The 57671-nt window shown below is 64.3% G+C and carries 57 protein-coding genes (2 of these 57 cut by a window edge); 14 read left to right on the forward strand and 43 right to left on the reverse strand.

Going from position 1 to position 57671, the window contains the following annotated elements:
* From murC to E3T39_RS08260, 12 genes are all read right to left on the reverse strand, one after another.
* A protein-coding gene (gene murC / locus E3T39_RS08205) for a UDP-N-acetylmuramate--L-alanine ligase (RefSeq protein ID WP_134514281.1) crosses the window boundary here: on the reverse strand, window positions 1-1343 show its 5' portion. Its footprint begins 79 nt before the window's first position; the window shows 1343 of its 1422 coding nt (coding positions 1-1343); the start codon lies at window positions 1341-1343; the stop codon falls past the left edge of the window.
* Window positions 1344-1417: 74 nt separating this feature from the next.
* Window positions 1418-2491, reverse strand: coding sequence for a UDP-N-acetylglucosamine--N-acetylmuramyl-(pentapeptide) pyrophosphoryl-undecaprenol N-acetylglucosamine transferase (locus E3T39_RS08210; protein WP_134514283.1), 1074 nt, complete (start codon window positions 2489-2491; stop codon window positions 1418-1420).
* A complete protein-coding gene (ftsW, locus tag E3T39_RS08215) occupies window positions 2488-3657 on the reverse strand; it encodes a putative lipid II flippase FtsW (protein WP_166784087.1) in 1170 nt (389 codons plus the stop codon). The genes E3T39_RS08210 and ftsW overlap by 4 nt, the downstream gene beginning before the upstream one ends.
* A 158-nt stretch (window positions 3658-3815) precedes the next feature.
* On the reverse strand, window positions 3816-5312 hold the full coding sequence (gene murD, locus E3T39_RS08220; RefSeq protein ID WP_134514286.1) for a UDP-N-acetylmuramoyl-L-alanine--D-glutamate ligase: 1497 nt from the start codon (window positions 5310-5312) through the stop codon (window positions 3816-3818).
* Window positions 5312-6403 carry a phospho-N-acetylmuramoyl-pentapeptide-transferase gene (gene mraY, locus E3T39_RS08225; RefSeq protein WP_134514288.1) on the reverse strand — a complete coding sequence of 364 codons (1092 nt, stop codon included), beginning with the start codon at window positions 6401-6403 and terminating at the stop codon, window positions 5312-5314. The genes murD and mraY overlap by 1 nt, the downstream gene beginning before the upstream one ends.
* Window positions 6400-7809 (reverse strand): UDP-N-acetylmuramoyl-tripeptide--D-alanyl-D-alanine ligase, encoded by a 1410-nt coding sequence (locus tag E3T39_RS08230; RefSeq protein WP_134514290.1) that lies wholly within the window; start codon window positions 7807-7809, stop codon window positions 6400-6402. The genes mraY and E3T39_RS08230 overlap by 4 nt, the downstream gene beginning before the upstream one ends.
* Window positions 7810-9354, reverse strand: coding sequence for a Mur ligase family protein (locus E3T39_RS08235; protein ID WP_134514292.1), 1545 nt, complete (start codon window positions 9352-9354; stop codon window positions 7810-7812).
* 15 nt (window positions 9355-9369) lie between these two features.
* The gene (locus E3T39_RS08240; protein WP_134514294.1) at window positions 9370-11193 is read right to left on the reverse strand and encodes a peptidoglycan D,D-transpeptidase FtsI family protein; all 1824 of its coding nucleotides are present in this window, start codon (window positions 11191-11193) and stop codon (window positions 9370-9372) included.
* A 27-nt stretch (window positions 11194-11220) separates the two neighbouring features.
* Window positions 11221-11784 carry a cell division protein FtsL gene (gene ftsL / locus E3T39_RS08245; RefSeq protein ID WP_134514296.1) on the reverse strand — a complete coding sequence of 188 codons (564 nt, stop codon included), beginning with the start codon at window positions 11782-11784 and terminating at the stop codon, window positions 11221-11223.
* Window positions 11781-12737: a 16S rRNA (cytosine(1402)-N(4))-methyltransferase RsmH gene (gene rsmH / locus E3T39_RS08250; protein ID WP_134514298.1), complete on the reverse strand. Its 957-nt coding sequence runs from the start codon at window positions 12735-12737 to the stop codon at window positions 11781-11783. Before rsmH ends, ftsL begins: the two co-directional genes overlap by 4 nt.
* Window positions 12738-12836: 99 nt before the next feature.
* On the reverse strand, window positions 12837-13268 hold the full coding sequence (gene mraZ / locus E3T39_RS08255) for a division/cell wall cluster transcriptional repressor MraZ (protein WP_092110083.1): 432 nt from the start codon (window positions 13266-13268) through the stop codon (window positions 12837-12839).
* Between the two features lie 277 nt (window positions 13269-13545).
* Window positions 13546-13923 (reverse strand): DUF3040 domain-containing protein, encoded by a 378-nt coding sequence (locus E3T39_RS08260; RefSeq protein ID WP_134514300.1) that lies wholly within the window; start codon window positions 13921-13923, stop codon window positions 13546-13548.
* A gap of 104 nt (window positions 13924-14027) precedes the next feature.
* Here E3T39_RS08260 and E3T39_RS08265 point away from each other — a divergent pair, with 104 nt between their 5' ends.
* Entirely contained in the window at window positions 14028-15239 is a 1212-nt protein-coding gene (locus E3T39_RS08265) for a polyprenyl synthetase family protein (protein ID WP_134514302.1), read from the forward strand.
* A 78-nt stretch (window positions 15240-15317) separates the two neighbouring features.
* Here E3T39_RS08265 and E3T39_RS08270 read toward each other — a convergent pair whose 3' ends face one another.
* Window positions 15318-15659, reverse strand: a complete 342-nt coding sequence (locus E3T39_RS08270; RefSeq protein WP_092339754.1) for an Rv2175c family DNA-binding protein — start codon at window positions 15657-15659, stop codon at window positions 15318-15320.
* 357 nt (window positions 15660-16016) lie between these two features.
* On the opposite strand from E3T39_RS08270, the gene E3T39_RS08275 reads away from it, so the two are divergent.
* Window positions 16017-17171 carry a lytic transglycosylase gene (locus tag E3T39_RS08275; protein ID WP_420898155.1) on the forward strand — a complete coding sequence of 385 codons (1155 nt, stop codon included), beginning with the start codon at window positions 16017-16019 and terminating at the stop codon, window positions 17169-17171.
* A 133-nt stretch (window positions 17172-17304) separates the two neighbouring features.
* Window positions 17305-19257 carry a Stk1 family PASTA domain-containing Ser/Thr kinase gene (gene pknB / locus E3T39_RS08280; protein WP_174845110.1) on the forward strand — a complete coding sequence of 651 codons (1953 nt, stop codon included), beginning with the start codon at window positions 17305-17307 and terminating at the stop codon, window positions 19255-19257.
* A gap of 80 nt (window positions 19258-19337) precedes the next feature.
* On the opposite strand, the gene E3T39_RS08285 is transcribed toward pknB, so the two are convergent.
* The 3 genes from E3T39_RS08285 to E3T39_RS08295 form a co-directional block, all read right to left on the reverse strand.
* Window positions 19338-20708, reverse strand: coding sequence for a class II 3-deoxy-7-phosphoheptulonate synthase (locus tag E3T39_RS08285; protein WP_134514308.1), 1371 nt, complete (start codon window positions 20706-20708; stop codon window positions 19338-19340).
* A gap of 99 nt (window positions 20709-20807) precedes the next feature.
* Window positions 20808-21497 carry a lysophospholipid acyltransferase family protein gene (locus E3T39_RS08290; RefSeq protein WP_134514310.1) on the reverse strand — a complete coding sequence of 230 codons (690 nt, stop codon included), beginning with the start codon at window positions 21495-21497 and terminating at the stop codon, window positions 20808-20810.
* 87 nt (window positions 21498-21584) lie between these two features.
* The gene (locus E3T39_RS08295) at window positions 21585-22529 is read right to left on the reverse strand and encodes an ROK family glucokinase (RefSeq protein WP_134514312.1); all 945 of its coding nucleotides are present in this window, start codon (window positions 22527-22529) and stop codon (window positions 21585-21587) included.
* Between the two features lie 174 nt (window positions 22530-22703).
* Here E3T39_RS08295 and E3T39_RS08300 point away from each other — a divergent pair, with 174 nt between their 5' ends.
* Window positions 22704-24536 (forward strand): AMP-dependent synthetase/ligase, encoded by a 1833-nt coding sequence (locus E3T39_RS08300; protein WP_134514314.1) that lies wholly within the window; start codon window positions 22704-22706, stop codon window positions 24534-24536.
* A 312-nt stretch (window positions 24537-24848) separates the two neighbouring features.
* Complete coding sequence (locus tag E3T39_RS08305) at window positions 24849-25928, forward strand: hypothetical protein (RefSeq protein ID WP_134514316.1); 1080 nt, start codon at window positions 24849-24851, stop codon at window positions 25926-25928.
* A 196-nt stretch (window positions 25929-26124) separates the two neighbouring features.
* On the opposite strand, the gene E3T39_RS08310 is transcribed toward E3T39_RS08305, so the two are convergent.
* From E3T39_RS08310 to E3T39_RS08320, 3 genes are read right to left on the reverse strand one after another with little or no spacing between them, the layout of a single operon-like run.
* Window positions 26125-26616, reverse strand: coding sequence for a peptide deformylase (locus tag E3T39_RS08310; RefSeq protein WP_134514318.1), 492 nt, complete (start codon window positions 26614-26616; stop codon window positions 26125-26127).
* A 60-nt stretch (window positions 26617-26676) separates the two neighbouring features.
* A complete protein-coding gene (locus E3T39_RS08315) occupies window positions 26677-28038 on the reverse strand; it encodes a MinD/ParA family ATP-binding protein (RefSeq protein ID WP_241979601.1) in 1362 nt (453 codons plus the stop codon).
* 35 nt (window positions 28039-28073) lie between these two features.
* Complete coding sequence (locus E3T39_RS08320) at window positions 28074-31478, reverse strand: pyruvate carboxylase (protein WP_134514320.1); 3405 nt, start codon at window positions 31476-31478, stop codon at window positions 28074-28076.
* 78 nt (window positions 31479-31556) lie between these two features.
* On the opposite strand from E3T39_RS08320, the gene E3T39_RS08325 reads away from it, so the two are divergent.
* Window positions 31557-32369, forward strand: a complete 813-nt coding sequence (locus E3T39_RS08325; RefSeq protein ID WP_104201327.1) for a ParA family protein — start codon at window positions 31557-31559, stop codon at window positions 32367-32369.
* A gap of 210 nt (window positions 32370-32579) precedes the next feature.
* Here E3T39_RS08325 and E3T39_RS08330 read toward each other — a convergent pair whose 3' ends face one another.
* From E3T39_RS08330 to E3T39_RS08360, 7 genes are all read right to left on the reverse strand, one after another.
* Window positions 32580-33131 carry a MerR family transcriptional regulator gene (locus E3T39_RS08330; RefSeq protein ID WP_134514322.1) on the reverse strand — a complete coding sequence of 184 codons (552 nt, stop codon included), beginning with the start codon at window positions 33129-33131 and terminating at the stop codon, window positions 32580-32582.
* A 281-nt stretch (window positions 33132-33412) separates the two neighbouring features.
* Window positions 33413-34111 (reverse strand): transcriptional regulator FtsR, encoded by a 699-nt coding sequence (ftsR, locus tag E3T39_RS08335; protein WP_134514441.1) that lies wholly within the window; start codon window positions 34109-34111, stop codon window positions 33413-33415.
* A 35-nt stretch (window positions 34112-34146) separates the two neighbouring features.
* Complete coding sequence (locus tag E3T39_RS08340) at window positions 34147-34581, reverse strand: FHA domain-containing protein (protein ID WP_134514443.1); 435 nt, start codon at window positions 34579-34581, stop codon at window positions 34147-34149.
* Between the two features lie 190 nt (window positions 34582-34771).
* On the reverse strand, window positions 34772-35389 hold the full coding sequence (locus tag E3T39_RS08345; RefSeq protein WP_241979602.1) for a CDP-alcohol phosphatidyltransferase family protein: 618 nt from the start codon (window positions 35387-35389) through the stop codon (window positions 34772-34774).
* Between the two features lie 28 nt (window positions 35390-35417).
* Window positions 35418-35933 carry an NUDIX domain-containing protein gene (locus tag E3T39_RS08350; RefSeq protein ID WP_134514324.1) on the reverse strand — a complete coding sequence of 172 codons (516 nt, stop codon included), beginning with the start codon at window positions 35931-35933 and terminating at the stop codon, window positions 35418-35420.
* A 56-nt stretch (window positions 35934-35989) separates the two neighbouring features.
* A complete protein-coding gene (locus E3T39_RS08355) occupies window positions 35990-36544 on the reverse strand; it encodes an adenine phosphoribosyltransferase (protein WP_241979603.1) in 555 nt (184 codons plus the stop codon).
* A gap of 43 nt (window positions 36545-36587) precedes the next feature.
* Window positions 36588-37130, reverse strand: coding sequence for a MarR family winged helix-turn-helix transcriptional regulator (locus E3T39_RS08360; RefSeq protein WP_166784088.1), 543 nt, complete (start codon window positions 37128-37130; stop codon window positions 36588-36590).
* Between the two features lie 81 nt (window positions 37131-37211).
* Between E3T39_RS08360 and idi the strand changes: the two genes are divergently transcribed.
* Genes idi through E3T39_RS08400 form a run of 8 tightly spaced genes read left to right on the forward strand, consistent with a single transcriptional unit; the run spans window position 37212 to window position 43251 of the window.
* The gene (idi, locus tag E3T39_RS08365) at window positions 37212-37751 is read left to right on the forward strand and encodes an isopentenyl-diphosphate Delta-isomerase (RefSeq protein ID WP_241979604.1); all 540 of its coding nucleotides are present in this window, start codon (window positions 37212-37214) and stop codon (window positions 37749-37751) included.
* Window positions 37744-38790 (forward strand): polyprenyl synthetase family protein, encoded by a 1047-nt coding sequence (locus tag E3T39_RS08370; RefSeq protein WP_166784089.1) that lies wholly within the window; start codon window positions 37744-37746, stop codon window positions 38788-38790. Before idi ends, E3T39_RS08370 begins: the two co-directional genes overlap by 8 nt.
* A gap of 11 nt (window positions 38791-38801) precedes the next feature.
* Complete coding sequence (locus tag E3T39_RS08375; RefSeq protein ID WP_241979605.1) at window positions 38802-39710, forward strand: phytoene/squalene synthase family protein; 909 nt, start codon at window positions 38802-38804, stop codon at window positions 39708-39710.
* Window positions 39707-41308 carry a phytoene desaturase family protein gene (gene crtI, locus E3T39_RS08380; protein WP_134514331.1) on the forward strand — a complete coding sequence of 534 codons (1602 nt, stop codon included), beginning with the start codon at window positions 39707-39709 and terminating at the stop codon, window positions 41306-41308. The genes E3T39_RS08375 and crtI overlap by 4 nt, the downstream gene beginning before the upstream one ends.
* Window positions 41305-41628 carry a lycopene cyclase domain-containing protein gene (locus tag E3T39_RS08385; protein WP_134514333.1) on the forward strand — a complete coding sequence of 108 codons (324 nt, stop codon included), beginning with the start codon at window positions 41305-41307 and terminating at the stop codon, window positions 41626-41628. Before crtI ends, E3T39_RS08385 begins: the two co-directional genes overlap by 4 nt.
* A complete protein-coding gene (locus tag E3T39_RS08390; protein WP_134514335.1) occupies window positions 41625-41945 on the forward strand; it encodes a lycopene cyclase domain-containing protein in 321 nt (106 codons plus the stop codon). Before E3T39_RS08385 ends, E3T39_RS08390 begins: the two co-directional genes overlap by 4 nt.
* The gene (locus tag E3T39_RS08395; RefSeq protein WP_134514337.1) at window positions 41938-42837 is read left to right on the forward strand and encodes a prenyltransferase; all 900 of its coding nucleotides are present in this window, start codon (window positions 41938-41940) and stop codon (window positions 42835-42837) included. Before E3T39_RS08390 ends, E3T39_RS08395 begins: the two co-directional genes overlap by 8 nt.
* Before the next feature lie 36 nt (window positions 42838-42873).
* On the forward strand, window positions 42874-43251 hold the full coding sequence (locus E3T39_RS08400) for an RNA-binding S4 domain-containing protein (RefSeq protein WP_134504211.1): 378 nt from the start codon (window positions 42874-42876) through the stop codon (window positions 43249-43251).
* Between the two features lie 31 nt (window positions 43252-43282).
* Here E3T39_RS08400 and csrA read toward each other — a convergent pair whose 3' ends face one another.
* The 17 genes from csrA to E3T39_RS08485 form a co-directional block, all read right to left on the reverse strand.
* Window positions 43283-43594 (reverse strand): carbon storage regulator CsrA, encoded by a 312-nt coding sequence (csrA, locus tag E3T39_RS08405; protein WP_134514339.1) that lies wholly within the window; start codon window positions 43592-43594, stop codon window positions 43283-43285.
* 9 nt (window positions 43595-43603) lie between these two features.
* Window positions 43604-44611: a hypothetical protein gene (locus E3T39_RS08410; protein ID WP_134514341.1), complete on the reverse strand. Its 1008-nt coding sequence runs from the start codon at window positions 44609-44611 to the stop codon at window positions 43604-43606.
* A complete protein-coding gene (locus tag E3T39_RS08415; protein WP_134514343.1) occupies window positions 44586-46637 on the reverse strand; it encodes a flagellar biosynthesis protein FlhA in 2052 nt (683 codons plus the stop codon). The genes E3T39_RS08410 and E3T39_RS08415 overlap by 26 nt, the downstream gene beginning before the upstream one ends.
* On the reverse strand, window positions 46634-47779 hold the full coding sequence (locus E3T39_RS08420; RefSeq protein WP_134514344.1) for an EscU/YscU/HrcU family type III secretion system export apparatus switch protein: 1146 nt from the start codon (window positions 47777-47779) through the stop codon (window positions 46634-46636). Before E3T39_RS08420 ends, E3T39_RS08415 begins: the two co-directional genes overlap by 4 nt.
* Window positions 47780-48538, reverse strand: coding sequence for a flagellar biosynthetic protein FliR (locus E3T39_RS08425; RefSeq protein ID WP_134514346.1), 759 nt, complete (start codon window positions 48536-48538; stop codon window positions 47780-47782).
* 1 nt (window position 48539) lies between these two features.
* Window positions 48540-48815: a flagellar biosynthesis protein FliQ gene (fliQ, locus tag E3T39_RS08430; RefSeq protein WP_134514348.1), complete on the reverse strand. Its 276-nt coding sequence runs from the start codon at window positions 48813-48815 to the stop codon at window positions 48540-48542.
* A complete protein-coding gene (fliP, locus tag E3T39_RS08435) occupies window positions 48812-49663 on the reverse strand; it encodes a flagellar type III secretion system pore protein FliP (protein WP_241979606.1) in 852 nt (283 codons plus the stop codon). The genes fliQ and fliP overlap by 4 nt, the downstream gene beginning before the upstream one ends.
* Window positions 49660-50112 (reverse strand): flagellar biosynthetic protein FliO, encoded by a 453-nt coding sequence (gene fliO / locus E3T39_RS08440; RefSeq protein ID WP_134514350.1) that lies wholly within the window; start codon window positions 50110-50112, stop codon window positions 49660-49662. Before fliO ends, fliP begins: the two co-directional genes overlap by 4 nt.
* Window positions 50113-50820 carry a flagellar motor switch protein FliN gene (gene fliN, locus E3T39_RS08445; protein WP_134514352.1) on the reverse strand — a complete coding sequence of 236 codons (708 nt, stop codon included), beginning with the start codon at window positions 50818-50820 and terminating at the stop codon, window positions 50113-50115. It abuts the gene before it with no gap.
* Complete coding sequence (locus tag E3T39_RS08450; protein WP_174845108.1) at window positions 50817-51728, reverse strand: flagellar motor switch protein FliM; 912 nt, start codon at window positions 51726-51728, stop codon at window positions 50817-50819. The genes fliN and E3T39_RS08450 overlap by 4 nt, the downstream gene beginning before the upstream one ends.
* 72 nt (window positions 51729-51800) lie before the next feature.
* On the reverse strand, window positions 51801-52658 hold the full coding sequence (locus E3T39_RS08455) for an OmpA/MotB family protein (RefSeq protein ID WP_174845109.1): 858 nt from the start codon (window positions 52656-52658) through the stop codon (window positions 51801-51803).
* Window positions 52655-53533, reverse strand: coding sequence for a motility protein A (locus E3T39_RS08460; protein ID WP_134514354.1), 879 nt, complete (start codon window positions 53531-53533; stop codon window positions 52655-52657). The genes E3T39_RS08455 and E3T39_RS08460 overlap by 4 nt, the downstream gene beginning before the upstream one ends.
* The gene (locus E3T39_RS08465; RefSeq protein WP_104191923.1) at window positions 53533-53766 is read right to left on the reverse strand and encodes a flagellar FlbD family protein; all 234 of its coding nucleotides are present in this window, start codon (window positions 53764-53766) and stop codon (window positions 53533-53535) included. The genes E3T39_RS08460 and E3T39_RS08465 overlap by 1 nt, the downstream gene beginning before the upstream one ends.
* A gap of 483 nt (window positions 53767-54249) precedes the next feature.
* Window positions 54250-55446 carry a flagellar hook protein FlgE gene (locus E3T39_RS08470; RefSeq protein WP_134514355.1) on the reverse strand — a complete coding sequence of 399 codons (1197 nt, stop codon included), beginning with the start codon at window positions 55444-55446 and terminating at the stop codon, window positions 54250-54252.
* 63 nt (window positions 55447-55509) lie between these two features.
* A complete protein-coding gene (locus E3T39_RS08475; RefSeq protein WP_420898153.1) occupies window positions 55510-55971 on the reverse strand; it encodes a flagellar hook capping FlgD N-terminal domain-containing protein in 462 nt (153 codons plus the stop codon).
* 13 nt (window positions 55972-55984) lie between these two features.
* Complete coding sequence (locus E3T39_RS08480) at window positions 55985-57361, reverse strand: flagellar hook-length control protein FliK (RefSeq protein ID WP_166784090.1); 1377 nt, start codon at window positions 57359-57361, stop codon at window positions 55985-55987.
* 41 nt (window positions 57362-57402) lie between these two features.
* A protein-coding gene (locus E3T39_RS08485; protein WP_134514359.1) for a C40 family peptidase crosses the window boundary here: on the reverse strand, window positions 57403-57671 show its 3' end. Its footprint extends 400 nt past the window's final position; 269 of the gene's 669 nt are visible here — the last part of the coding sequence; its start codon lies off the right edge, out of view; the stop codon is at window positions 57403-57405.

Below are 57671 nucleotides of genomic sequence, written 5' to 3' on the forward strand. Positions count from 1 at the left end.
AAGTCACCGTCGCGGGCGATACTGGCGAGGTAGTCGGCCGCATCCTGCCAGTCGGGCACGTATGCCACGTGGGACGGGTCGCGGAACCGTTCGGAGACGAGCGCGCCGGTGACACCGGGTTCTGGGTCTTCGCGGGCGCCGTAGACACCGAGCACGATGGTCTGGTCGGCGAAGGCCTCGAGGGTCTCGGCGAATTCCCGCGCGAACAGGCGTGTGCGACTGTACAGGTGCGGCTGGTGCACCGCGATAATGCGGCCCTCACCGACCACGGTGCGGGCTGCGGCGAGGGCGGCGGCGACCTCGGTCGGGTGATGGGCGTAGTCGTCGTAGACGCTGACGCCACCGACCGTGCCGTGCAGTTCGAACCGGCGCTGGGTTCCGCCGAAGCCGGCGATCGCGTCGAGGCTGGCTGCGGGGTCGAAGCCGAGGCCGACCAGAACGGCGAAGGCACCGGCCGCATTGATCGCGTTGTGTTTGCCGGGGATGCGCAGGGTGGCGCTGTAGTCCTGGCCTCGCCAGGCGACGCTGAAGCTAACCGGCCCGGTAGTGGTGATGGAGTGCACGCGCACTGTGGAATTCGGGTGCTCGCCGAACGTGACCACGCGGGCAGCGGCATCCGCGTCGCTCAGGCCGGCAGTGATGGCCGCGGTGACCCTTACCGCGCCCACGTCGTCGGAGGAGATGACGACCAGTTCGCTGGCATTCCGACTGAATTCGACGAAGGCGGCCTCAAAGGCTTCGAGCGAGCCGTAGTGGTCGAGATGGTCGGGGTCAACGTTCGTAACCAGGGCAACTGCCGTGTGGTACAGCAGAAAAGAACCGTCGGATTCGTCAGCTTCGACCACGAACAGGTCGTCGGCGCCGCTCGCGGAGCTCACCCCGAGCGATTCGATCACGCCACCATTGACAAAGCTCGGGTCTTGGCCGAGGCCGAGCAGGCCGGTGACGATCATACCGGTGGAGGTGGTCTTGCCGTGTGCGCCGGCGACAGATACCAGGCGGTGCTGGCGGATGAGCCAAGCCAGGGCCTGCGCCCGGTGCAGCACCGGCAGGCCGCGTTCATTGGCGAGTACGTACTCGGGGTTGTCCTGCCAGAGAGCGCCGGTGACAACGAGAGAGTCGGCGGTGCCGACGTTGGCGGCGTCATGCCCGATGTACACGGTCGCACCGAGTTCACGCAGGGCCTGCACGTTCGGTGAATCCTTGGCGTCCGATCCGGTGACCGTGTAGCCCTGGTTCAGAAACAGCCGAGCGATGCCACTCATGCCGGATCCGCCGACGCCCACGAAGTGCACACTTCCGAGCTGGTCGGGAATGGTCAGGTTGAGGTCTGGTTTGATCACCGTGGTGCGCTCTTCTCGATTGAAGCTAAAAAAACAGTTCGTGCGGGCACTACGTTACGCGTGCCAACCGGTGTTCAGGTCGTGACCGCCTCGTGGATCAGGTCGACCATCTGCGCGGTGCCGTCCAACACGCCAACGGATGCCGCAGCTATCCCCATCGCCGCCAGCCGCGCCCGGTCACCCAACAGGGTCACCAACTCCCCCTGAACAAAGGCCGGCACGAAGTCCTTGTCGTCGACCAGAACGCCCCCACCGGCCGCCAGCACCGGCGCAGCGTTGAAACGCTGTTCCCCATTGCCGACCGGGTAGGGCACGTACACGGCCGGAATACCGAGCGCGCACAGCTCGCTCACCGTCGCCGCTCCGGCCCGGGTCACGGCGAAATCAGCCGCCGCGAGGGCGAGATCCATGCGGTCGCAGTACGCGACCAGGTGGTAGTTCGGCAGCTGCGGGTCGGTGACCTCGGCCTTCGACCCGGTAATGTGCAGTACTTGCCAGCCCGCCGCCACGAGGTCCCGCGCAGCAGCGACCAGGGTGGCGTTGAGCTTACGGGCACCAAGTGACCCGCCGGTGACGAGCAGCACGGGGCGTTCCGGTACGAGACCGAAGAACGCGGCAGCGTCGGGCCGGGACGCTGCCCGGTCGAGGTGTTCGATCTCGGGGCGCAGCGGCATGCCCACAAACCGGGCGTGCCGAATCGGAGTGCCGGCGAACGCGACGCCGACGTGCCGAGTCAGGCGTGCACCCAGCTTGTTGGCCAGGCCCGGCTTGGCGTTCGCCTCGTGGATCACGATCGGCACGCCAGCACGGCGGGCGGCGAGGTACGCCGGCGTGGAAACGTAGCCGCCAAAGCCGACGACGACATCGACCTTCCGAGATCGAATGATCGTGGCCACCCTGCGGACGGCGGCGTTAAATCGCGGCAGAAAATCGAGCGCCGCCCGATTCGCCCGGCGCGGAAACGGCACCCGGGGCACGACGATGAGTTCATAGCCGCGGGCTGGAACCAGGCGTGCCTCGAGACCCTCAGCGGTGCCGAGAACCAGCACCGTGGCATCCGCTTCGATACTGCGGATGCGGTCGGCGACGGCGAGTAGGGGGTTGACGTGGCCGGCGGTTCCGCCGCCAGCGAGTAAGTACGTGGTCATGCCCGGTCAGCCTCGATGGAGTCGGTGTCGTCGAAATCATTCTTCGGTTCGCTCGAGCGGTCGCCGCGCGCAAAAGAGAGCACGACGCCGATCGCCACGAGGGTAGTGAGCAGAGCGGTGCCACCGGCCGAAATCAACGGCAGCGGTACGCCCAACACGGGGAACACTCCGAGCACCACGCCGATGTTGACGAAGGCCTGGCCGATGATCCAGACCATGGCGGCGGCGGTGGAGACCTTGGCCTGCACGGTTGTGGCCGTTCGCATGATGCGCAGAAAGGCGAAGGCCAGCAAGATGAACATGCCGAGCACGACGATGCAGCCGATCAGTCCGAGCTCTTCGCCGATGATGGCGAAGATGTAGTCGTTGTCGGCGGCCGGCAACCAGGACCATTTGGCCTTCGAATTGCCGAGGCCAACGCCGAGTATTCCCCCGTTGGCCAGCGCCCAAGTGCCATGCAGCGGTTGCCAACAGCTCGCGGAGATTTCCCCGATCAGCTCGGTGCAGCCCTCGTTGAGAAAGCTCATGATGCGGGTCAGGCGATTGGGGCTCGCGATAGCGAGCACGATAGCGCCAACGACACCGACCAGCAGGGGTACGGCGAGCAGACGCAGTTTGACTCCGGCGAAGAACAGGGCGCCGAACAAAATGCCGGCCATGATCATGGTGGTTCCGAGGTCGCCGCCGATCATGACGAGCATCGTGGCGCCGCCGCCTACCCCGAACACCGGAATGAATACGTGCCTCCAGTTATCGAGCTGATGCTGTTTTTTCGACAGGATCATGCCGAGCCAGATGACCAGTGCCACCTTGATGCCCTCAGACGGCTGAAACTGGATGCCAAAGATGTTCAGCCAGTTGGTGTTGCCTCCGGTGCCGCGTCCGAGTCCGGTGGCCACCACCAGAAACTGAAAGAAACAGGTGATCAGCAGCGACGGCCAGGCCACGCGCCGCCAAAACGCGAGCGGCAGCCGACTGACGACGAGCATGAGTGGAATGCCGATCAGCGCGAACATGCCCTGTCGGAGCAGCCCGCCAAAGAAACCCATGTCGGCCAGAAAGGAGTCGACCGACGACGACGACAGCACCATGACAAGGCCGAAGATGACCAGAAACAGGGTGGTGCCCAGCAGTAGAAAGTAGTTGCCGCCCTCAGCTCTGAACACCCGACCGAGGTTGATTCGAACTTGTGGTCCGCCTGGCGTTTGCGCCTCGATCGGCTGGACGGGTGCCAGCGTCGGGCGCCCGGAATCAGGCGTGGTGCGGGTGACGGGGCGTGATGGGGTGCGGGATGCGGGGTTACGTGGCACCTGTACCATCCGCGTCACCTGCCTAGAAGATCGTGTACTGCCTGATTGAAGAGCCGGCCCCGTTCGGCATAGCTCTCGAACTGGTCCATGGACGCGGCCGCCGGCGCGAGCAGCACGGTGTCACCGGCGCGAGCGAGTTCGGCGGCCAGCCGCACCGCCTGCGTCATCACCAGTTCAGTGTCGTCCGAGTCGATCTCGAACACGGTCAGGTCGGGGGCGTGTCGCGCGAATGCCTGGCGTAATGCCAGGCGATCGACGCCGATGATGATCGCGCCGCGCAGGCGACCCACGTGCTTGTGCACGAGCTGATCGATGTCGACCCCCTTGAGCAGCCCGCCAACCAGCCAGACGACCGACTCATAAGCGGCCAGGGAGGCATCGGCCGCGTGCGGATTAGTCGCCTTGGAATCGTCGACCCACTCCACGCCGTCCCCGATGGCGACCGTCTCAATGCGGTGTGCGTCGAGGTGGAAGGTCTCCAGCGCCGTGTGGATGGTGGCCGGCGCCACGCCGAACGACCGGGCAAGGGCGCTCGCGGCGAGCACGTCCATGATCACGTGCGGGGCGCCGAGGCCGGCCGATACGAGGTGCGGAACCGTGGTCAGTTCGAGGGCGCGTTCGAGCCGGTCCGGAAGGAAGGCGCGATCGCAGACGATGCCGTCGACGATGCCCAATTCGCTCGGCCCTGGCACGCCGAGGCCAAAACCGATCGCCCGGGCACCGTCCTGCACGTCGGCTTCCTGCACCATTTCCCGGGTAGCGGCATCCGCTGTGTTGTAGACGCAGGCAACCGCGGTGTTCAGATACACCTTGGCCTTGGCCGCACGGTACGCGGCGGCCGAACCGTGCCAGTCCAGGTGGTCGTCAGCGATATTGAGGCAGAGGCTGGCCCAGGGTGCCAGCGCGCCAGGACCGCTCTGCGGCAGGTGGTGCAGTTGGTAGCTCGATAGTTCGACGACGAGCACGTCCCAGCCGGCGGGATCGCGGATTGCGTCGAGCACGGGCACGCCGATATTGCCGCAGGGGGCCACTCGGCTGCCGTGGGCGGCGAGCATGGTGGCGGCGAGTTGCACGGTGGTGGTTTTGCCGTTGGTGCCGGTGACGAGCATCCACTCGGCGGGAACGCCGACCTTGTCGCGCAGCCGCCAGGCGAGTTCGATGTCACCCCAGACTGGAATCTGGTTCTCCGCCGCCCAATTGAGCAGCGGGTGATCGGGATGGAAGCCAGGCGACACGATGATCAATTCCGGGATCTGCGCCGCGAGTTCCGCAGGCACCTCCCGCAGGTCAGCCTGCACGAACGGCACTCCGAGCACCGTGAGCAGGTCAAAGCGTTCGTCGGGGCCGACAGACGCCAGAACAAGCACGTCGGCGCCGAGTTCGGCGAGGGTGTCGGCGGCGGCGAAACCGGTCACGCCGAGGCCCAGCACGGCAACGCGCAAGCCCTTCCAGTCCGCGTGCCAGCTGGTGAGATGATTCAGGCGGTCGTTCGTACCGGCGTCATCGCTCATTAGCGGCTCAGCCATTCGAGGTAGAACGAGCCGACACCGGCTGCGACGAGCAGTCCACCGATGATCCAGAACCGCACGACGACCGTCACTTCGGCCCAGCCCTTGAGTTCAAAGTGGTGGTGAATCGGACTCATTAAGAAGATGCGCTTACCGTGGGTGATTTTGAAGTAGGCACGCTGCACGATCACCGATCCGGCTTCCATCACGAACAGGCCGCCGATGAGCACGAGGAGCAGTTCGGTGCGGCTGAGAATGGCGAGGGCAGCCAGCGCCCCGCCGAGGGCGAGCGAACCGGTATCGCCCAGAAAGATCTTGGCCGGCGAGGTATTCCACCAGAGAAAGCCGATCAGGCCACCGACTATGGTTGCCGCAACGATAGCGAGGTCGAAGGAATCGGGGCCGAGATAGCACTTGTACTGGTCGGCGGCATCCGCTCCCCCGAAGCAGCTCTGGTTGGACTGCCAGAAACCGATCACCACGAAAGACCCGATGGCAAAAATGGATGCACCGGTGGCGAGGCCATCGAGGCCGTCCGCGACGTTGACGCCGTTCGAGGTCGCGGCCACAATCAGGCAGATCCAGAGCAGGAACACGGCGATGCCGATGAACGTGCCCAGTTTCAGAAAGTCGAGGGGTAGGTCGCGAATGAACGAGATGCTGGTCGAGGCGGGTGTCTGGCCGTTGCGGTCGACGAATTGCAACGACAGAACACCGAAGGCGCCAGCGACGATGACCTGCCCGAGAACCTTGGACCAGCCACCAAGCCCGAGACTGCGCTGGTGGCGGGTCTTCAGGAAGTCGTCGAGAAAACCAACAAGCCCGAGGCCTACCATCATGAACAAGACGAGCAACGGTGACGGGGTGAACGGCCGTTGTTCGATCAGCATGGCCGTGAAATAGCTGATCAGCACGCCCAGGATGATGATGATTCCACCCATGGTTGCGGTACCGCGCTTGGCATGGTGACTCTTGGGGCCGTCGTCACGAATGAACTGGCCCCAGCCGAGCTTCTTAAACAAGCGAATGAACAGCGGCGTCAGGAACAGCGTGAACGCGAGCGAAAACGCTCCGGACAGCAGAAGGACTCTCACGAGAACAAGTCTCCCAGTCGATCGCCGAGGAATCGCAAACCCGCGGAGTTGGATGACTTCACGAGCACGGTGTCTCCCGGATTCACGCTGTTGCGCACCAGTTCGAAGGCTTCGTCCGGCGTGTCGACATAGGCCGACTCGCCGTCCCAGGATCCCTCGTTGATGGTGCTGATGTGCATGCGGCGGGCCCGCTGGCCCACCACGATCATCTGGGAGATGTTCAGCCTTACAGCGAGTAGCCCGATGCGATCGTGCTCTTCACCGGCCAGTTCGCCGAGTTCGGCCATTTCCCCAAGAACCGCGATGGTTCTGCGTCCGGGAGTGCCAATCTGGGCGAGCGTTTTGAGGGCTGCGCTCATCGAATCGGGGCTCGCGTTGTAGGCGTCATTGATGATCGTGACGTCGTCCTTTCCGCCGAGCACTTCCATGCGCCAGCGTTCGGCCCTGGTAGTGGCTTCCAGCGCGGCGACGATATCGCGAAGCGACACCCCGAGAACCTCGGCGGCGGCGGCAGCGGCGAGGGCATTCATGACATGGTGCTCACCGAGCACCGGGAACACGACCGGCGCGCTCTGCCCGTCGGCAAGGTGCAGGGTGAACGTCGTTCCGGTGCGACCAGAGTGCAGGTCACTCGCGCGCACGTCGACCTGGCCGTACTCTCCGAACCGCACGATGCGCGCCGGGGTGATGGCGGCCATCTGCGCGACGCGCGGGTCGTCGGCGTTCAGCACCGCGACATCCGTTGGAAGCAGATCGGTGACCATCTCGGACTTGGCCCGCACTGTGCCGTCAAGATCGCCGAACTCACCGGCGTGGGCGAGGCCGATGGTGAGCACGATGCCGACGTCGGGTCGGGCCAGGCGCACGAGGTTCGCGATGGCGCCCTCGCTGCTGGCGCCCATCTCGATCACTAGAAAGCGGGTGTCGTCGGTGACCTCGAGCATGGTCATTGGCGCACCGACCTGGTTGTTGAAGGAGCCGCGCGGGGCGACGGTCGGGCCGACCCGTTCGAACATGCTGCGGAGCAGGTTCTTGGTCGTGGTTTTGCCATTGGAACCGGTGACGGCCACAATCTTGAGCGTCCCGGCGGCGCGCACCCTGGCGACAACGGTGGAGGCCAGGGCGCCGAGCGCTGCAACGGCGTCGGCGACGACAATCTGAGTGACCGGCAGGTCAAGCAGTCGTTCCACAATGAGCACCGCGGCACCCTGGGCAGCGGCGACCGGCGCGAACAGGTGCCCGTCGGTGACCGCGCCTGGCTTAGCGATGAAGATGGAGCCGGGTTCGATCAGGCGAGAATCGGTCTGCACCGATCCGTTGACAAGATCCGACTGCGCGGACGCGCCGGCGAGGTGCAGGGCACCGTCGACGACCTGGCTGATATCGGCCAGGGACAGCGCGATCATCTACAGCCACCCCGCTTCGCGCAGCGCCTGGCGAGAGTCATCCCTGGCCGAATACGGCAGTTTCACGCCTTGTACCTCGTGGTAGTCCTCGTGACCTGGGCCGGCGTACAGAATGGTGTCTCCTTCGTGTGCGAGTGACAGCGCCGTGCGAAATGCCGCACGTGGGTTGGCCACCTCGTAAAATTCGCCGTTTGGCACGGCTTCGCGCGCTGCTTTCAGCAGAACGGCACGGATGCTCGCGGCGTCCTCAAACCGCGGGTGAAAGTCGGTCACCACCACAATATCGCTGCCCTGAGCGGCGATCCGACCCATATCGGCGCGTTTTGTCGTGTCGCGGTCGCCGTCGGCGCCGAACAGCATGATCAATTTACCCGGGGTGAATTTGCGCAGCGCCTCGAGCGTATTGAGGAAGGCATCGGGGCTGTGCCCGTAATCGATGTAGACGAGCGGCCCGCGATCACCGGAGATGCGCTCCGCACGGCCGGGGATGAACGCGACAATGCCACCGTCGCGGTTCAGCGTGTGCTGAATGGCGCCGAGGTCGAATCCGCTTTCCACGAGCATGACGATGGCCAGGGCGGCGTTGGCCGCCATGTACCAGCCGAGCAATGGCACCCGGGTGTGCAGACGACGGCCATCGGGGCCGTCGAGCACGAAGTCGGTGTGCGTGGAGGACTCCCCCACAACGGTCATGTGCCAGTCGGCGTCGACGTCTGCCCGGTTGCTGATGGTCGTCACCGGGATGCGGCATTCGTCGGCGAGGCGACGTCCCCAGTCGGTGTCGACGGTGACGACGCCGCGGTGCGAGCGGTCGGGCTGGAACAGCTCGAGCTTGGCCTGGAAGTAGTCGTCCATCGCCGGGTAGTCGTCGAGGTGGTCGTGGCTGAGGTTGGTGAACGCAGCGATATCGAAGACGAGGCCGTCGACCCGGTAGCGGCTGAGGGCTTGCGCCGATACCTCGATGCCGACGGCGCGTACCTCGGCTTCATTCATACGGGCCAGCAGGGCGTGCAGTTCGCTGGCCTCGGGCGTGGTGAGCGAACTCGTCACGGCGAGATCGCCGATGCGGCGTTCGGCGGTCGAGGTGAGTCCCGAGACGACGCCGAGTTGGTTCAGAATACCGAACAAAAGGTAAACGACGCTGGTCTTGCCGTTGGTGCCGGTGACCGCGAACAGGGTCGCCGGGTTGTCGTCGGTGCGATAAATCCAGGCGGAGACGGCACCGAGCGCGGCGCGGGCATCCGGTGTAACCAAAATCGGCAGACCGCTGGCCGCAGCGAGCAGCACTCCGGCCTCGTCGGTCAATATGGCCACCGCCCCCGCCTCGGCGGCCGCAGCAGCGAAGGTCGCGCCGTGCAGGTGCGCACCGGGAACGCCGACGTAGAGGTCGCCGGGTTGCACCGTGCGCGAGCTCAGGCTCACTCCGGTGACTTCGAGACCGTCGATGTCTCCACGCAGTTCTAGATCAAATTCGGCAACCAATCCCGACAACGACCGTGGAACGGGATGCTCGGGACGGAGAGCCGACGGCGCCAATTCAGACACGCAGGGCTCGCTTTCTTACCAGGTGGAAGGGAGGTCAGGCGCAGTCGCGCCTGAGGGAACCGCCCGGTACTTTTTCAACACCTGACTCATGATCTCCTGGAAGACCGGAGCCGGTGCGGCAGACGTGTTCAGTTTAACAGGGTCGGCGATGCTGACCGAGACGACATACTGCGGATCGTCGGCCGGAGCGTAGCCCGACACCGACACCAGATACCCGTCGGAGTACCCACCCTGGCCGTCCGGCATCTGCGCTGTTCCGGTCTTGGCCGCGACCCGATAGCCGGGAATGTTCCATTTGCTATGCACCCAACTTTTTTGATACACCATTTCGAGCACGTCGCTGGTCTCGTTGGCTGCCTTCTCGGACAGCACCCGCGTACCGACCTGGTCTGGCACGTTCGTCATGGTGCCGTCGGCCTGCCTGCAGCCCTCGATCAGCTGAACCGGCATGCGCACGCCGTCGTTGGCGATGGTCTGGTAGATGCTCGCGACCTGCAGGGCGGTCGTGGTAAGGCCCTGCCCGAACATGGTCGCATAGCTGGTCTGGTTGTCCCACTCGTCGACCGGGTGCAGAATGCCGCCATCTTCACGGGGAAAGCCGGTCTCGGTGGGCGTGCCAACACCGAACGCTTTCATGTAGTCGTAGCGCTGCTGGTCGGTGAGCATCTCCCCAAACTTGGACATGCCGGTATTGCTGGAGTCGATCAGCACACCGGTCATGGTCATGTTCTGGTCGGGGTGGGAGTGACTGTCATTGATATTGGCGCCGTTGTCCGGCAGGTATCGGTAAGGCGCGACGATCCCGGTTTCCAGGGTGGCCACCCCGGCATCGAGAACGGATGCCGCGGTGAGCGCCTTGAAGGTCGAGCCGGGTTCGAAGGACTGGGTGAAGGCGCGGGAGCCGCGATCATCCGGGTTCTCGGTACCGCCGACGTTGTTCGGGTCCACCGAGGGGTAGTCGGCCACGGCGAGCAGCTTGCCGGTCTTGGCGTCCTGCACCACCGCGGTCGCCCAGGCAGCACCCGTTTCCTGCGCCCGGGCCGCGAGAGTCTGTTGCACGAACCAATTCAGGTCGGAGTCGATGGTGGTGACGACGTCTCCGCCATCCGTGGCGGCGGTGCTCGTGACGCTGCTGCCGGGAATGCGCACGCCGTCAGCACCCTTTTCGTAGGTTTCCGAGCCGTTGGTGGATGCCAGGCAGGCGTCCTGCCCGGATTCGAGCCCAGCCTGCGGAACACCCTCCCCCGATAGGTAACCGAGCATGTTGCCGGCTACGGCGCCGTTCGGGTACACCCGGCTCGGGCTGTTCTCGGAGTAGGTCCAGGGAATGTGCAGGTCTTGCACGGCCCGCAGCACATCGACGTCGACCTTCTGGGCGATATAGGCGAAGTTCGCCTCAGCATTGGCCGTCAGGGCGGCCCCGATTGTCTGCAGGATGGCATCACCGGTTTGGCCGGTTGCTTCGCCAATTTCGGCAGCGGCGTCAGCCACCGAGATCTCAATCCTCTTGCCGTCGACGGTGCGCTTGAAAGGCGTCGCATTCACCGGGGACATGGTGATGTTGTAGCGCATGACCGTTGCGGCGAGCACGACGCCTTCGGCGTCGATGATTTCGCCGCGCGAGCCGTAGACCACCTGGCCGACTGAGCGGTTCCCCACGGAGTCTTTGGTGAGCGAATCGGCCTGTACGACCTGGATATCCACCAAACGCACCAGGAACACTGCGATCACGGCGAACAGCACAAGAATGGTGAAAAAAGTACGATGGCGGCTGGACCGAGAGTTGGTCGGATTGCTTCGGGCACTGCGGTTTCGGGCATTACTGTTGCGCACGCTCATCTGCCCATCATTGTCGACTCGAGGAAACTATCGGGTAGTGGGCGCCGCGAGTCCCGCGGGAACTACCGGTGCACTCGTAATCGCAACGGTTCCGCCGGCCGCTGCCGCCTTATCCGGAAGCGCCGAGAACGGGGTACTACCGGCCAACAGGGCGTTAGGAACGAGACTGGCCGCTCCGGCCTGCGAGCCAGACGCTGAGGCCGGAGCGCCCGAAATAGCTCCGTTGGACAGGCGGAGGAAGACGGGGTTGGAATTGCTGACCATGCCCAGGCCCTCGGCATTCGTGGCGAGGCTCTGCGGGGAGGAGATCCGCACGAGGTCTTCACTCACGCTGGCGGCCGTGCGACCCAGCTCGGACCGGCTTGACTGCAGGCTGGAGATTTCATAGGCACCCTGGGAGATACCGACGCTGAGCAACAGCTGGGCCAAGATGATGGCGGCCATCCCGGCCACCGCGGTGAGAGCGTAGAAGATGCGCGGGCGCGCCCGGCGGTTCGGAGCTGCTGAGACAAGGCGAAACCCACGCCGTACCGGCGCCTCGAAGGGTTCGCGTTCGATTGAAAATGACACGCGTGCCAGGTTGTCGCTCATGCGGCGGCCCTTCTCAGTCGTTCAGCAGCGCGCAGCCGAACCGGCGTCGCGCGGGGGTTGAGTGCTTTTTCTTCGTCGGAGGCCAATTCAGCGCCACGCAGCAGAAGGGTAAAGAGTGGTTTATGTTCGGGCAGTTCCACTGGAAGGCCCGCGGGAGCTGTTGAGCCAGAGGCCGCGGCGAAGGCCCGCTTGACGATGCGGTCCTCGAGAGACTGGTAGGCCATGACAACGATGCGGCCGCCAACTTGCACGCGGTCGAGGGCGGCCGGAATGGCCCGTTCCAGCACGGCTAGTTCCTGATTGACCTCGATGCGCAGCGCCTGGAACACGCGCTTGGCCGGGTGGCCGAGGCGCTGGACGGCGACCGGGGTGGCTTTGGTGATGACGTCGACCAGTTGCGCTGACCGAACGAAGGGAATCGTTTCGCGGGCTTCGACGATGGCCTTGGCGTAGCGGGCGGAAAGTTTTTCTTCGCCGTAGTCCTGGAAGATGCGTTTGAGGTCGCGTTCGCTGTAATCGGCGAGGATGCTCTCAGCGGTCAGGCCAGCGGTGCCGTCCATGCGCATGTCGAGCGGCGCATCCTTTGAATAGGAGAAACCGCGTTCGACGCGGTCGATCTGCAAGCTGGAGACGCCGAGGTCGAAGAGCACGCCGGCAACCTCACTGATGCCGAGGCCGTCGAGAGCTTCGCCGATGCCGTCATAGACGGTGTGCACCAGGTGCACCCGGCCCGCGAAGCCCTTGAGGCGTTCCTCGGCGATGGCGAGAGCCTCAGTGTCGCGGTCGAGGCCAACCAGGGTCAGTTCAGGAAAACGCTCCAAGATCGCTTCGGCATGGCCACCCATGCCAAGTGTCGCGTCGACGAGAACGGCGCCGGGCTTAGTGAGGGCCGGAGCGAGCAGCTCGACGCAGCGTTCAAGCAGTACCGGGGTGTGGATTTCATTGCTGGCCATAATGCCGGGCTAGTCCGTGAGGCCTGATTCCCCTCCATTTCGACCTGGCACGGGGGAAGTGTGTCAGGGCAAAAACGGCTGGGAGTCAGGCACCAGGGGCTAGAAGAGTCCCGGAATCACCTCCTCCGTCGTGTTGGCGTACGAGGTTTCCTGCTCGGCGAGGTACGTGGCCCACGCTTCGCTGTCCCAAATCTCGACTCGGCTGCCAGCACCGATGACGGTCAATTCCCGGTCAAGTCCCGCATAACTACGGAGATTGCCGGGGATGGTGACGCGGTTTTGTTTGTCCGGTGTTTCCGAGCTCGCGCCCGACAAAAACACCCGGAGATAGTCCCGAGCTTGCTTGCTCGTGACGGGGGCCTGGCGGATTTTATCGTGCAGGGTTTCGAATTCACGGGTGCTGAACACGTAGATGCAGTGTTCCTGCCCCCGCGTCATCACCACACCGGTGGAGAGCTCATCCCGAAATTTCGCGGGAAGAATAATGCGACCTTTTTCGTCGAGCCGGGGGGCGTAGGTGCCAAGGAACACGCTCACCCCTTTCTTCCGGCCAGATTCAGGTGTGCCTCCACTTTACTCCACCTTCAACCACAAGCCTAGGTTTTTTGAGCGTATTTTCTAAATAAAATGCCGAATACACCGCAAATCACCGGAGAGTCGCGGTGGAGGGAAATGGAGCAGTATTTTCAATAACGGATACTACTAGCGCGTTTTGGCCACAAAAAAAGGGCCGATCGAATGATCGGCCCTTCGGTACTGCGAGTTTTTGAGTTATGCGAGCCCGGTGGAGGGCTGAGGGTTGATCGAGCTATTGCCCGTCTTGCCGGCGGTCCCAACGATCATTCAGTCGATCCATGAAGCCCTGGTTGGACTTAGCCTGGGCTGGACGGCGACCGGGCGCCGAGGGTCCTGGCACCGAACGAATGGCCCGGCCGGGCGTCACGGCGATGAGTACGCCGCCAAACATGACGATGAAGCCGAGAATGCCGACCCACAATTGCGCAATTGCTACACCGGCGATGAGTGCAACGATGCCGGCGACGGCGAGCAATACACCGATCGCGATGGAACGATAGTTCGGGCGAAGCCTGGACGCTCCAACGCTGGCGACAAAGTCGGCATCGTTGTGATAGAGGCTGCGCTCCATCTCTTCAAGGAGTCGCTGCTCCTGTTCCGAAAGCGGCATCTCATTCCCTCCAGTTACGGGATCGAGCGGGTGGGGTGACAAATCCGAACAGGACGGCTCGAACTTCTTAATTCTAACCCCGCCGTGGTGGCTAGGCTATACGGGTGCCTGAAAGCAAACGCCTGGTCGACTTGGTTCAATCTCGCATCGACGAGTATCTCACGTCCCGTGCTCCAATTGTGACCCTGATCAGCTCAGATCTAGCTCCCCTTATTGACTACTCACGGCAGTTTCTCAGCGGTGGAAAACGCTTTCGGGCCCAGTTTTGTTACTGGGGTGCGCGGAGCGTTCTTGCGACTGATTTCGCTTCGGAAACGGGCCAGGAACCGGGCCAGAAGTCAGTCAGCCGGGACGCAGGCGAATGGACGGACCGTGCAACCGGTGCGGCTGACGAGGCCGGAGCATCCGCCGGCCTAAAAGCCGTTGCGGCAGGGTTGGCGGCCGTTGTATCGACGGCCAGCGCACTGGAGATTTTTCATGCGGCTGCCCTCGTGCACGACGACATCATTGACAACTCCGACACGCGACGGGGCGCTCCGAGCGCCCACAAGCTGTTCGAGAGTTTGCACGCGCGTGAGGGCTGGGCCGCCGACTCCGTCTCGTTCGGTCGAGCGTCGGCGATTCTGCTCGGCGATCTATTGCTCGGCTGGAGCGATGAACTGCTCGACGAGGGTCTCTATGGACTCGCCGATCGGGCCGCGGCCCGACGTGCCCGGCTCGAGTTCAACCACATGCGCACCGAGGTCACAGCCGGGCAGTATCTCGATATTCTCGAGGAACGCGCGTGGCTGGCCCAGCCGGAGGCGGAGCTGCTCGATCGGGCCCTCCGGGTGATCGTGTTCAAATCGGCCAAGTACAGCGTTCAGGCTCCCCTCGTGATCGGCGCGGCGCTGGCCGGCGCCTCAGCCGCACAGCTGGACGCGCTGCGTGCCTTCGGTTTGCCACTCGGCATGGCCTACCAGCTGCGCGACGACTTGTTGGGGGTATTCGGCGACGCCGCGGTGACCGGCAAGCCGAGTGGCGACGATCTGACCGAGGGCAAGCGCACGGTGTTGATCGCGCTGGCTCGGGAGAGTCTGGACGACACCGACAGAGCGTCGCTCGATGCTCAACTCGGCGACCCCGCGCTCGACGCCGCGCAGATTCGTGCGTTGCAGCAGCTCATCACCGCCAGTGGCGCCGTCGACCGGGTCGAGGCACTGATCGAATCGCAGGTTTCCGAGGCTTTGGCGGTACTTCAGACCGCACCGATCACTGCCGAGGCCCAGCAGAAGTTGCGGGACTTGACCGATCGGGTGACGCGCCGGGCGTTCTGATCGGCGCGCGTTCGTCTGAAACATGGCCCGTTCAGGCCACAGCCGGTGAGGCGAGCGGCTGGCTAGGCGAGCGGCTGGCTAGGCGAGCGCCTGGGCAACCCGACGCACTTCGGCCTTGCGCCCGGCGCGGAGGGCTTCGATCGGCGGTACGCCGAGGCTGTCGTCGACCTCGAGTAGCCAGGTCATGGCCTGCATGTCCGTGAAGCCGTCGTCGGCCAGCACGAACAGCGTGCCGCGAAGTTCGGGTACGGGAGCGCCGTCACGCAGAAATAGTGACGGAACCGACACGACATTGTCACGCCGGATAGCCAGGAGGTATTTGTCGTCGATCAGGTGCCGAACGCGGCTCTGGCTCATTCCGAGCAGGTTGACTAGGGCAGGAATAGTAAGCCACTCGGGCTCTGAAGACACATCACTCACTCATTTAGCTTCCCATGAATTGGGGCAGGGGCAAAACTTCCGACCGCTTAATTATCGAGATCAGAGCTATTTCGTGCTGACCGTTCGATTGACTCCCCTGCATAATTATGAAAACCTCATAGTGGGGATTGCCCCACACTGCACGTTGCTGTACGAATTTTTTGCACACATTGAGCGTGTGCGCACAATGAATGGAGCACCATGTCGACCAAGGTGAATACGAAAACGACGGATACCGCCGCGCCAAGCGTGACGGGTGCCAAGTCGGGGAGCGTTGTCGCATTTTCCGGTGCCGATGCTGCGACGGGTCTGGCGAAAAAGCCCGGCGACCGACGCTCCCGTTCGGCATTACTGACCGTGCCCATCGTGCTCGTGAGCACGCTCGCGATCAGCCTCAACCTTGCGGCGCCCGTGCACGCCCAGGCGGTGGCGAAGAAGCCGCTGAAGTCGAAGCTCGCCGAGACCAGTCCCGTGTCGGCGGTGGCCACCGTGGCCGCCGTGCAGAGTGCACCGGCCCAGTACTCGGTCGTGGATGGCGACTCCGTGAGCGCGATCGCAGCGCGGTTCGGTTTGACGACCTCGGCCGTGCTGACGCTGAACGGTCTCGATTCCCGGGCTTTGATCTTTGCCGGCCAGGTTTTGACCTTGACTCAGACAGCGGCGCCGGCACCATCCGCTGCCGACGCACCGAACAACTACACGGTGCACAGTGGTGACACCATCAGTGGCATCGCGGCCGCCCACGGCCTGGCGACCGCCGATGTTCTCGGAGCCAACGGCCTGACCGCGAGTAGCGTCATTCACCCCGGTCAGGTCGTGCTTCTTGCCGAGACCCCGGCGTTGGAGTCGTTGGCGTACATCGCGCCGGTAGCGCACGTTGCCGCGGCAGTCACCCACACCATCGCCCCCGGCGAGACCATCACCACCGTGGCCAGCGCAGCCGGAGTGAGCGTGCAGGCCGTGCTCGACGCTAACGGCCTCGGCTGGTCGAGCATCATCTACCCCGGACAGGTTTTGGCCTTGCCGGTCGCGCCGGCGTCGGTTCCGGCAGCCGTGGCACCCGCTCGCCCGACGAGCACGATCGCATCGGCCGGTGTGGTGACTCCGATGTCTGAGGAGATGCGGCAGAATGCCCAGACGATCGTGTCGGTCGGTCGGGGTGCCGGTGTGAACCAGGCCGGTCTCGTCGTGGCACTGGCGGCGGCGGCCCAGGAGTCGGGGCTGCGCAACGTGGACTACGGCGACCGGGATTCCCTCGGACTGTTCCAACAGCGGCCGAGTGCCGGCTGGGGCACACCCGAGCAGATCATGGACCCGGTGCGGGCCAGCCGCGCCTTTTTCGGTGGCGCGAGCAACCCGAACCCCAACGTGACCCGCGGGCTGCTTGACATCGCTGGCTGGGAATCGATGACCGTGACCCAGGCCGCGCAGGCCGTGCAGATTTCGGCGTATCCCGACTACTACGCGAAGTGGGAAACGTCGGCGCGGGCCTGGATCAGCGAACTCGGGTAGGCCGGTTGCCCTCCCGTTCCGGGCGGCCGGGCCGCATGGCCCCCGACCGGGGCGGCGCCTTGTGCGCGCCGCGCGCCGGTGCCGCCGCCGAATTCCGTAGACTCAAGGGGTGAGCGTTCCCTCGACCGACCCGATGATAGGCCGTCTTATTGACGGCCGGTATCAGGTGCGCTCGCGCATTGCGCGCGGCGGCATGGCCACGGTCTATCTGGCCACCGACCTGCGCCTCGAACGCCGGGTCGCGATCAAGATCATGCACGGCCACCTCGCCGACGACAGCGCGTTCAAGGTTCGGTTCATTCAAGAAGCCAGGTCGGCCGCGCGACTCGCCCACCCCAACGTCGTGAACGTCTTCGACCAGGGCCAGGACGCCGACATGGCGTACCTCGTGATGGAATATCTTCCCGGAATCACCCTGCGTGACCTGCTCAAGGATTACGGTCATCTCACCCCCGAGCAGACGCTCGATATTCTCGAAGCCGTACTCAGCGGGCTGGCGGCCGCCCACAAGGCGGGCATCGTGCACCGCGATGTCAAGCCCGAGAACGTACTGCTCGCCGATGACGGTCGCATCAAGATCAGCGACTTCGGCCTGGCGCGCGCGGCCAACAACAACACGGCGACCGGCCAAGCCCTGCTCGGAACCATCGCCTACCTTTCCCCCGAACTCGTCACCCGCGGTATCGCGGATGCACGCAGCGATATCTATGCCCTCGGCATCATGACCTTCGAAATGCTCACCGGTGAGCAACCCTATGTGGGCGAGGCACCGATGCAAATCGCCTACCAGCACGCCAACGACACTGTGCCGATGCCGAGCAGCAAGGTCGCCTCCATTCCCCGCGAACTCGACGAACTCGTGCTCTGGGCTACTGCGCGCGACCCAGAAGACCGTCCCCGTGACGCCAGAGTCATGCTCGATCAACTGCATGACGTGAGCACGCTGGTGCGCGGCGGTACTCAGGAATTAACTCTGCAGTCGACCATGGTGCTGCCCGCCGGCCTGCGTACCGGCGCGGACGCCGTCTCGGATGCCGAAACGCAGGTTCTTGGCGCCAAGCTCGCGCCCACAAAACCTCCCGCCGCGACCCTGCTCGGAATTCACCCGGTCGGCACCGGTCCGGTCGGCCCGCCCGACAGCGGTGATCTACTGAGCAAAAAAGCGGACAAGCGCAAGGGCCGAGGGTTCTGGCTCTTCGCCCTCGTTATCCTCATCGCGGCTGCCCTCGGCGGTACCGGTTGGTATTTCGGCTCCGGCCCCGGGTCAGATGTGTCCGTGCCCGACTTCGCGTCGGCCTCCCCCGAGGCCGCGTCGATACAATTGACCGAGCTCGGCCTCACGCCCGAGCTCGGTGGTGCCTTCAGCGCCACGATCGCCGAGGGGCTCGTCATCGGCACCGATCCGGATGCCGGCAGCCGGGTTCCGCAGGACAGCACGGTCACGATCATCGTCTCCCAGGGTCTGCAGCCCATTACGCTGCCAGCCCTGGCCGGTTTGACGCAGGAGGCGGCATCCGCTGCCATCACCGACCTGAAGGCGATCTTGGGCAGCGTCGATCCGGTCTTCAACGGCGACGTGGCCGCGAGCTCTGTCATCTCGGCGAGCAAGGAATCTGACGGCGCTGACCTGTCGGCCGGCGGCGAGTACTTCGAAGGCCTCACCGTGAATCTAGTCGTCTCGCTCGGCTCCATTCCGAACGTCGACGGCAAGACCGTGGCCGAGGCCACCGACATTCTGGTCGGCAAGAACCTGGTCGTGGTCTCGGGCGAGCAGACCTACAGCGACACGATCGCGGAGGGCGACGTCATCACCGCGCAGGTGCCTGATGGGACAATTCGCGAGGGCGCCACGCTTACCCTGGTGATCTCCCGCGGGCCCGAACCGGTCACAGTGCCCAATGTCGTTGGCATGTCCTGGAGCGAGGGCAAGGACACCCTGACCGCGCTCGGCTTTGTATTGAGTTACAACCTGGGTGCTGACGCGATCGCCGCGCTCCTCGACGTTGCATCGACGAACCCCGTCGCGGGTACGGCGGCGGCTAAGGGCAGCACGATCACACTCAAGCCGACGAACCCGTTCGGCTAATCCCGGGCCCACCTTACGACCGTGGGCCCAGTTTATAAACTGGGCCCACGGACGGGGCCCGGGCCCCGTCCAAAAGGGGGCTAGCGCGCGGCTAGCTCCTCGGCCACCAGGAAGGCGAGCTCTAGGGACTGCATGTGGTTCAGGCGCGGGTCACAGAGGGACTCGTAGCGGGTCGCCAGGGCAGCCTCATCGATGTGCTCCGAGCCGCCGAGGCACTCGGTGACGTCGTCTCCGGTGAGCTCGACGTGAATTCCACCGGGGTGGGTTCCGACGGCACGGTGTGCTTCGAAGAAGCCCTTGACCTCGTCGACGACGTCGTCGAAACGACGCGTCTTGTAACCGGTCGGCGTGGTGACGCCGTTGCCGTGCATTGGGTCGCTGACCCACAGCGGCGTCGCTTCGCTCGCCTTGATGGCCTCGAGCAGCGGCGGCAGGGCGTCGCGCACCTTTCCGGCGCCCATGCGGGTGATGAAGGTCAGGCGGCCGGGCTCGCGGTTCGGGTCGAGCTTGTCAACGAGTCGCAGCATGTCGTCCGTCGAGGTGGTCGGGCCGAGCTTGACGCCGATCGGGTTGCGTACCCGCGACAAAAAGTCCACGTGGGCGCCGTCGAGGTCACGGGTGCGCTCGCCGATCCAGATGAAGTGGGCCGAGGTGTTGTATGGCGTTCCAGTGCGGGAGTCGATGCGCGTCATGGGACGCTCGTAGTCCATCAGCAAGCCCTCGTGGCTGGTGTAGAACTCGGTGCGGCGCATCGCTTCGAAGTCAGCGCCGCAGGCGATCATGAATTTGATCGCGCGGTCGATCTCCTTGGCCACTTTTTCGTACTGCTGGTTAGCCGGGTTGGCGGCAAAGCCCTGATTCCAGCTGTGCACCTGGCGCAGGTCTGCGAAGCCACCCTGCGTGAACGCACGAATGAGATTGAGGGTCGAGGCTGACGTGTGGTAGGCCTTGACGAGCCGGTCAGGGTCGGCCTCGCGCGACTCGGGAGTGAACGGGTAGCCGTTGACGATATCGCCGCGGTACGCCGGTAGTGTGACGTCGCCGCGGGTCTCGAAGTCGCTCGAGCGGGGCTTGGCGAACTGGCCGGCCATGCGCCCCATCTTGATCACCGGCATCGAGGCACCGTAGGTGAGCACAACGGCCATCTGCAGCACGGTCTTGACCCGGTTGCGAATCTGATCGGCCGTAGCGCCGCTGAACGTCTCGGCGCAGTCGCCGCCCTGCAACAGAAAACCCTGTCCGCCGGCAGCCTGCGCCAGCCGGTCACGCAGAATATCGACCTCACCGGCGAAGACCAGCGGCGGCTGTGTCGCCAGCTCAGCGGATGCCGCTGCCACCTTGGCTGCGTCGGGCCAGGTCGGCTGCTGCTTGATCGGCAGCGTGCGCCAGTGGTCGAGACCCGTGATGACAGAGGCTTCTGCGGCAACGATGGGCTCGGTGGGGTCTACCACGGGATGGTTCCTGTTTTCTCTGCTGGGCCGTACAACGTGGACGACTCGAAATGGATGAGGTGCTGCACCGCCACAAGCGCAGACAGCACTTCAGGCAGCCTATCGCGAAAGGCTGGCCCGCTTCTCCTTGACCGAGGAAGCGTAGACGTCGACGTACTCCTGCGTGCTAAGTCGCTGCAACTCGTACATGAGTTCATCGGTGACGCTGCGCAGTACGAACCGGTCCCCCTCCATACCCGTGAACCGGGTGAAGTCGAGCGGTTTGCCGATCACTATGCCGATGCGACGCACCTGCGGAATCCTGGTGCCGGTCGGCATGGCCTTTTCGGTATCGATCATGGCTACGGGAATGACCGTCACGCCCGATTCCAGCACCATACGGGCCACACCGGTACGTCCGCGATAGAGGCGGGCGTCGGGGCTGCGGGTGCCCTCGGGATAGATGCCGAGGATGCGGCCCTCGCCGAGCACTCGCAGGCCGGTGTTCAGCGAATCCTCCGAGGCCTTACCGCCGGAGCGATCGATGGGGAGCTGCCCCGCCGCGGTGAGAAACTGCCGCGTGGCCCAGCCTTTGAGACCCTTGCCGGTGAAATAGTCGCTTTTGGCGAGAAACGCAACGCGGCGCGGCACGACCAGCGGCAGAAAAACTGAGTCGATGAAGGAGAGGTGGTTGCTGGCCAGAATGACCGGGCCAGTCTTCGGAATGTTCTCCAGGCCGATGATCCACGGTCGAAACAGCGTGAGCAACAGCGGTCCGATGACGATGTTCTTCATGATCCAATAGAACATTCGCACTCCTTTATCCGACTACGAAAGCTTAGTCCGCCCGCCACGGCAGGGCGGATGCCGCGCGCGGCCGGCGCCCACGGCATCCGCTCACCGCACCGCGTGTATTCGAGCGAGGTCGGCCGCTCCCACTACACCGGCATCGTTGACGAGCTGGGCGATGGCGAACGCCGCTTCCGGGTGGTAGCCGCGCGCCGGCAGATATTCGAGGTAGGCGGCACGAATCGGTTCGAGCAGCAGGTCTCCGGCGGCCGCCACTCCCCCGCCGAACACGAACACCTGCGGGTCGAGCACGGCGCCGAGACTCGCGCAGGCCTGCCCAAGGGAACCGCCCAGCTGGCGCAGGGCCGCGCGGGCGCCGCCGTCACCGTCCTGGATCAGCCGTCCGACGTCCTTGCCGGTGAGTTTGCCGCGCCGCTCACGGACGGCGGCCAGGCCCAGGCCGACGCCGCCGGCATCCGCGAATTCGTTGGCGATACGCAGCAGTGCCCGACCTGAGCCGTACTGCTCCAGGCAGCCATGGGCTCCGCAGCCGCAGGGCAGCCCATCGGGCACTAGCCGGAGGTGACCCAGTTCGGCGCCGGCGCCAAAACCACCGCGGAACAGTGCGTTGCCCGTCACGATCGCGCCGCCCACGCCTGTGCCGACGGTCAGGGTGACCATGTCGGTGTACGGGCGACCAGCACCGAAGCGAAACTCCGCCCAGCCGGCCGCGTTGGCATCGTTTTCGATAATGATCGGCAGGTCGAGTCGAGCCTCGAGCTTGTCGCGGAACGGCTCATTGCGCCAGTTGATATTCGGTGCGTAATATACGGTCGACTGGGCGGAGTCGATGAAACCGGCCGCCGCGACCCCGGCAGCGACGACGTCTTCGCCCTCGGAGAGGCCCCGAATCATCGCAACAACGGCATCCTCGATCGCGTCCGGGTTGCCCGGCGTGGTTGGCTGCCGATCAGAGCGGATGATGGTGCCCGCCTCGTCGACCAGCGCTCCGGCAATCTTGGTGCCCCCGATATCGATGCCTATGGCGTGCACGGGCCACCTTTCTTTCTCGGCCTGGGAAAAGTCCCGTCCGTCGGCCGGACGGCCACGCAGGACACCCTCTAGAGTGTAGTAAACCAGTTTGCCGCTGGACGAAACACCCGCTCACCGCTGAAATCCCTTGCGATTGCGCAATTGGCACGTTCAGCCGGTACCGAAGGAGTTGCCGTGAAACAGTTTGATATGCCCGCCGTCGTTCCCGCCGATCCTGGCGCCAATATCACCGACCTGCTGATGGACCGCCTGACCGCGACTCCTGATCTTGTACTGTTTTCGCTGCCGCGTGGCGGCCAATGGCTTCCCGTCACCACTCGGGAGTTCCACGCGCAGGTCGTAGCGCTGGCCAAGGGCTTCGTTGCCGCTGGCATAGAGCCCGGCGACAAGATCGGGCTCATCTGCAAGACCCGCTACGAGTGGACCCTGATCGACTTCGCGGTCTGGTTCGCCGGAGCAATCCTGGTACCCGTCTACGAGACCAGCTCGCCCAGCCAGGTGCAGTGGAACCTCAGCGACTCGGGCGCCATGGCGGTCATCGTCGAAACCGCCGACCATTTCGCCCGCTTCGACGAGGTGCACCCGGAACTTGGCAATATCCGGTCGGTCTGGCAGATTGACCTGGGCGACCTGGACAAGCTCGTCGCTGGGGGCGCCGACGTGACAGACGCTGAGATCGAACGTCGCCGTAATCTCGCCGTGGGCGATGATATGGCTACCCTCATCTACACCTCCGGTTCGACCGGCAAGCCCAAGGGCTGCGTACTCACCCACGCGAACTTTCTCGAGACCAGTCGCAATGCCGCGGTCGCGCTCAAGGAAGTACTGATTCACCCCGAAGGCGCCTCGACCCTGTTGTTCATCACCACCGCCCACGTCTTCGCTCGTTTCATCTCGGTGCTGTGCGTGCACTCTGGTGTGCGCGTCGGTCATCAAGCCGACACTAAAACCCTCCTCGCCGCGCTGGGCAGCTTTCAACCGACCTTTCTGCTCGCGGTACCGCGGGTATTCGAAAAGGTCTACAACTCGGCCCAGCAGAAAGCCATCACCGGGGGCAAAGGCAAAATCTTTGATGCTGCCGCACACGTGGCGGTCGAGCATTCCAAGTTGATGCAGGCCGGGACATCGATTCCGTTCGGGATGAAGATCCAATTCGCTCTGTTCGACAAGCTGGTTTACAGCAAACTGCGTGCCGCCATGGGCGGCAAGGTCGTCTGGGCCGTCTCCGGCTCCGCCCCGCTCGGCGCCCACCTCGGTCACTTCTTCAAGAGCCTCGGCATCGTCATTCTGGAGGGCTACGGCCTGACCGAAACGACTGCCCCCGCCAATGTGGGCCTGGCCACGCGGGCCAAGATCGGCACCGTCGGCCCTCCCCTGCCCGGCGTCTCGGTTCGCGTCATGGACGATGGTGAGATTGAGGTCAAGGGCGTCAACGTTTTCAAGGAGTACTGGAACAACCCGCAGGCCACCGCAGACACCTTTGACGACGGCTGGTTGAAGACCGGCGACATCGGCGACTTTGATTCCGACGGCTATCTCACCATCACCGGGCGTAAAAAGGAGATCATCGTCACGGCCGGCGGCAAGAATGTGGCACCGGCCGCCCTCGAAGACCCCATTCGCGCGAATCCGCTAATCAGCCAGGTCGTCGTCGTGGGCGACCAAAAACCGTTCATCGGCGCGCTCATCACCCTCGACCCCGACATGCTGCCGGTCTGGCTCAACAACAACCACGAGGATGCCGGGATGTCGCTCGCGCAGGCATCCGTCAATAAAGCCGTTCTCGCCGAAGTCCAGCGCGCGGTTGACCATGCCAACGAGAGTGTGTCGCGGGCGGAGTCGATTCGCAAATTCGCGGTGCTCGGTATTGAGCTCACCGAAGACAGCGGGCATCTGACGCCGAAAATGAGCATCAAGCGCAACATCATTTTGCGCGACTTCGCCGACGAGATCGAGGCCATGTATTCGGGGGCGCCCGTCACCGAGGGGATCTCGCTGCGCGAGTGATCTGTGAGCAGAGAGGCACTGTTCTCCGGGGCGGATCCGAAGAGAATGTTCGGACATTTTCCTGAGGGTCGTCGAAAAAGGTAGATCCCACGACTGGCTCCTCCTCCCCCGTATAGGCCTTGGTCCATGGTGCGCAGCCCAGTTCTGAAATCGGCAATTTCGATCTAATCGGCTGCATCCGTGTCGTCACCAACGGGCACAGCGCCCGGACAGGCGCAGATAGCGCGCTGAAGTGTTCGGGTATACGATCGCGCCGAGTCTGCGCGGCAACGGCCCGAGACTAAATGCCCACAACGCCGGGAGTTGAGTCCTATGCATGAGCACGCGGCTAGACCTGTCCTCAAGAAATCCTCACCGCTGAAGGCTGCCTGCGTTCTGGTGGTGGGTGCGTTAATGGCTTTGTCATCGATGCCCGCACTTGCCGTCGCGTCGGGGGCCGAAGTCTTTCTCGACAGCGCGATCGCTGTGGACAGCGAAAATGGCACGGTCACCCTTCCGTTGTACAAGGGTCGCCACGATGGATCGGTGGTCTGGTACGTCGTGACAGAATCCTCCAACAAAAGTGATGCGGAACGCCGCGGTGTTAACCATGCCGAGAAGCTGGCCAACGCGCTCGGGACGAGAGCCGTCCAGCAAGCGCACCGAGTCAATGGCATGCTCAACTTCACCGGCACCGTGGATTTCAGTCCGACCCGAGTAGTGATACCGGGTCCGGAGTCCTTTCCACCGGCAGAATTCCATGCGGGCGCGATTGGTGACGCGGACTATAGCCCTCTCGTCACTTCAGACGGACGAACGGTCCTTAACGCCACCCAAGTGGCCAATGCATCCGGTCTCCACGACGCCATCGTGCCCAACGGTATCGACTACGCCCATCGCCGGGTGACCCTTGACACGCTGAACGGGTTCTACGAAGGTAACCGCGTGCAATACCTCCATCAGGAAGCATCTGTCGAGCTCGTGGCAGCCCTAGAAGGCTCGACCTGGGCACCGAACCTCGATGCAGCCCCCGGCCTGGCCTCCTTTGACCGCGACGCCTCTGCCCGCGCCGCGATTATTCCCATCATCAACGGCCAACGCGGCGTGAACAACCCTCAGCGTCAGGGACTGCAATCGGCAGTTGCGGGCGAGGGCGATCCGCTGAACATCACTCAGGTCATACCCGGCGACAACGACTACACCCCCATTTGGGATGTGACGCCCGCTGTGTGGACCCAGCAAGCCATCGACAGCGGCCAGCAGGTCAGGCTCATGGACCACGATGACGTGGCTGACCTATTCGAAGACGGCGTGCTCGTGAGCGGAGGGACCGGACCGGCCAACGATAGCTTGGAAGGTCTCCGGGCCCTGCCCGGTATCTCCAACTGTCCGGTGGTCATCGAATTCGACTGAGAGTCCCGCCGGGCGATCGGGCCGACGCAGCCGTAACCGATCGCCCGGACCAGCCGTAAGGACGTGTGGCCGCACCGGCTAGGCCTCACGTTCTCACGGCCCGCCACCGGGTCAGCATGGCGGAATCTGAACGCGGCCCGCTGGTCACGTTTCTGGGACTCGGTTTATCACTAATGCGATTTCGAAGAGCTCGGTGCTAAAACCAGGTGGACTCGCGGATTTCCTTCATTGCGGCCTTGCGGTTGATTTTGTCGAGACGGTCGATGTAAAGAAAGCCGTCGAGGTGGTCGGTTTCGTGTTGTAGGGCTTGCGCCATGATGCCGGTGCCGGAGAGTTCGACCGGATTGTTGTCGAGGTCGATGCCGGTTACTCGGGCGAACGGGTAACGCTCCGTGGGGTACCAGAGTCCGGGTACGGAGAGGCAGCCCTCGTCGACGAGGTCGGGCTCACCGGAGAGTTCGACGACCGTTGGGTTCAGAATGTAGCCGATAACACCGTCGACGTTGTAGCTGAAGGCGCGCAGGTTGACGCCGATCTGCGAGGCGGCAACGCCGGCCCGACCGGGCAGTCGCACGCTGTCGACCAGGTCCTGTACAAGACCGCGCACCCGGTCGTCGATCCCGTCGATGGGATCGGAGACGGTTTTCAGCACCGGATCTCCGAAGAGACGGATCTGGCGTTCGGGCACGGGGAAACTCCTCGGTAGGGCGGATGATGAATGGCGAGTGGGTCGGCGGCTCGCGGCTGGCTACAGGTTGCGGTCGGCGGGGAGCCCCTCGACGACAAGCTCGGCGAGAGTGCGTGCGGCCAGCCGGGTGATCGGCTTCAGGTCCTTGTACGACACGACGCTGCCTGCGGCGAGTTGCGGGTCGTAGGGAATCCGCACGATTTCGCGCACGCGGGAGCGAAAGTGCGACTCAATTTCTTCAAGCCGAACCAGATTGGTGCCCTGGGTGGCGGTGTTGAGCGCGACGATCGCGTTGCGCACCAGCTCACCGTAGCCGTTCGCTTCGAGCCAGGTCAGCGTTTCCGACGCCAACCGGGCCTCGTCGACGCTGCCGCCGGAGACGATCACGATGGAATCGGCACGCTGCAGCGTCGCTCGCATAACCGAGTGCACGATACCGGTGCCGCAGTCCGTCAACGCGATCGAGTAGTACCGGGCGGCGAGGTCGGCGACGACGTTGTAGTCGTTCTCATCGAATGCTTCGGACAGTAGCGGGTCGGTGTCGGAGGCGAGAATGTCGAGGCGGGTCTCGTCGCGGGAGACCAGCGCGGAGAAGTCGGTGAAGTTGCCGATCGACGCGGCCTTCGAGACGACGTCGCGCACGGTCGAGCGTGTCTGCTTGCTGACGCGCTCGGACAGGGTACCGCGGTCGGGGTTGGCGTCGATGGCAATAATACGGTCGTCGCGGGCATCGGCCAGGGCCATGCCGAGCAGGGTTGTGACAGTGGTCTTGCCCACGCCGCCCTTGCGGGTGAGGATCGGCACGAACCGGGTGCCGCCTTCGAACTGGCGCCGAATGCGCTCATCCATTTCTTTATACGCCAGCACCTTGGCGGAGTCGCCGAGGTTGACCAGGTGCAGGGTGAGCGCGTAGACGAATTCAGGCCAGACGCCCTGCGGCGCCTTGCGGGTCTTGCGGTTGACCGCGAGCAGGCGATCAGACGTGAGCATGGCTGCAGACTCGGGGGCCGTGCTGTTTTCGGTGCGGATGCGGTCGCGCCGGACGGAGGAGGCGGCATCCGCTCTCGACAGTGATTCGATGGCCGAACTGGCGCCGGCTGCCCTGGCCGGTGCTGGCGTTGAGATTTCGACGGTGTGGGTGGCCGGGGTCGACACGATCCGCGTTGTCTCGATCACATTGCCCGCTACGGATACCGGCCCAACGGCGGCGGCCACAGAGCGGCGGGGCCCGACCGTCACCTCGATCGGCACGCTCAGGCTCTCGGGCAAGGATGCGGCGAGATTGTCGATCGTGTGCGGCGGCAGCTCGCTGTGGTAGTCGTCACCGCGCGTGCCGAGACTGTCGCGCTCGTCGCGGGTTCGCTTTGCGGCAGACACCGGGCGGGCGGGCGCGCTCTGGTTGTCAGTACGTTTGTCTGGCACGGTACTTCCTCAACTGGTCGATAACGGCCCTAATCTTAGCGTGGACGCACCGTGACGAGCAGATCGCCCGCATCGACCTGCTGGGTGAGCGGGATGGCGACGCGTTCGATGGTCCCGGCGATCGGCGAGGTTATCGCAGCTTCCATTTTCATGGCTTCGATCGAGGCGACGCTCTGGCCGGCTTCGACGTGCGCACCCTCCTCGACCTGCAGAGTGACCACGCCGGAGAAGGGGGCGGCGATCTGGCCGGGCTGGTTGGCATCCGCTTTCTCGGCGACCTTGGTCTGCACGGTGATGCTCGTGTCGCGCACGAACACCGGGCGCAGCTGGCCGTTGAGAATGGTCATGACGGTGCGCATGCCCTTGTCGTCGGCTTCACCAATCGCTTCCAGGCCCACGTAGAGCCGCACACCCTTGGCGATTTCGACGGCGTGCTCCTGGCCCTGCTGCAGGCCGTAGAGGTAGTCGACGGTGTCGACAACCGAGAGGTCGCCATACCTTTCCCTGATTTGCTCGAACTGGCGGGTCGGCGCGGGGAACAATAGCTGGTTGAGCATGGCACGACGTTCGACGCTCGTCGCACCCAGCGCGGCGCGCTCCCCGGCAGTGATCTCGGTGACGCCGACGCGCACGTTGCGCCCGGCAAGCACCTTGGTGCGGAACGGCTCAGGCCAGCCGCCTGGCAGGTCGCCGAGTTCGCCGGCCATGAACCCGATCACCGACTCAGGCACGTCGTAGTTGCCAGGGTTCGCCTCGAAGTCGGCCGGATCGGCCTTCACCGCGGCGAGGTAGAGGGCGAGGTCGCCGACCACCTTGGACGAGGGAGTGACCTTGGGTACTCGTCCGAGAATGGTGTTCGCGGCGGTGTACATGTCTTCGATCAGTTCAAAGTGGTCGGCCAGGCCGAGCGCGACGGCCTGAGTGCGCAGGTTCGACAGCTGCCCGCCGGGGATCTCGTGCGAATACACCCGGCCGGTTGGTGCGGACAGGCCAGATTCGAACGGGCTGTACAGGGTGCGCACGGCCTCCCAGTACGGCTCGAGGTCGGTCGTGGCCTTGAGCGAAATGCCGGTGTCGCGTTCGGTGTGGGCGAGGGCGGCCACGAGAGAGGATGCAGACGGTTGGCTGGTTGTGCCGGCCATCGGAGCGGATGCGACGTCGACAGCGTCGGCGCCGGCCCGAGCTGCGGCCAGCAGCGTGGCGAGCTGGCCGCCAGGGGTGTCGTGGGTGTGCACGTGCACGGGCAGGTCGAAGCGTTCGCGGAACGCGGACACCAGCTTCTCGGCGGCGCTCGGCCGGAGCAACCCGGCCATGTCCTTGATGCCGATCACGTGGGCGCCGCTTTCGACGATCTGGTCGGCCAGACGCAGGTAGTAGTCAAGGGTGTAGAGGTTCTCGGCCGGGTCGAGCAAATCGCCGGTGTAGCAGACGGCGACCTCGGCCAGGGCAGTGCCGGTATTCAACACGGCGTCGATGGCTGGACGCATCTGCGACACGTCATTGAGGGCGTCGAAGATGCGGAAGATGTCCACGCCGGTGTCGGTCGCCTCGCGCACGAAGGCGTCGGTGACCTCGGTCGGGTACGGGGTGTAGCCCACGGTGTTGCGGCCGCGCAGCAGCATCTGCAGGTTGATGTTCGGCAGGGCTTCGCGTAGCGCGGCGAGGCGCTCCCAGGGGTCTTCGCCGAGGAAACGCAGCGCCACGTCGTAGGTGGCGCCGCCCCAGGCTTCGACCGAGAGCAGCTGCGGGGTCAGCCGGGCAACATAGGGTGCAACGGCGACGAGGTCCTTGGTGCGCACTCGCGTCGCGAGCAGCGACTGGTGGGCATCCCGGAACGTCGTGTCGGTGACGGCCAGCGCGGTCTGGGCACGCAAGGAGGCGGCGAACTTGGTTGGGCCGAGCAGCTGCAGCTTCTGGCGTGAACCGTCGGGGGCTGGCTGGGTAATGTCGAGCTGTGGCAGTTTGTCGCGCGGGTGCACCGTGGTCGGCGGCACGCCGTTGGGCTGGTTGACGGTGACGTCGGCGAGCCAGTTGAGAATCTTCGTGCCGCGGTCCTTGGATTCGCGGCCGCGAAGCAGCTCAGGGCGCTCGTCGATGAAGGAGGTGCTGAGGTCGCCGGCGGCGAAGTCGGGGTCGTCGAGCACGGCCTGCAAAAAGGAGATGTTGGTGGATACCCCGCGAATGCGGAACTCGGCCAGCGCGCGCTTGGAGCGCACGACGGCGGCCGCGTAGTCGCGGCCCCGGCAGGTGAGCTTGGCGAGCATCGAGTCGAAGTGCGGGCTGATCTGCGCGCCCGTGTTGATCGTTCCACCATCCAAGCGGATACCCGCGCCGCCGGGAGAGCGATAGGTGGTGATCTTGCCGGTGTCTGGCCGGAAGCCAGCCGCGGGGTCCTCGGTTGTGATGCGGCACTGCAGCGCGGCACCGCGCAGCCGGATATCGCCCTGGGCGAGGCCGATCTCGGCGAGGGTCTCCCCCGCGGCAATGCGAATCTGCGCCTGCACCAGGTCGACATCGGTCACCTCTTCGGTCACGGTGTGCTCGACCTGGATGCGTGGGTTCATCTCGATGAATACGTGCTGTCCGGCGCGTTCGCCGACGGTGTCAAGCAGGAATTCGACCGTGCCCGCGTTGACGTAGCCGATCGACCGGGCGAACTTGATGGCGTCGGCGTAGAGCTGCACCCGAATCTCGTCACTCAGGTTTGGCGCGGGAGCAATCTCAATGACCTTTTGGTGCCGACGCTGCACCGAGCAGTCCCGCTCGAACAGGTGCACGGTTTCGCCAGAAGCATCGGCGAGAATCTGCACCTCGATGTGGCGGGGGCGCAGCACTGCAGCCTCAAGGAACATCGTTGAGTCGCCAAAGGCACTGTTCGCCTCGCGCATGGCTTCTTCGAGAGCCCCACGCAGCTCGCTCTTTTTGGCGACGCGACGCATGCCGCGCCCACCACCGCCGGCCACGGCCTTGGCGAAAATGGGGAAACCGATCTCGTCGGCCTGGCTGATCAGCAGTTCAACGTCGGTCGATGGCTGTGTCGATTTCAAGACCGGAACGCCCGCAGCAATGGCGTGCTCCTTCGCGGTGACCTTGTTGCCGGCCATTTCGAGCACGTCGGCACCCGGGCCGATGAACGTGATGCCGGCAGCAGCGGCAGCATCGGCCAGTTCGGGGTTCTCCGACAGAAAACCGTAGCCGGGATAAATGGCGTCGGCGCCACATTCCTGGGCAACCCGGATGATTTCGCTCACGTCGAGATAAGCGCGAACCGGATGCCCGACCTCACCAATTTGGTACGCCTCATCCGCTTTCAGGCGGTGCAGAGAGTTGCGATCCTCGAACGGAAACACCGCCACGGTCTTGGCTCCGAGCTCGTAAGCCGCGCGCATGGCACGGATTGCGATCTCTCCGCGGTTGGCAACAAGGATTTTCTCAAACATGCAAGCCTTTCGAGGGCGTACGGGGCGCACAGCTAACGGTTAGGTTCTCTAACACTAGTGAAGGTAACGTTGCTACTCATGCACGTACTCAGCGTAAGTTCCCTTAAGGGTGGTGTCGGCAAGACCACTGTGACCCTTGGTCTGGCTTCCGCTGCCTTCGCCCGTGGCGTGCGAACACTCGTCGTGGATCTCGATCCGCAGTCCGATGTGTCCACCGGCATGGATATCCAGGTAGCCGGTCACCTCAACGTCGCCGATGTTCTCGGCTCGCCCAAGGAAAAGACGGTTCGCGCGGCGATCGCCCCGAGTGGATGGACCCGCAACCGCCCAGGCACCATCGACGTCATGATCGGCAGCCCGTCGGCGATCAATTTTGACGGGCCTCACCCCAGCATCCGCGATATCTGGAAACTCGAAGAGGCGCTCTCGACGATCGAGAAAGACTATGAGCTCGTGCTCATCGACTGTGCGCCCTCCCTCAATGCCCTCACGCGCACCGCCTGGGCTGCGAGCGACCGGGTCGCGGTCGTCACTGAGCCGGGCCTGTTCTCAGTCGCTGCCGCCGACCGTGCGCTGCGTGCGATCGAAGAAATTCGTCGTGGCTTGAGCCCGCGCCTGCAGCCGCTCGGCATCATCGTGAACCGGTCCCGCTCCGCTTCGCTCGAGCACCAGTTCCGCATCAAAGAGTTGCGCGACATGTTCGGCCCCCTCGTGCTGAGCCCGCAGCTGCCCGAGCGCACGTCACTACAGCAGGCGCAGGGCGCCGCGAAGCCCCTTCACATCTGGCCGGGTGACAGTGCGCTCGAAATGGCCGGTTACTTTGACCAGCTGCTCGACCGGGTGCTGCGTACAGCGCGCATCGGTGAGTACGCCGAGGCTCCCGCGGTCTGAGCGGTCTGTCGTCGGGTTCTGAGGAGTTCGAACTTCCTCCCCTGCGGGCTCGCAAAAGCGGACCTCGGCCTGTGCTGATTTGCAGGGCGCCCCGCGCAACACGTGGCGCTGGAGTTGCGCCAGTACGCGGGAGTTCCGCCTCCCGCGTACTGGCGCAACTACCGCGCACCGCTAATTGGCGGCTCCGCGGCGGGGCGGGGATGGAGGGGGCTAGGAGATTTTGCGGGTGGTCCGGCGGACGGCTAGCTCGTCGGTGGGATCAACCGGCTGCATGTCGAGTTCGACCAGACTGGTCTCGACCTCGCGGAGCACCTTGCCGACGGCAATGCCGAAGACGCCCTGGCCACGGCTGACCAGGTCGATGACCTCGTCGTTGGAGGTGCACAGGTAGACGCTGGCGCCGTCGCTCATGAGCGTGGTCTGCGCGAGGTCGCTGATGCCCGATTCGCGCAGCTGGTTGACGGCGGTGCGAATCTGTTGCAGGGAGATGCCGGTGTCGAGCAGACGCTTGACGAGCTTGAGCACGAGAATGTCGCGAAAGCCGTAGAGGCGCTGGGAGCCGGAACCGGCCGCGCCGCGCACTGTGGGTTCAACCAGGCCAGTGCGGGCCCAGTAGTCGAGCTGACGGTAGCTGATGCCGGCCGCGCGCGCGGCAACAGCACCGCGGTAGCCGGAGTTCTCATCAAGCTCGGGCATGCCATCGGTGAACAGCAGTCCTAACGAGTAGCGCGAAGCGTCAGCATCAGGCTTGAGCTCACTCATAGGGTTGCCTCTCGGGGGTTACATCGTGCGATGACTGAGCGCTGCAATCAAGCGAGCCTCGGCCACGGTGGTGCGGAATCAAACTGGTGCGGACGTGCGGTGGTGCTGGTCTGCAAAAACGTCGTGCTGTGACGACACTATCTACGGTACCGAGGTGCGGGGCTTGTGGGCCCGACATCCGCTTGACCGGTTTGGCGTGTCGGTCAAGTACTGTAAACGGCAGGCGGCGCGGTTGGAGCGCAGGACGCCGGTGCCGCTTTGTGCCTGCGCCAGTCTACGACCTACTTGGCCAGTCGGCCCAGTGCTGACCGAATCAGGCTGCCTCGAATAACCTCGAGTTGCCCGGCAATTTCCACGGCCATTTCAGCCGCCTTGGCCCGGCTGGAGGCGTCTTTGCGGCGGGAGAGCGGTACGAGCGCGCTTTCGATAAGACCGAGTTCGCGTTCAGCAGCCCCGCGAAAGCCTCGAAGGTGCCGTGGCTCGATCCCGGTGCGTTGCAGTTCGACGAGGGCACGCAACACGTGCAGCACGCCGTCGCCGTAGTGTTCGGCGGGCAGGATAATCGACGCGGATACGGCGTCATGCAGGAGAGCGGCAGAGGCTCCGGCCTCGCGCAGCAGGTCGTCTCGGGTCAACCGTCGCAGCGTTCCCAACATTGACGGCCCGGGGGTGGTTCCGCCAGGCAGCACCGGCGACAGCCCGGCATCCAGATCAGCAAGATAGGAGCGGATGACTTTCAACGGCAGGTATTGATCGCGCTGCATCGACAGGATCAATCTCAGGCGATCGACGTCGCTGGCGCAGAACTTGCGATAACCGGATTCCGTGCGGGCCGGCGCGACGAGGCCCTGTTCCTCGAGGAAGCGCAGTTTCGACGGGGTCAGATCGGTGAATTCCGGGGTGAGTCGCGCTAGCACCTGACCGATACTCAGCAGCGGCGCTGATCCCGAAGCTTGCCCGTGAGCTGCCGACGAAGACACAGACACGGAACGAGCCTGGGCGGAGTTTGCCGCCACTACTCGCTCGTCGCGCGGGCGAGGTCGAGGCGCGAAGCGTAGAAGGTGAGGCGAAACTTGCCAACCTGCACCTCGGCACCGTCGGTCAGAGCAGCCGTCTCGATTCGTTCACCCGCGAAGTAGGTGCCGTTGAGCGAACCGAGGTCTTTCACCGTGAACGATGTGCCGGTACGCAGAAACTCAGCGTGCCGACGCGACACCGTGACGTCGTCAAGGAAAATGTCAGCGTTGGGATGGCGACCAACGCTCGTCAGATCAGCGTCGAGGAGAAAGCGGGCGCCGGCATTGGGCCCGCGGCGCACGACCATGAGTGCCGAACCCGAGGGCAAAGCCGCGATGGACTCCTGCTCTTCCACGGTCACATTGGAATCGATGAAGGCGATCTGGGCGGCGAACTCCTGGCTGAAGTTCATGGTTGTGTCGGTGCTGAGCATGTCGTGCACCGTCGTCGATTCGCCGGGCGTCTCGTCACCGGTCGAGCCAAGATCGGAGGATGCTGGGGTGGACTGCGCCTTGCTGGGCATTGCTTCGCCTGTCGTCGGGTTTTCGGGCTGATCTGCGGGCACGGGCTCGTTCTGCTCCTTGGAATTATTCTTTCCGGATAGATCGACCATCATGCACCTCCTATCGTTCCAGCGTATCGGAAGATACACCCGGGGCGACCCTCGGCAGTCGAATCACTCGCGTCGCTTCAATGGCGTAGACGATGCCAGCCCACCAGTACAGGAAAGCTCCCCACAGGGCAAACGCCCACCCCACCGGCTGCGACCACCATTCCAGTTGCGGAAAGGCCTGCCCGAGCATGATCATCGGCAGTGCGTAGAACAGGCAGAACGTAGCAACCTTGCCCAGGTGGTGCACCGGCAGCGGACCAAACCCAAAGTTGGCGAGGATGATCCCCAGGGCCAGCAGAAAGATGTCGCGCCCAACTATGATCAGCACAATCCACCAGGGAACCAGATCACGCCAAGCCAGTCCGATCAGAGCGGCAAAGATATAGAGCCGATCGGCGGCGGGATCCAGCAGCTGGCCGAGACGGGTGATCTGGTTCCAGCGCCGCGCGAGAAAGCCGTCGAGCCAGTCGGTGAAACTGGAGATGCTAAGCACGACCAAGGCCCAGGCATCCTCTCCCTGGGCGAGGAGTACGAGGAAAACCGGCACCAGCACCAGACGCAGACAGCTCAGCATGTTGGGCATGTTGAACACCCGGTCGCTCACCACCTCGTTCGCTGCCCCTGTCACAGTGCGAGTCTATCGAGTGGGACCAGATTCAGCCCAGCCGCCCGCGCAGTGCGGGCCAGCTGGCGGCAAAACCAGGATGGAGGGCAAGGAGATCAACGGCATCGGCCGATACCCAGCGCAGGGCGATGCTCTCCTGATCGCTGATGACGGGTTCGAACTCCTGCGTCGCCTCCACGACAACGGTGGTGTACGACCAGAATCCGAGGTCGAGTAGGGAGGTAAATTTTACCTGCACCAGGTTGGCTGGCACGCCGGCTTCCTCCCTGGCTTCGCGCAGGGCAGCGTCGATCGCGCTTTCGTTTTCGTGCCGAGCACCACCGGGCAACCCCCAGGTGTCGCCAAAATGGCTCCACAGCGCGCGGTGCTGCAGCAACACTCCCCGGCGGGGGTGGTGCACGAGGAGTCCGGCGGCCCCAAAACGGCCCCAAAATTTGCGGCCGTCGGGAGCGTGCACCCACGCATCGCCGCTGTCCCTACTGGGGCTGGCTGGGGGGATCGCAGCCCCGCACGCCCGGCTTGCATCGACACCCGAACTGTCAGTCATGCTCCAAGCATGCCCCACACACGCCCCAGGTTCATGCGCAACATCGTCCGGTGCACCTAGATCGACATGATCGCGTGCACCGGCGCAGTGCCGAGCCGTTCGCGGCCGTGCAGGTCGGTGAGCTCAAGCACGACGCCGACACCGGTGAGGGTATAGCCGGCGCGCTCGATGAGGCGGCTCGTGGCCGCAATGGTGCCGCCGGTGGCGAGCACATCGTCGAGGATGAGCACGCGGGTACCGGCCGGAAGCTGCCCGACTTCGAGTTCGAGCCGGGCCGAGCCGTACTCCAGGTCGTATTCTTCAGTCAAGACGGTGCCGGGCAATTTGCCGCCTTTACGCACTGCCAGCACGGCCGCATTGGCCGCATAGCCGACGGCTGCGGCCAGGAGAAAGCCGCGTGCTTCGATGCCGGCCACGGCGTCGAACTGCCCGCGGTGCTGATCGGCGAGGTCATCGACGATCGCACGAAACGCTACGGCATCGGCAAAGACCGGGTTGAGGTCGCGAAACAAGATATTTGGCTGCGGAAAGTCAGGGTAGGAGGCCAGCAGAGCCTCGACGTGGGCGGCGGCCGATGACGCCGAAGCGTTGGGTGCAGAGATATGAGTCACTGATTTATCTTAAGCGGCACTGGTATCACCAACAGAACGGTCGTCAGGACTCAACTGGCTGCTCGACGGTGGTCACTTCGGAATGTGGCATGACGGCGATGGCGCTCATGGCGTCGAGAAAGTGCACCACGGCCGTCTGCTGGTCGGCCGTAAGTTCGAGGGCGACCTTCATCAGCTGCTCGTGGGTATCCGACAGCGCCCGTCGAATCTGGATGTGCGATGTCTCTGTAACGTACAACCTTTGGGCACGACCGTCGTCCGGATCCACCTCACGGCGGATGTGACCGGAGGCCGTGAGCCTGGAGAGGAGTTTCGCCGTGGCGGCCGACGAGATATTCAGGAATTCGCTGAGGTGTTTGGGGCTGGCAACCCGGTTATGGCGTTCGCAGGCGATGAGATGACGAAGGGCCATCAGGTCGGTTTCGTTGATGCGCATGTCGGCCTGGGCGCGATGACGCATCACCGCGTCAGCAACTCGAAACCGGCGTACGGCGCGCAAAACGTCCATCGCCGAAGAAACTCCAGCATTCTTGGGGTCGTACCAGTACGTCCCTGCTACCGGCGGGTTACTCTCATCGTGGGACATGTACCCATGGTAACGTGGACAGTCGCTAACCTGGTTAGTTATTCCTATCATGATCAGGTTGAACCGAGAAGGAGAGCCTACGTGCAGACTACAAACGCTCCTGATGAACACGTAATCCTTCTCGATGAGGAGGGTCGTCACATCGGCACCGCGCCAAAGTACAGCATGCACGGTGCGGACACCGTGCTCCACCTGGCGTTCTCCTGCTATGTCTTCAACCCGCTCGGCGCGGTGCTGGTCACCCGCCGCGCGCTGACTAAGACGGCGTGGCCGGGAGTGTGGACCAACTCGTTTTGTGGGCATCCGCTGCCCGCTGAACCGCTGACGCAGGCCGTCACCCGCCGGGCCAGCTTTGAGCTAGGGCTCGAGCTCGACACTCTTGACCTCGCACTCCCCCTGTTCCGCTACCGTGCCACCGACAGTGGCGGCATCGTCGAAAACGAAATCTGCCCGGTCTACCTCGCCACTACCCTGCAGGAGCCGACACCGAACCCCGACGAGGTCGCCGAATACGCCTGGACCCGCCCGGCGGACCTGTCCCGCGCGGTGACGGATGCCCCGTGGGCGTTCAGTCCCTGGATGGCGCTGCAGGTGCAGGAGCTGGAGGTTTTTCGTGCTTGACACGGTTGCGGAGGGCGTCGAGACCGAACTCACCCGTTTTTTTGCCGCGGCACGACTGCGTGCAAGTGACTACGGCGAACACTATGTTGCCCTCTGGGATTCTCTGGAGCAGGCCAGCAGCGGCGGGAAACGGGTACGGCCCGCCCTCGTGCTAGCGGCCTATGCCGGTTTCGGCGGGCGCGATCAGGCCCTCGTGTCACCGGTCGCGGTGAGCTTCGAACTGTTACACACGGCGTTCTTGATTCACGACGATGTGATCGACCGCGACCTGGCCCGGCGCGGAGTTGCCAACATCGCCGGCCGATTCAACGACCGCGCTCTAGCGCACGGAGTCGCCACCGACCAGGCCGGTGTCTGGGGCGCTGCTGCGGCCATTCTCGCCGGCGACCTCGCACTGAGTGAAGCGCATCGCGCGCTCGCGAAACTGCCGGTCGACGGGCCCACCCGGCTGCGGCTGCTCGACTTGCTCGATCGCGCGGTCTTCGTCTCGGCCGCCGGGGAGTTGGCCGACGTCACCAACAGCTCGGCGGGGCATCCGCTCACCGTGGCCGAGGTCATCGCCACGCTGGAGAACAAGACCGCCGTCTATTCCTTCGAAGCGCCATTACAGGCGGGGGCCGTGCTGGCCGGCGCGTCGGCCGAGGCGATTCGCCTGCTCGGGCACTACGGACGCCTCGTCGGGGTGGCGTTTCAGCTCACCGACGATCTGCTCGGCGTGTTTGGCGACCCCGTCAAGACCGGCAAGAGTGTCACCGCCGACCTGCGCGAGGGGAAACAGACCGCGCTGATCGCCCACGCCGGCGGCACCCAGAGCTGGTCGCTGATTGCGCCATACCTCGGCAAGATCGATCTCAGTGACGAGGAGGCCGAACGGGCGCGGGAGCACCTGCGGGCGTGCGGTGCGAAAGCGGTCGCTGAGGGGCTTGCCTACGACCATTCCCGTCTGGCGGTCGAAACGCTCAACCCGGCGATCATTCCCAGAGACCTGCGGGTGAGCCTGATCGAGCTGGCCGAGACCGCCGTGAATCGGGCCCGTTAGTGAGCCAGCGCATGACCCACCTGCCAACCGTGCCAGTTCGAATGCGCTCTGACACGAATCTAAACAAGTACGCGCAGACGGCGCAGGCCAGTTCGACGACGGTGATCGGACATTACTCCACATCGTTTGGACTCGCCGCTCGGCTGCTGACTGCCCAGGTGCGCACGCCCGTACGCACGATCTATGCCCTGGTCCGTATTGCCGACGAGATCGTCGACGGAGCTGCCGCGGAGGCAGGCGTCTCGGTTGCCGAACAGCGGCAGCTGCTCGACGAGCTCGAACTCGAGACCGAACGCGCGATCGTGCGCGGCTACAGCACCAATCTCGTGGTGCATGCTTTCGCCGCGACGGCCAGGCAGTGCGGCATCGACTCCAGCCTGATCTCACCCTTCTTCGCGTCGATGCGCCGCGATCTCGATCCGACCCCATTTAGCGCTGAAGGCGTCGCCGAGTACATTTACGGCTCTGCGGAAGTGATCGGGCTCATGTGCCTGCGCTGTTTCCTGCACTGGTCCCCGCGCGGCGCCACCGAACTGGGCGTGCTTGAAGATGGCGCACGCCATCTCGGTGCTGCCTTTCAGAAGATCAACTTTCTGCGCGACCTGTCGTGTGATCGCGAGATGCTCGGCCGCAACTATTTTCCGGGGATCGATCCGCTCAACCTCAGCGACGAGCAGAAGAACGTGATTCTGGACGACATCGACGACGATTTAGCCATTGCCAGCGCCGTTTTGCCGTTGTTGCCGCCCGGTTGCCGGCGGGCCGTGGCCGCGGCCCAGGGGCTGTTTACTCGGCTGTCCCGGCGGTTGCGGTCGACCCCGGCCGATCAGTTATTGCGCTCCCGCGTGCGGGTGCCAGATGGAGAAAAACTCATGATCGCACTCACCTCGAGCATCGGCCCCGGCGCGTGGAAGCGATGACACGCACCACCGTGATCGGCGGCGGTATCGCCGGTCTGGCCAGCGCCGCCCTGCTGGCCCGCGAAGGCCACGACGTCACGCTGCTGGAATCCCGGGCGGAACTCGGCGGGCGGGCCGGACTGTGGGAGGCCGAAGGATTCCGCTTCGACACCGGCCCATCGTGGTACCTGATGCCCGAGGTTTTCGAGCACTTCTACCGCCTGTTCGGCACGACCGCGGCAAAGCAGCTCGACCTCGTGAAACTGGATCCTGGCTACCGAGTGCTCTTTGAGGGCGATACCCAGCCGGTTGATATTCGCAGCGACCGCGCCGCGAACATCCGCTTGTTTGAGTCGATGCAACCGGGGGCAGGCCGGGCACTCGATCGCTACCTCGACTCGGCCACCGAAACCTACAACATGGCCGTGAAACGGTTTCTTTATTCGAGCTTCGAGTCGTTCCGGCCGTTTCTGGTACCCGACGTGCTGCGGCGCCTGGTGCGATTGGCTCGACTGCTGCTGCAGCCACTCGACAAGTTCATCGCCGGTTATGTGCGGGACCCGCGACTGCGTCAGATTCTTGGGTATCCGGCCGTTTTTCTGGGGTCGGCACCGAACCTGACACCGTCGATGTACCACTTGATGAGCCATCTCGACCTCGCTGACGGGGTGCTCTACCCCCAGGGCGGCTTCAGCACGCTGATCGAGAGCATCGCCGCAATCGCCCGCGCCGAAGGAGTTCGAATAATCACCGAAGCGCGAGTGAGCGCCATTCGGGTCAGCGCCGACAGGACGGTAAACGGAGTCAGCTACATCGACGCCTCTGGGCAGCCGCGAGACCTCGACGCCGACATCGTGGTGTCGTCAGCCGACCTGCACCATACCGAGACCAAACTTGTTCCCGCGAAGCTGCAGACCTATCCGGAGCGCTGGTGGGAGAAACGTAGGTCGGGGCCTGGTGCCGTGCTGGTCATGCTCGGCGTGCGCGGCCCACTCCCCCAGCTGCAGCACCACTCCCTGTTTTTCACGACCGACTGGGGAACGAACTTCGGACAGATATTCGGCAAGAAAACCTCCGTATCGTGCCCCGCCTCGCTCTACGTGTGCATGCCGAGCGCAACCGACCCCTCGGTCGCGCCCGCCGGCGACAGCAACCTGTTCGTGCTGGTGCCAGTACCGGCCGATGTGGCGCTCGGTGCTGGCGGCATCAACGGCGCCGGTTCGGCCACGATCGAGCTCATAGCGGATGCCGCCATCGCGCAGGTCGCCCAGTGGGCCGGCATCCCCGACCTCGCCGATCGCGTCACGGTGCGTCGCACGGTCGGCCCAGCCGACTTCGCTGACGACCTGAACAGCTGGAAGGGCGGCGCCCTTGGACCAGCGCACACCCTACGGCAAAGTGCCTTCCTGCGCGGAACGAACATGTCCAAGAAGATTGCGGGCCTGTACTACGCCGGCGGTACCACCATCCCCGGTATCGGCCTGCCGATGTGCCTGATCAGCGCGGAAATCCTGCTCAAACGGATTCGGCATGACACAACGACGGAACCGCTCGCCGAACCGCTGTCGGCACGCCACGCCGACGCGACCCCAGCGGAGTCTGCGCACAGGCGGTCGTGAGCGTTCTGTACCTGCTGGCGCTGCTCGTCGCGCTCGGAGGCATGACCGTGCTCGATTGGCACTTCCACCTCTTCTTCTGGCGCTCGCCCCTCCGGGCCACCCTCGTGCTCGGCATCGGGGTATTGTTCTTTCTGGTTTGGGACCTCGCCGGTATCGGCCTGGGCATTTTCTACCGGGGTGAGACCACGCTGATGACCGGCGTTCAGCTGGCGCCGGAACTGCCGCTCGAGGAATTCTTCTTTCTCACCTTTCTCTGCTATCTCACCATGAATCTCATGCAGGCGATCCGCCTCGTACTTGCGCGGCGGGCAGTGCAATGACGTACCTGTTGCTGAATGCGGTCTTTCTCGTCGTTGCCGCGCTGGTAGCCGTCGTGGCGGTGAAGCGCCGACTTATCTCGGCCCGTTTCGTCTCCGCCGTGGCTGATGCGCTTACGCTCACCCTGCTGCTCACGGCCGTGTTCGATAACCTGATGATTGCGGCTGGACTGTTCAGCTACGACCCGAAGCACATTTCAGGGCTGTTGATCGGCCTCGCCCCGATCGAAGATTTTGCCTACCCGGTGGCCGCGGCACTTCTGCTTCCGGCTCTGTGGGTGCTTTCGGGCGGTACCAGGTTAGGAAGAACGGATGACTGAGCAGGTCGGTACCACAGGGTGGAAGGCCCGGCAGGTCGTGCTGTCGTCGCGGCCGCTCAGCTGGATCAACACGGCTTTCCCCTTTGCCGCCGCGTATGTGGTGGCCACCGGGCGCTTCGACGCGCTGCTGATCGTGGGAACGCTGTTCTTTCTCATTCCCTACAACCTGCTCATGTACGGCATCAACGATGTCTTCGACTACGAGTCCGATCTGCGCAACCCGCGAAAGGGCGGCGCTGAGGGGGCGCTGTTGCACCCCGCTCTGCACCGAACGGTGATTGCCGCCGGGGTTGTTTCCTCCGTAATTGTGGGCGGGGCCATGGTCTTATTGGCGGGGGCTGGGCATCCGCTGTCGTGGGTCGTTCTCCCCCTGAGCCTGTTTGCGGTCGTGGCCTACTCGGTGCGCGGGCTGCGGTTCAAGGAACGGCCAGTTCTCGACTCGATCACCTCGAGCACCCACTTCGTCAGCCCCGCCGTGTACGGGCTCGTGGTGGCCGGCGCCACCGTAAACTTCGGGCTGCTCGCCCTGCTCGCGGCGTTCTTTCTGTGGGGCATGGCCAGCCACGCTTTCGGCGCGGTGCAAGACGTTGAACCCGACCGCCAGGCCGGAATCGCGTCGATCGCGACGGCTCTCGGTGCCTGGCCGACCGTGCGGCTCGCGATCACCTTCTGGGGTCTGGCGGGCCTGCTCATGCTCGCTACACCGTGGCCGGGGCCGCTCGCGGCGGTGCTGGCCGTTCCCTATATTCTGGCGGCGCTGCCGTTTTGGTCAATTAGCGATGAGCACTCGGAGAGCGCCAACCGAGGCTGGAAACGCTTTCTCTGGCTCAACTTCTTCACCGGTTTTCTCGTGACGATGCTGCTGATCGTCTGGGTGCGGCAGGGCGGCTGAACGTTCGCTTCAAGTACTTTCTATTACAGTGAATAGATGGAGCTAACGTCTGCCCGCGTCGACAGTTGGAGTTGGGGCGTGCGCCTGTTCAAAACCCGCTCGATGGCCACGACCGCCTGCCGTGCCGGACATGTGCGGGTGAACGGGGACAAGGCCAAGGCCGCGCAGGCCCTGCATATCGGCGATGAGGTGCGCGTGCGCTCGGACGGCTTCGACCGGGTGCTGATCGTGTCACGGCTCGTGGTCAAGCGGGTCGGGGCAGTTGTCGCTGCCGAATGCTACGTCGACAAGACTCCCCCGCCGCCGCCACGCGAAGAGGTAGCTCTGGTGCCGATGCGCGACCGCGGGGCCGGGCGGCCGACCAAACGTGAGCGCCGGGAGATTGATGAGCTGCGCGGGCACGTCAACGAGTGACGGATGCTGTAGCAGCGGTCGTTGGTACGGTTTAGTTCTCCGCAGGCGGGTTCGACAGCGGAGGTGTAGCGGTCTGCGGCTGGGGCTGGCTCAACTGGGCTGATTGCAGCGCGGCGAGAACTTCGAGCGACCGTTTGATTCGATCTTCGGCTGCGGTGTCGATCTGGCTCGCCGCGAGGTTTGCCTCGCTGACGGCGCGCACGACCTCGTCCCGCTGAATCTTCACGCCCCGTGGTGCGTCGATTCCGATGCGCACGCTGTCGCCGCGGGCGTCGAGCACGGTGATGACGATATCGTCACCGATGAGGATCTTTTCCCCCGGTTTGCGTGTCAGAACGAGCATCGTTCCAGCCTACCGTTCGCGCTCGTCCGCTCGGGAATGCGGCACGGCCGCGCGGCGGCCAGTCGGCGCCGCGGCCACCCGCCCATCCATCCACTCCACCGGCAGGCCCAGGTCGTCGACAGTGGCCGGTGAGGTCGTGAACTGGCGGCCGAGCGCAGCGACCGCGTGTACCCGAACACTGCTCTGCACCATGTTGACCCAGCGGATGGTGTCCTCGGTTTTTCGACTCGCGTCAACGACCACCCAAACCTGGTCTGCACCGATCTCGGTGAGCGCTGCCGCCCGCGCCAGCGCGTCAGAAGCGGGTTTGAGCCCGTAGGCGATGAAGGTGCTGTGGCCGATCTCCACGCCCTGGGCTCTGGCCAGCATAGCGCCGCGCCGGTCGTCGACCCGCTCAGTGCCGTCCTGCGGCAGGGTGCCGGAGGTGCGGAGTTCGCCCGCACCGGCCACGCGCAGCATCAGCCGCGCGATCGTGAGCGGGTCATCCTCGAGCCCGACGATCAAGACCAGGTCCCCCGGCCTCGTGAGCGGGGCCGGCACCGGAGGGAGAGCGGCTGTCGGCGCTGGTGCAGAACCGGGTACAGAAACGGGTGCCGAAGTCGGAGCTGCTGGTACTCCCGTGACCGGCTCAGGTCGCGAATCCGCAACGGCACCGCGGCCGGTGGCGAAGGTGAGTTCGTCCATGAGCCTGGCGAACCCGTCGGACGCCGTCGATAGCTGCGGAGAAGCCTGCGTGGGGTGCAGCCGGGATTCAGCCTCGTCGGCGTCGTCGAGCAGCGCCGCTATCCCCAGCCGAGCCGAAATATCGAGGCCGGTGTGCGCCGATTTTTTGCGCACTGCCGGTTCCGAAACCTCGACCGTGATCTCATAGTGCTGACGCGCGAAGTATCCGCGGATGCCGCCGACGGTGACCCGCTCCGCGGCGATGATGGTGGCATTGGCACCGTGCTCGGCGACGGCGCGTTCCTTCAACTCCCGCAGGGTTGGACCCTCAAGCAGAAATCGTTTCGGCTCCACGCACCACACCCACAGTCTCAATGGTCACATTCGCCGATGTTACTTCCTGATATGACAATACCGGCAGGCCACCGGTCTGCGTCGAAATGAGGCGACGGATAGCCGGTCGAAGCGCTGGTGCACACACCAGTACCGCGGTCTGCCCGCTCGCCTCGACCTTAGCCACCGAGGTGCGTACCGAGGCGAGTACGCTTTCCAGGCGCGCCGGATCCATCAGAATCTGCGTTCCCTGATCTGAGGGGCGCAGGCCCTCGAGCATGGATTGTTCCAGCGTGGGGTCGATCATGATCACACGCAGCAGCGTGCCATCGAGATACTGAGCTGTCAGTGCCGGACCGAGCGCCTGGCGAGCAGCTTCGACCAGCCCCTCAGCATCGTTGGACGCCTTAGCGCGCAAGGACAGTGCCTCGTAGATGCGCGGCAGGTCGTTGATTGGAATTTGCTCTACCAGCAGCCCCTGCAGCACCCGCTGAACCTCGGCGAGGGAGAGCAAGCCGGGAATGAGATCGTCGACGGCCGAAGGATTGACCTGTTTGACGCCATCCGTGAGCACCCGCACGTCTTCGCGAGTGAGCAGCCGGGCGGCGTTGGTGGTGATGATCGAGGAGAGGTGAGTGACCACGACCGAGACCCGGTCGATGACGGTGGCTCCGGTCATTTCGGCGCTGTGCCGCATTTCACTCGGCACCCATTTGCCGGCCAGGCCGAACACCGGTTCGATCGTGACCTGTCCTGGCAGGGTATCGAGAGCGTCGCCGAGGGCCAGCACCTTGCCGGCGGGGGCGAGGCCACGCCCGTATTCGACACCGGCAATGCGAATGACGTAGGTCGATGGTGGCAGATCGACGCTGTCGCGGGTGCGCACCGGCGGCACGACCACGCCGAGATCCATGGCGATTTTGCGACGGAGACCACGTACCCGGGCCAGCAGATCGTCGGAGGCACCGGAAACGAGGTCAACGAGGTCGGGCGAGAGCATAATCTCCAGCGCGTGCACGCGCATCTGCTCGATCAGGTCTTCGGTCGTGTCGGTTTTGGGAGCGGTCCTCTCCGAGGCCGTGGTGGCCGCGATACTCGCCTCCTTGGTGACCTCACCGGCCTTGATGCGTTGGGCGATGACCATCAGAGCCATCCCGACGATGAGGAACGGCAGTACCGGCATGCCCGGAATGAGCGCCATCAGCACAGCGGCCGCGCCGGCGATGGTCAAGGCATTCCGCGACTGCGTCAGCTGAGCGGATGCCGTCGAACCGATGTCGGTCTCCGCGTTCGAGCGCGTGACGATCATGCCGGTGGAGACGGCCATGAGGAGTGCCGGAATCTGGGTGACGAGGCCGTCGCCGATGGTCAGCAGCGCGTAGGTGTTGACCGCCTCGCCGATCTCCAGGCCCCGCTGCAGCATGCCGATGGCGATGCCGCCGATGATGTTGATGATGATGATGATCAGGCCGGCGATCGCGTCACCCTTGACGAACTTGGATGCACCGTCCATGGCGCCATAGAAGTCCGCTTCGGCCGATACCTCGGCGCGACGGTCCTTGGCCTCTGCGTCGGTGATCAAGCCGGCGTTGAGGTCGGCGTCGATGGCCATCTGCTTACCGGGCATGGCGTCGAGGGTGAATCGGGCACCGACCTCAGCCACACGCTCGGCACCCTTGGTGACGACAACGAACTGAATGACGACGAGAATCAGAAAGATGACCGCGCCGATAATGATCGAGCCGCCAACGGCGACGTGCCCGAAAGCCTCGATAACCTGACCGGCATAGCCCTCACCGAGAACCAGGCGAGTGGAGGCCACATTGAGGCCGAGACGAAAGAGCGTCGCCACGAGCAGCAACGACGGAAAAACCGAGAAGTCGAGCGGTTTCTTCACGAACATCGTGGTGAGCAGGGTGACCAGGCCCAGCATGATGTTCAGAATGATCAGAATGTCGAGCAGGCCGGCCGGAATGGGCACGACCAGCAGCAGGATGATGCCGACCACACCGACCGGAACGGCGAGCTTGATGAGATTGCGATTCACGAACGGCCTCCGGCAGTCTGCAGTGTTGATGTGGGTGTTGACGATGATGACGGCGCACCCGCCAGTGCGCTCATGGTGTGGGTTCCCGCCGTACTGCCCCGTTTCTGCAGGGCCATGACGAAGGCGAGCACCCTGGCAACGGCGCTATATAGTTCCGTGGGAATCTCGTCGCCGATCTCGCAAGCCGCGTGCAGTGCCCGTGCGAGCGGGACATCCTGCACAATCGGCACCTGGTCGGTCTCGGCCTGCACGCGAATACGGGCGGCCACATGACCGATTCCCTTGGCCACCACGCGCGGCGCGGATTTGCCCGGCTCGTATTTGAGGGCCACGGCCACGTGCGTCGGGTTGACCAGCACGACGTTGGCATCGGCGACCGAGGCGATCATGCGATTACGACTCATCATCAGCTGGCGGGAGCGGCGCTGCGATTTGATCAGCGGGTCGCCCTCTGCGGCCTTGTTCTCGTCTGTGACCTCCTTCTTCGTCATCATGGTTTTCTTGCGATTGCGTTTCATGATGACGAAGATGTCGGCGACGGCGAGCAGGAGGCCGGCCGCCACTGCTGCCTGAAGCAGTCCGGCCGTTCCGCTGCCGGCGGCACTGAGCAATTCCGAGACCGGTAGCCCTCCCGCAGTCAGTAACACCGGCATCAGTCCCTGAATCACCCAGTACAGGACGATCCCGACTGCGGCCGTTTTGGCGAGCACCTTGACGCCCTCCCACAGTGCCTGGGTGCCAAACACGCGTTTCATACCGGTGACGAGGTTGAACTGCTCGTACTTTCCGGTGAACTTCTTAAAGTGGATGCCGCCCTGCAACGCAGCACCGCCCAGCACGACCACGAGCACCACGACAAAAAACGGAGTCAGAATATCGGCGAGCGACGCCAACCCGTTGCCGAGGGCTTCGACCGCCACGCTCGGGTCCGGAGCACTGGCCAGGGTACCGATCAGATACATCTGGTCGGTACCTGCAGCGCCGGCCGCTGCGATGGTCGCCGGCAGCATGAGGCCGGCGGCGCCAACGCCGAGCCACGCCGTGACATCCTGAGATTTGGACAGCTCACCCTTTTCGCGCACCCTCTTCATGCGTTTCTGGGTCGCCGGCTCGGTCTTTTCACCGGAATCAGTTTCGGACAATTACCTCACCCCCATGAGTGCATCGAGGGCTTGCCCGGTGAGCGACGAGACGATGCGCGGCAGGGCCATGAAGACCGTCCCGGCGAGGATCAGCGTGATGAGAATTTTAAGCGGAAAGCCGAGGGCGAACGCGTTGAGCGCGGGGGCGACCCTGGTGAGGAGGCCGAGGCCGGCATCCGCTAAAAACAGCACGACGAGCAGGGGGCCGGCGATCTGCACGGCGGCGAGGAACATCTGGGTCGTGCCCGCGATAATGGCCTGCGCCGGCGCGGCGAGGTCCAGGCCAGAGCCAAGCGGGATGGCGGTGTAGCTGCGAAACAGGCCCCCGAGCACGAGCTGGTACGCACCGGAGGCAAACATCAGCGCGAGGGCGGTCATGTGAAACAGGCGGGTGAACTGGGCACCGTTGATCATGGACTGGGGGTCGAAGCCCTGCGCCATCTGGAATCCGCTGAACATGTCGATGAGACCACCGGCCGACTGCACTGCGGCAAAGACCAAAAAAACCAAAAAGCCCAGCGTGGCACCGACCAGAATTTCCAGAATCAGGGCGCCGACGAAGCCTGCGGTGTCTTGGGAGACGTAGTCGGCGGTGACCCGCGGCGATACGGCCAGGGCCAGTCCGATGGCGAGCATGGCTTTGATCCGTGCGGGGAATGCGCGATACGAGAACGGCGGCGCAATGACCAGAAAGGCGACCATGCGCACACCGGCGAGCATGACCGCTTCGATCCAGGCGAAATTGAGGGTGAACTCCACGTCAGCCGCCGCCGAGCAGGGAGGGAATCTTCTCGAACATCTGATTGGTGAATGCAATCGATTCGGCGATCATCCAGTGGCCGCAAATCAGTAGAGCCAAGGACACTGCCACGGCCTTGGGTACAAACGACAGCGTGACTTCCTGAATCTGCGTGATCGACTGCATCAGCGAGATGGCGAATCCCACCACGAGAGCGGTGATGAGAACAGGCGCCGACAGCTTGGCAGCGAGAATGAGCGCCTGCAGACCGATATCGAGCACCGCGTTGGTGTTCATGTGGCCATCTGATAACTGCCGATGAGGCTCGTGATGATGAGCCCCCAGCCGTCGACGAGCACAAACAGAAGAATCTTGAACGGCAGCGAGATCATCACCGGCGGCAGCATCATCATGCCCATCGACATCAGCGCCGCAGAGACGACGATGTCGATCACCAGGAATGGGATGAAGATGACAAAACCGATGATGAACGCGGCACGCAGTTCCGAGATCATGAACGCGGGAATGAGCGTCAGCAGGGTGACCTCATCGGGATTGTCCGGGTTCGGCTGATCGGCGGCCCGGGTCATCAGGGCCAGGTCTTCGCCGCGTGTGTTGGCGAGCATGAATTGCCGCAGCGGCTCCGAACCCAGACTCAGCGCGTCGGTGAAGTTCAGTGAACCGTCGAGGTACGGCTGCAATGCGATGTTGTTGATGTCGGTCAGCACGGGCGCCATGATGAACAGGGACAGAAAAAGAGCCAGTCCGGCGAGCACCTGGTTGGGCGGGATCGACGGGAGTGCGAGGGCGTTGCGGGTCATAGCGAGCACCACGAAGATCTTGGTAAAGCTCGTCATCATGAGCAGCAGCGCCGGTGCGACCGACAGCAGGGTAATGCCCAGCAGGGTGACGATTGCCGATGAGGGCGCACCGTTGGGACCATTAATGTCTACAGTGAGGCCGCCACCACCGGGGTCAGTCGGGTCGGTCGGATCGGTCGGAGGCGTCGGGTCGATCGGCATGGCGTGGCCGGCCGTAGCTCCCAGCCAGAGCAGCACCGTCGTGGTCAATACGATTAAAACGATGAACAGGCCGATGCGCGCAAAACGGGCCCGGGTGCCGAACCGATACGGCGGAGTATTCACCGGCCCTGCCGAAGGAGTGCGGCGGTCTGGCGCCACGTCGACGGCGACAGGATCGACCCGGCTAGCGGGGCGGAGGGCGTTACGCGAGTCGCGTCATCCGCTTCAGCCGCGGCCAGGGAACGGGCGAACGCCGTCGCTGGTGCCGATTGCGACCCGCCCAGCACCGAAATGGCGGCGTCGAGGGTCGAAACCGTCGTCGGCACCAGGCACTTCTCATGCAGCACGGTCACGGCCTGCTCGGTGACGCCGAGAACGAGGCGCGTTCCATCGACCTCGACGACGACAACGGATGCCTTCTGCCCGATGGGCTGACGGCCAACGACGGTCACCGGGTTGGCCACACCCAACGCGCGCGTTGCCCGTGACAGGCGTCGCTGCAGGTACCAGAGCAGTGCCAGAACCACGCCCAGTGACAGGACGACGCGCACCGCAACAATAAGGGTGTCCACTTACGACAGGCCATCCGCTACATCGAGAATCTGGGTGATGCGCACGGCGTAATCCTGGTCGACGACGACGATTTCGCCGTGGGCAATCAATCGACCGTTCAGGAGAATATCGGCCGGGGCTCCCGCCGAGCGATCCAGCTCGATGACGGCACCCGGTTTGAGCGACAAGACGTCACGCACGGACATGCGGGTGCGCCCGATTTCGACCGTCAACGACATCTCGACGTTGCTGATGCGCCCGAGGTTGCCCAGTGCTGTGCGCTCTGGCGCCGATCCTGGTCCGCCAACAACTCCGTTCTGCCGCAGCCGAATGGCAAACCAACCGGTCACGACCCCGCCCGCGCTCAGTTCAAAAACCTCGGTCTCTTCGGCGGCGAACAGCGCTGAGGCGTCTTCGACCCGGGAATCGCCGAGCACGCCGATTCCGAGCACTCCGGAGGCGCTCTCCAGGGCCGGACGCAGAACGTCCTGGCTGGAGACGAGCTGCGAGTTCGCCCCTGCAGCGGCATCGAGCGACGCGGAATCGGTGAGTACAACGGCCAGGTCCGCGGATGTCGTACCCACAAACGAGGCCACAACGGCCGAACCGATACGCGATGTCAATTCGGCGCTGCCGAGGTGCGGCAGTGCCTGTAGCGGCACCGTCGTGGGCAACACGCGGATGAGCGCGTCGACGGCGACTTCGGGAATAGATCGGGTAGAAATCATTGGGTTGTTTCCTCGGTATCAGTGACGATGCAGGCCAGCCGGGAACCGTTGGCTCCGACGGCCGCGCGGGCCAGCGACTGGCCGTCAACGGTCAGATTGAGCGGACGATGCTGGGGATGCGGAATGTGCAGAACATCGCCGACCGCCAGGGACAGAATGCGACTGGGCAGTACGTGGGCGGTCTCGAGTCGAAGCGATACATCAACCGGTACGGCCGCGATCTGTGCCTGCAGAAATTCGGCAGCGTTCGACATGGTGCTCGTGGGGTTTGCTTCGCCGAGTTGCGGCATCAGGGCCGCAGCGGGAATCGCCACCGTCGCTGTGGCGGTGACCTTTTCCACTCGAATTGCGAAGGTCGCAACCACCATGAGGTCGCCGGTTGCCGCCGCCTGGGCGAACTGGGAGTTGTACTGGATGGCCTCGACGCCCATTTCGTCGACGATCAATGACCCAAAGGAATAACGCAGGTCTTCGAGGCTTTCCGAAATCAGCTTGCGAATCAGGGCCAGCTCTATCTGGGTGAAGTTGCGTTCAACGAGCACCGGGATGCTGCTGCTGCCGCCGAGCATGTGGTTCACCCAGGTGAGTGCCGACGTGGTCGGAAACTGAATGACCGCGCGGGCTTCCAGGCCGGCGACCGTGCACAGCACCATGGCCGTTTTCGGCGGTAGCGAACCCGCGTACTCGTCGTAGGTGGCCATGAGTACCTGCTCGCAGGTCACCATGCACAGCACGCGTACGCGTGCGGTCAGCTGGGTGCCCCACTGCCGCGCAAAAGTCTCAAAGGCCAGTTCCAAAACGCGGGAGTGTTCACGAGCCAGGGTGGTGGGCCGCCGAAAGTCGTACAGCTCAACACTTCTTGCCGCTTTAACGAGCGCGCTGTTGCCGACCTGATCCTGGACTGTCACGTTGGGACTATCGACCGACGCGGTCGAAAGGTAAGAAGTCTCAGCTAGCGGATGCGCCGCATCGGTTCACGGTCAATTCTCGGCCACGACTCCGGGAATGAGTGCTCGCACGCTGTCCGGCTGGTCTGAGAGCAGCACGATGTCGACCCGGCGGTTCTGCGCCATGTCCGCAAGTGTGGATCCGGTGTTCGCCGGCTGAGCCGACCCAAAAGCGACTGCGGAGATCAGGTCTCCGGCGACGCCGCCCTGCTCCACCAGGCGACGCAACACCTGGGTAGCCCGGCTGGCCGACAATTCCCAGTCGGTGGGGAAGGTGGCGGACTGGCCGTGTTTGTCCGCGTGCCCTTCCACCGAAATTTTCTGCGCGGTGGCCACGAGGGCCGGTGCTGCGGCATCGAGCACCGTGATCGCAGCCACCGTGAGCTGGGCGCTGTCCGGTGCGAAGAATGTTTCACTCCCGACCAGCCCCAGGGTCAGACCACGGTCGGTGATGTGAAATTCCACGAGATCGGCTACCCCGGCTGCGGTCAGGTTACCCGTGACAGCAATCTCAAGCTGATCAAGCTTCGCGACCTCCCGCGCGGCCGCTTCGGCGTTTGCCGTTGCCAGGGCGGTCGCGTCGGCCGGATCGAGAGCATCCGCTGAGTGCGTGACTTCCGTGGGCGATTCGCCCTCGTTATCGATAAGGTCAGCCGGAACAACGACTCCCTCCGCGGTGTCGACCTTGCCGGCATCCACCGCTCCGAAACCGGTGGCCAGGGAGTTGGCCAGCTGCTCGTACTTGTCCTGGTCGACGGTCGACATGGCGAACAGCACGATGAACATACACATCAACACGGTAACCATGTCCATGTAGGAAGCCATCCACCGTTCGTCGGGGTGAACGTCCTCCTCTTCCACCATTTTGCGGCGCTTGGCCCGCACACTCATGCTGCTTCGGGAAGGTCTTTATCCTTCCCCTTACCCTTGCCACTGGTCTTAGTTTTGGTCTTGGTCTTGGCGGCTGCCCCGGCGGTATCCGCTGCGCCGTCTTTGCCCTTGGCACCGACTTTCGGCAGCAGCTCAGCGGGAACCATGGCGCGCAGGCGTTCTCCGAGGAGGCGTGGCTGACTGCCGGCCTGCACGGCCAGGGCGCCTTCCAAGACCAGAGTCATACGGTCGGCTTCGAGGTCGGCCAGGCGGCGCAGGCGTGAGCCGAGCGGTAGCCAGATGAAGTTGGCCGAGAGCAGGCCCCAGAGAGTTGCGACGAAGGCGGCCGCGATCATCGGTCCCAGTGTCGCGGGCGTGTCCAGGTTTTCGAGAACGTGGGTCAACGATACGACCGTGCCGATGATGCCCACCGTCGGGGCGTACCCGCCGAGACCGGTGAAAAATTTGGCGGCATTTCGATTCGATCGAGCCGCTGTCGCGATCTCGTCCTCGAGGAGCATCCTCAGTTCATCTCCGTCTGTACCGTCGGCGATGTTTTGCAGGGCGCCGCGCAGAAACGGATCCTTGACGTTGTCGGCGGCCTGATCAAGCGCGAGCAGGCCGGAACTCCGGGCGGTTTCGGCAAGTCCGACGACCTGGTCGATAACGGACTGCGGCGGCGTGGTCTTGCCGAGGAACGCTCCAGGGACTGCCTTGAAAGCAGACGTGAAGTCCTTGATCGTGCCGCCCGCGAGGCCGACCGCAATGGTCGCGCCGAAGACCAGAATCATGGGCGCTGGCAGCAGGATAGACATGACGGAGGAATGTTCGATGGTGATCATGGCCACGAGGGCACCGAAGGCGAGTACCAGGCCGATCAGAGTTGCGGGATCCACTAGAGCTTCCTGGGGCCTCGTGGCAGGTCCCCGGCGCTCGGGTCGTAGGCGAGCGCGATGACGTGGGCACGGTAGCTGGCGATTTTCTCGATGACGTCTTCCATGGACTCGGTGACGATGAAGTTGGCGCCGTCGACCATGACGAGTGTTGTATCCGGGTTCGCGTGGATGCGCTCGATCAGATCCGGGTTAATCGCAAAGTGACTGTCATTCAGCCGCGTAAGTACGATCATGTGCTCATCCTGTCTCGAACGACTCGAGGGAGGCGTCATTGTGTACCATCGGCCGCCGAGCGGCTCATGTTAGCTAGCTCAACGGCGCTCACTAGACAATTTTGAGGGGTTGTCTGTCCTTGCAACCAGCCGAAGTCGTCTACTGAGCGCGGCGGAGCCATCCGCGACGCATCAGGGTTGCGCTCGATGCGTGCTACCAGTTCGCGCTCGTGACGCAGATCCTCCGCATTGACCCGGGTGACGTGCAGCCCCTCGGACTCCATGTCGGCCGTGCGCGTGAGGTCGCGGCGCCACTGGCGCTGATCGGTGCAGTGGTGGTCGCCCTTCTATTCGAGCAGCTCACCGTAATCCTAGAAGTAGTTCACGCCATCAGGATGACGCATCCCGCGCATCCCCGGAAAGTTATGCACAGCCCAAACTCAGTAGACAAGATTGTGGGGTCCGGAAGTTTTGGGACCCCATAAACGTGTCTACTGAGCGCGATTACCGCTTCAGGTTGGTGAGCTCCTGCAAGACCTCGTCTGAGGTGGTGATGATTCGGGCGTTGGCCTGGAAGCCGCGCTGGGCGACGATCAGGTTGGTGAATTCCTGCGACAGGTCGACGTTGGACATTTCGAGCGCGCCGCTGGTCAGCGAGCCGAGGCTGCCGGTGCCGGCGGTTCCGAGTTCGGCGCCACCGGAGTTGAAGGTGGCGCGGTAGGCGGAGGAGCCGGCCTTTTCGAGCCCGCCCGGGTTGACGAAGGTGGCGAGGGCGATGCGGCCGATGGCCTGCTGCTGACCGTTGCTGAACAGGCCGACGAGGGTTCCGTCGGCACCAAGCGTGTAGCTGTTGAGCGTGCCGGCCGCGTTGCCATCGTCGGTGTTACCGGCAACGGTGGCGAGACCGGCGAAGCCCTTGAGGTCGTTCAAGTTCATGGTGATCTTATCGACCACAAAACCAGTGACATCTCCGAAGTCGCCCGTCGGCGTTCCGTCTGCTGCGGTCTCTGCGGTGAGCTGCACGGCGTCAGCCGGGTCGCCACCGGTTTGGCCAACGGTCCAGCCATCCGGCGTTGCCGTACGCGTGAAATCCAGTGACACCGTGCGCAAGTTTCCCAGGTCATCGAAGACATCAACGTTGCGTGTGAGGATGGTGCCGTCTGCCGCATCCGACGGCAGGTTGCCGCTGAAGGTCGCGGCGGTCGAAGCGGATGCCGGCACGATCGCGCCAACCGGCAGAGTCATGTTTCCGGTGGCTCCGCCAGCGTTGACGACGCCGTTGGTTGCGCCCCAACCCTGCACGATTGCGCCGTCGGGCGAGACCAGTCGGCCGGCCGAGTCGAAATTGAAAGAACCGGCACGGGTGTAAAGGATTTCGTCGCCGAGCGACGTCACGAAGAAGCCGTCGCCGTTGATCATGAAGTCGGTGGTCTTGCCGGTCGCCTGCGAGGAGCCCTGGGCGAAGTTCGTGGAGATTCCGGCGACCTGCACACCGAGGCCGACCTGGGCCGGGTTGGTACCACCGGTGGTGGCCGTGGCGCCGCCGGCGGCCTCGGTGAGCTGCGACAGGGTGTCTTGAAACTGAGCGGCGGACGCCTTGAACGCCGTCGTATTCACATTGGCGATGTTGTTACCGGTCACGTCGAGCATGGTCTGGTGTGAACGAAGGCCAGAGATACCGGAGTAGAGAGAACGAAGCATGGGGTGCTGCCTTTCAGGAAAGAATTATGCGGTGCAGTTGGTGGGTCGAGGAAAAACCTCGGATCAGGCCGCGGTCGTCGCCTCCGCGGCGTCTGCGGCAACGGCGCTGGTCACGCCGGAAATAACATCGAGGGCCACCGGTTCACCGTTGACGGTGACCGTGGGCACGGGGCCGGCGAACGAGACCGACGACACGAGCCCCGTGATTTCGACGCCGTCGGCGTCGGTATAGGTGACCGTCTCCCCCACCAGGGCTGCCGCCGAGGTTCGCATCTGGAGGGAAAAGCCCTCCTCGCTTGCCGTGGCCATTTCGGTGAGCTTTTCCATCATGGCGAGCTGGGTGGTCTGGGCGATCATCTCGTTGGTATCCATCGGAGCGCTGGGATCCTGGTTTTGCAACTGCGTCACCAGCAACGACATGAATACCTCCGAGTCCATGGACTGGTTGGGGGTGCGCGTCGTGGTCGTGGACGAGTACATTCCGGTCGGAGCGGCGGCAGTAGCTGCCATGGCGTCGATTGTCACGGTTTTTCTCCTTCTAAGCCAGTACGTCGATGGTGTGGGTGGACCCGAATTGGGGTGGTCGCTGCTCCTGGGGAGTGTCCGGTGCTCGTTCGGCTGGGCCACGAGCGTCGGGATCGCGTCCGTCAGCCTCGGAGCGGGGCTGACGGGTCGCACTGGGATCGCCGGCCTGGCTGTCGGACGACAGGTCGAGCTGCGCGCTCAGCCCGGAACCGGCGAGGTCACGACGCAGGTCGGGCAAAATCACACGCAGGGCCTCGCGGGCCAGATCGGTAGGAGCGAACAGCTCCACCCGAATGCCCTCCCCCGTCACGTGCGCCCGCACGGTGACCGGTCCCAGGTTGTCGGGAGACACGCTGATGGTCAGTACGTGCTCGCCGGGAGCCGCGGTGGCGAGCGAGAACAGCGGCTTCATGATCTGCGCGGTGAGCGGAAGGGCGGTAACCGAAGCGGGTGCGGCCACCAGGGTGGCCGTGGGGGTCGACATCGCGATGGGCACCGAAGTGGGTACGGCGGGTGTCGAGGGGGCGACGGCTTCGGCGCCGGCGCCTCGCCCGGTCAGCCGTATGGAGTCCGGCAGCGCGGAGCCAGCCGTCCCCGTGCCGGCTACCGCGGTGTTCTGTGCTGCACCGGCCTGTGCTGCACCGGGGAGGCCGGGGGCGCCGGCCAATATTGCAGCTCCGGCGGTCGCTGACGTGGGCAGGGCCGACAACACAGTGGCATCCCCTGTGGCATCAGACGCGCCTGCTGCCGGGCCGGTGCTGCCGACCCCGGTCGCCGCCGCCTTACCGGCAGTGCCCGGAGCTGTTGCCGTGACGACGGAGGCGAACGCCGTGGCGGTCGGCCCCGCAGCAGCTGCGGCACCGCCTCTGGGCGATGCAGCAGCGGTGGTGCTCACCGCGGTGCCCGGTAGTGCGGGGATCGGCAGTGCGGGGATCGGTGCCACGGCAGCCGGGATATTCGACGCCGCCAAACCGGCCGCCGCTTCCAAGGTGCCGGCACCTGCGGCCAGGGCCGCAGCGGCCGTTGTGGGAGGGGCCATCGTATCGAGTACGCTCCAGCCGGCACCCGAAGCCGAGGTGCCCGAATGAGCCGTGCCGTCGACCGCAACTGTGTCCGTGGCCGTCACGCTTGGGGCGGCCGCCCCGTCGCCGGCCAACGTGAGAGCCGCCGAGAACGATACGGGGACCACCGGAATGGCGGAATCCGGGCGCGCTGGGGACGCAGTCGACGACGCCCCGGCCGCGGAATCTCTGGCATGATCCCCCGTCGACTCCGTCGACACCGGAGTCGACGGAGCGTCAGGTCGCCCCGCAAGGGTGTCATCCATGATCGACCCGAAGGCGTCGGCGCCCGGCGAAACCGACTTCGTCTCGCGCGGGGATGAAGGCACGGGCGGCGCTCCGGCTGGCCGAAATTGACCGAGGGTGAGAGTCATAGTGCGCTTCCCGTGACTGTTGAGTTCTGCTGGGCGAAAGCGGCAAAGGCTGCGTTGAGCCTGTCGGCAGAGCCGGCGCCCGTTACAGCGGTGTCGGTCGGAATGATGCGGCGGATGGTGGTGATGTCGGCATCCGTCATATAGGCCTCGCGCAGGCAGACGGTTCGACCCGGATACGGTGCGTGAATAACCTTGTTATCGCCGGCGTAGATGAGAATGTGGTCGCCACCACCGGTGACGATGAGGTCGCCAGGCTGGGCTTCCG

This window comes from Cryobacterium suzukii (assembly GCF_004403185.1).
Taxonomy (GTDB): domain Bacteria; phylum Actinomycetota; class Actinomycetes; order Actinomycetales; family Microbacteriaceae; genus Cryobacterium; species Cryobacterium suzukii.

Coding starts and splice junctions, on each gene's coding strand:
- E3T39_RS08210 (WP_134514283.1), bottom strand. CDS start 2,491: ATGACCACGTACTTACTCGCTGGCGGCGGAACCGCCGGCCACGTCAAC.
- murD (WP_134514286.1), bottom strand. CDS start 5,312: ATGAGCGATGACGCCGGTACGAACGACCGCCTGAATCATCTCACCAGC.
- E3T39_RS08230 (WP_134514290.1), bottom strand. CDS start 7,809: ATGATCGCGCTGTCCCTGGCCGATATCAGCCAGGTCGTCGACGGTGCC.
- E3T39_RS08240 (WP_134514294.1), bottom strand. CDS start 11,193: ATGAGCGTGCGCAACAGTAATGCCCGAAACCGCAGTGCCCGAAGCAAT.
- ftsL (WP_134514296.1), bottom strand. CDS start 11,784: ATGAGCGACAACCTGGCACGCGTGTCATTTTCAATCGAACGCGAACCC.
- rsmH (WP_134514298.1), bottom strand. CDS start 12,737: ATGGCCAGCAATGAAATCCACACCCCGGTACTGCTTGAACGCTGCGTC.
- E3T39_RS08260 (WP_134514300.1), bottom strand. CDS start 13,923: ATGCCGCTTTCGGAACAGGAGCAGCGACTCCTTGAAGAGATGGAGCGC.
- pknB (WP_174845110.1), top strand. CDS start 17,305: ATGATAGGCCGTCTTATTGACGGCCGGTATCAGGTGCGCTCGCGCATT.
- E3T39_RS08290 (WP_134514310.1), bottom strand. CDS start 21,497: ATGTTCTATTGGATCATGAAGAACATCGTCATCGGACCGCTGTTGCTC.
- E3T39_RS08305 (WP_134514316.1), top strand. CDS start 24,849: ATGCATGAGCACGCGGCTAGACCTGTCCTCAAGAAATCCTCACCGCTG.
- E3T39_RS08320 (WP_134514320.1), bottom strand. CDS start 31,478: ATGTTTGAGAAAATCCTTGTTGCCAACCGCGGAGAGATCGCAATCCGT.
- E3T39_RS08325 (WP_104201327.1), top strand. CDS start 31,557: ATGCACGTACTCAGCGTAAGTTCCCTTAAGGGTGGTGTCGGCAAGACC.
- E3T39_RS08330 (WP_134514322.1), bottom strand. CDS start 33,131: ATGAGTGAGCTCAAGCCTGATGCTGACGCTTCGCGCTACTCGTTAGGA.
- E3T39_RS08340 (WP_134514443.1), bottom strand. CDS start 34,581: ATGCTCAGCACCGACACAACCATGAACTTCAGCCAGGAGTTCGCCGCC.
- E3T39_RS08350 (WP_134514324.1), bottom strand. CDS start 35,933: ATGACTGACAGTTCGGGTGTCGATGCAAGCCGGGCGTGCGGGGCTGCG.
- E3T39_RS08360 (WP_166784088.1), bottom strand. CDS start 37,130: ATGTCCCACGATGAGAGTAACCCGCCGGTAGCAGGGACGTACTGGTAC.
- E3T39_RS08375 (WP_241979605.1), top strand. CDS start 38,802: ATGACCCACCTGCCAACCGTGCCAGTTCGAATGCGCTCTGACACGAAT.
- crtI (WP_134514331.1), top strand. CDS start 39,707: ATGACACGCACCACCGTGATCGGCGGCGGTATCGCCGGTCTGGCCAGC.
- E3T39_RS08390 (WP_134514335.1), top strand. CDS start 41,625: ATGACGTACCTGTTGCTGAATGCGGTCTTTCTCGTCGTTGCCGCGCTG.
- E3T39_RS08395 (WP_134514337.1), top strand. CDS start 41,938: ATGACTGAGCAGGTCGGTACCACAGGGTGGAAGGCCCGGCAGGTCGTG.
- E3T39_RS08400 (WP_134504211.1), top strand. CDS start 42,874: ATGGAGCTAACGTCTGCCCGCGTCGACAGTTGGAGTTGGGGCGTGCGC.
- csrA (WP_134514339.1), bottom strand. CDS start 43,594: ATGCTCGTTCTGACACGCAAACCGGGGGAAAAGATCCTCATCGGTGAC.
- fliQ (WP_134514348.1), bottom strand. CDS start 48,815: ATGAACACCAACGCGGTGCTCGATATCGGTCTGCAGGCGCTCATTCTC.
- fliN (WP_134514352.1), bottom strand. CDS start 50,820: ATGATTTCTACCCGATCTATTCCCGAAGTCGCCGTCGACGCGCTCATC.
- E3T39_RS08455 (WP_174845109.1), bottom strand. CDS start 52,658: ATGAGTGTGCGGGCCAAGCGCCGCAAAATGGTGGAAGAGGAGGACGTT.
- E3T39_RS08465 (WP_104191923.1), bottom strand. CDS start 53,766: ATGATCGTACTTACGCGGCTGAATGACAGTCACTTTGCGATTAACCCG.
- E3T39_RS08470 (WP_134514355.1), bottom strand. CDS start 55,446: ATGCTTCGTTCTCTCTACTCCGGTATCTCTGGCCTTCGTTCACACCAG.